The sequence below is a fragment of the Gilvimarinus sp. 2_MG-2023 genome (genome assembly GCF_030547685.1).
GTDB lineage: Bacteria > Pseudomonadota > Gammaproteobacteria > Pseudomonadales > Cellvibrionaceae > Gilvimarinus.
Map to the genome: position 1 here is coordinate 348,998 of NZ_JAUOQM010000048.1, position 57,671 is coordinate 406,668.

A 57,671-nucleotide genomic window follows, 5' to 3' on the forward strand; every position below is an offset into this window, starting at 1 on the left:
TTATTTGCCGCTTGTTTGGCTTTGTTAGCGCAGATTGATAATAGTTTGTGTAGTTTGGTTGGCCGTTTCGATGGTTTTGGCACTGGCCTGGAAGTTACGCTGGGCAATAATCAAATTTACCAGCTGCTCTGATAAGTCCACATTCGACTCCTCCAGAGCCCCCGAGTTGATGGTCCCCAGAGAGGCCGTACCAGGAGCACCAATAACAGCCTCACCAGTATCGGAGGTTTGCGCCCACATGGTATTGCCTGCAGGCTTGAGTGCCTCGACGTTATTGAAGTTTGCCAGTGCAACCTGACCCAGCACCTGGGCTTCACCATTAGTGAAACGGGCGAAGATAATGCCACTATCACTAACGTCCAAACCTGCCAGCCGACCAGTGGTATAGCCATTTTGATCCAGTTGCTCCACCCCAAACTCAGCACCAAACTGGGTAGAGCCCGCCAAATCAATCAAAAAGTTAGAACTTGAAGGCGGCTCAACCACAGGCACCACCCCACCTTGCAACACATTTAACGGCCCCAGTGATCCGGTTTCATTACCTTCATCATCAACCGGCGTCCAGTTAGAAACCAGCATTGTATCCGTTAACGACTCATTTAAGCTGCCGTCTTCGTTAAAATGCACATTGTAAGAGGCTCGAGTTGGCAAAGTGTTCTCTGGAGACGGCAAAGTTGGATCTGGGTCACCGACTTCTTGACCATCAACCTGTACATACATTACCCAGTGGTTGGGCGAGGTAGAGGCGTCAGCAGGATCGTATGGCTGTTTAACAAAGTACTGCGTCATTGTATGAGGGTTGCCCAGGCTGTCGTGGACCGTGGCAGAGGTGGCGTGGTTATAGGTGGCCTGATCATTAGGGTCAAAAGAGTTAATGGGCACCTCAGTAAAGCTTGCCGCCGTCAACGGAGCAAATAAATTACCTACCGCCGGCACGCTATCTGCAATGACATAACCTTCTTCCATCACAATCGACACTTCACCACCGATCACTAGGCCGTCATTGATACCGGTCAAGCTTTGCACCCCGGTACCTGAGCGGCCGATCACATCAAGCACACCAGGCGTGGCGTTCACGTCGGAGTCAAAGGCAAAACTTAAATCCGTTCCAACACTCGAGGTTATCACCAAATCACCGGCTGTATTAACCTCAGCGGTGACACCAGGCAAAGTCGAGGTAGATAAGGCGTTTATTTCTGCCGCAATATTCGCTGGAGTATTGGAGGTAAGCAACACACCGTTTAACGTCAGATTACTATTGGTGTTATCCAAAGTGCCCGATTGTACTGTCGCTTCGGTCGTTGCGGAGGCGGTGACACCAGCCAATGAATTAAGCTCCGATGCGGTCTGTGCTGCAGAGGCTCCATCCTCCGAATTGAAAGTCACTGAGCCGCCGCTTGGACCTTCAATTTCTAACGTCTGCGATTGATAACCGTTGTCGACGTTGGCGATCCCTGCTACCGACGCCGGCGCACCGGTCATCGCGGTAGACAACGCGTTTGCCCCAGTCACCGCGCCTAGCGTAACAGTACTAGAAACACCTTCATTGATATCACGCAGCTCAAGGTTGCCGCCGTTGGCAAACGCCTGAACGTTAATCGGGGTCGGGCTACTGAAAATAGCACTATTGATTAGGTTGGCAACATCTTGCACTGAGTTTGCGGTAGAAGAGTCAATAACTAAACTCAACGTTCCATTGCCCGAGGCTGGTGTGGAGCCGGCCAAAGTGACATCAAAAGTCGTTGGGTTAGCGGCAAAGTCAATCGGTACAGCCACAGCCCCTAGGTTCATCGTAGTGGTCGTGGCATCACTAATGCCAACCTGGGCAACTCCGATTGCTGAACCGTCTGTCGTGAAGCTTGAGCCGACGGACTCCAATACACTTTGATTAGCATTCAAGTTTAAAGTGGCCTCGACACCTGTGGTTTGGCGCGGCGCCTGTGTGCTTACATCCACCTGTAAATCGCTCAGCGTACCACTTACATTGCCATTATCATCGGCACTGTAACCTTGTAAATTCATTCCCGTATTGGTGACGATAAAGCCTTCGCTGTCGAGGCCAAAAGCACCCGAACGCGTGTAGAGCTGCTCCCCCTGATCGCTAACCACGAAAAAGCCTGCATCACTTACGGCTAAGTCCAACTGGTTTTCAGTGAAGTTCAGGTTGCCCTGACCAAATTGCTGGCGAATTTTTAGTAAATTAACGCCACTACCTGGGGCGTTTGAACTACTACCGAGTAAGGAGCCTGCGTAAACATCGCCAAATTCCACACGTGAAGTCTTAAAGCCGGTAGTACTGGCATTGGCGATGTTATTACCGGTGACTTCAAGATCAGTATTGGCGGCCCGGATACCGCTAAGCGCAACGTTAAATGGCATGGTCCGTTTCTCCTTTAGAAACTAGCCGCTTGGCATTAATTAAATTGAGTTACTTGGCTAATGTCGACAGGGCCAACCCCTGCCAAATTAAGCGTGATCGAACCATCATTACCTAGGGTAACGCTATTAACATTGGCACCCAGTGAGGTTTCCAGCTGTTCAGCTTCGCCATCGATCATGGCATTGACTTCAATTCGGTATTCCCCCGGCGGTAGAGGCTCTTCACCGGCACTCCAGTCGACAAGCTCACCGTCCACCTCCATATACTGACCGTCCCAGCGGAAAACCATATCACCCGCTTCACGCCCATCGACGGGTACTTTACCCACCAGTGAGCCGCCCTCGCTGTAGATATTAATTTCCATAGCACTGGTCGACTGCTCCAGATTCAAAGAGCCGGCAACAATGCCGCCATTGGTCAGCAGCGCCGTATCCGTTGGTACGGAAACTGACCGCCCAACCAGCGATGAGGCTTGCAGTGCTTGATTCGACATAAAGTTGCCGTTGAAACTCTCAAACTGGCCATTGAGTCGCTCCAACCCCTCAACCGAACTAAACTGAGCCAATTGGGCAATAAATTCAGTATTTTCCTGAGGGCTCAAAGGGTCCTGATTATTCATTTGAGTAATCATGAGCTCTAAAAAAGCCGACTGCCCTAATTCATTGCTTGCCTCTTCCGGCTCTTTGTTCGCAATACTCAGGTTACTGAGAATATTGGCCGCTGAGGTTCCGTCGTTACTTACTTGTGTCACGGCAGACTCCTTACTGTCCTAATGTGAGTACGCGCTGGGCCATCTGCTTGGCAGCGTTCATCACTTCAACATTGACCTGAAACGAACGAGATGCCGAAATCATATTAGTCATCTCCTCCACCACATTGACGTTGGGGTAATACACATAGCCCTCTTCGTCCGCCAAAGGGTGGTTTGGTTCGTAGCGCTGCTCATAGGGAGCATCGCTTTCAACCACACCCAAGACGGTTACCCCAGCACTGGCATCGCGATCCGCGCCACCAATAGCTTCAAGACGGTTAGTGCCTAAGGTGTCTTTAGCGACAGCGGCAAACACGGGTTGACGTGAGCGATAAACATCTCCGGCACTGGAGCTGGCCGACTGTGCATTAGCAAGATTGCTAGCGGTGGTGTTCAGGCGCAGGCTTTGAGCATTCATGCCAGAACCGGCAACATCAAAAATAGTATTGAGCCCCATGGTATTACTCCTACTGTCCGGTCAAAGCCTTGCTCAGGCCTTTAAATTTTTTGTTTAGCAACATAAAGCTGGTTTGGAATTCCAACGCATTTTTCATAAATTCAGCGTGTTCAACCTGATCTTCGACGGTATTACCATCAACCGATGGTTGATGTGGCGTGCGGTAGTCCAAACCAGGACTACCGCTGGAACTGCCATGAATATTCAGGTGGCCTTCGTCCGTTTTTGCTAAGGCTCCGGGCATGTTTCCGGCAGCCTTAGCCAAGGCACTATGAAAATCAAAATCTCGAGATTTAAAGCCTGGGGTATCAGCATTCGCTAAGTTGTTGGCCAGAACTTCTGCCCGCTGTGAGCGAAGTTTAAGAGCCGGTTCAAATGCACCCAGTGCCTGATCGAAAGAAATTGCCATGATTGCCTCGTTGCGTTAGCGTCACAAGCAATAAAGCACAGGCCATGCCAAACCTAGAAATATCTAATATCTCATTGATTTTATTGAGTTTTATTTTTGATTGAAATATAAACGGGTACTGCAGAGGTAAGAATGTAAGGACAAGAGCGGCAAAGGCTTACCGCCTTTGCCGCTTAATCGAAAGCTATAAATTGTTAAATAGCCCGGTAGAGGATACCTGGCTCACAGCGAACCATTTCAAACAAATTCGAGGCTGCGCCTACGCCTTCGGATGAACCGAGAAACAAAACGCCTCCGGGTTTTAAGCTGGCGTGTATTTTTTGCAGGATTTTAAGCTTTAGCTCGGCATTAAAGTAAATCAAGACATTGCGGCAAAAAACAATATCAAAACGCCCCAGCGCCGCGTAGGAATCCATCAAGTTGAGTGGGCGGAATTCGACCCGCTCCCGTACGGTTTGGTTTATTTGCCAATTATTGGCATCAATTGTGGTAAAAAATTGATTACGACGTTCTACCGACAGACCCCGCATAACTGATAATCGGTCATACATTCCCTGCCTTGCCTGCTCAAGCACAATCGACGAAAGATCGGTTGCCACGACCTGCACAGGCCGAGCCAAGGCACCCATGGATTTCCGCTTATACTCTTCGGCAATCATACTCAGCGAGTAAGGTTCCTGGCCCGAAGAGCAAGCCGCCGACCAAATCCGGAGCGGACCATACATCTTATTAGCTGGGGCCATAAGATCGGGCAGGAGAACATTCTTTAAGTATTCATACGGGTAACCATCGCGAAACCAAAAAGTTTCATTGGTGGTCATAACGTCAATAACCTGATCGCGTAAGCGCCGGTTACTATTCATTTTGAGTGCCTTCACCAACTCGGCAAAGTTTGGCAGGTTATACTCTTCTAGCAGCCGCCGAACCCTGTTGGCCACTAGGTACTGCTTATTTTCGCCCAAGGCTATACCACAAGCGTCTTTTAGAAACACCCTAAACTGATCAAACTCTACCTGCTCCAGAGTATGTGAAGATTTAATCGGGCTACTCATATCAGTCCTTAACAACCACTAAACAACAAACCACTTTAAATAAGCAACCTATCTAATTGAATATAAAGGCCTTACTACTCATTACCACTTTCTTGTAGCAGGTCTTCCCCTGTGATCGCCAAAACCCTGTCATTCACCCGCTTAGCTAATTCATCGGGATGGAATTTAGCCAAGAAGTCATTGGCGCCAACCTTTTCCACCATGGCCGCGTTAAAAACACCGCTAAGCGATGTATGCAGCACCACATACATATCTTTTAGTTTAGGGTTACCACGTATCTCAGCGGTAAAGGTATAGCCATCCATTTCCGGCATTTCAATATCAGAGATGATCATTATCAGCTCTTGATACGGGTCTTTACCCTCTTCGATCATGCCATTGATGTATTCGAGAGCCTCCCGACCATCTTTTTTCAAGGTGGTGGCAATGCCCATAGACTCCACAACCCTTTGGATTTGTTTCCTGGCAATGGTGGAATCATCCACGATAAGAATATGTCGCTTCACCACCCTTTCACTTAACCCGTCTTCAAAAATACCTTCACTCACTGTTTCATCGACAGGCGTAACTTCGGCAAGAATTTTCTCAACATCGACAATTTCAACCAGGCGTTCCTCAACCTCGGTGACAGCGGTTAAATAGTGCTCTTTGCCGGCCCCCATGGGCGGTGGATGAATATCACCCCAATTCATGTTAACAATACGCTCCACCGCACGAACCAGAAAGCCTTGTAAGGTTCGATTGTACTCCGTGATAATGACAAAACATTCTTCGATGTTCTCCAGCGGTTTGCGGCCAATAGCCAGATTCATATCCATTATTGGCATCGTGCCGCCGCGAATATGAGCCACGCCCCGCACTACTCCACTGCGCCCGGGTATCTCATTCAGCTTGGGGCACTGCAAAACCTCTTTTACCTTAAAAACATTGATGCCATAGGTTTGCCTTCCAGCCAGACGAAACAGCAATAACTCCAATCTGTTTTGACCCACCAGCTGTGTTCGTTGGTTAACACTATCGAGTACACCTGCCATATTCTCGCCTCAGTTTTACATCGCCATCAATTTAAAGCGGTTCCCTTCCTATGCGCTAGACGCGAAGGCACATTCCTTGCAGTATCCCCACTTATATGTATTTAACTCTTATTAACGGCTATTTTTTGACACTCTTTAATAAAACCCGTTAATTATGTGTCATCTGGCGCCTACTGCATTGAGTATAGGCTCAATCTCAGCCCAGATTATCGTTTATTGCCACTGTGTTTATAGAATAGGACAACTATGGGCCGCCTACGTACTTTTTGCGTCAATTTAGGCTATACAGTCGCACTGGGGTTTGTCTCCTTAGTGTCTGCTGCCAATGAAGCCGGCCACAACCCACCGCACGATCTGCAGCAATTGCGGTTGGCCACCAAAGAATACCTTCAAGATTACTATCAAAATCGATTTGATGCCGTAGAAATTACCGTTAATAGGCTCGACCCTCGATTGCGACTCGCCCACTGCCCCTCCCAACTAGACTTCGAGGTCAGAGATTTAACCCACAATGGCGGTGCTATTACGGTGAAAACTCAATGTTTAAGCGCTGCGCCGTGGAGCATTTACATTGGAGCTCAGGTGAATGTTTTCCAGAATATCGTTGTCGCCAGTAAAGCCTTGAGTCGCGGAGACATTTTAGTAGAATCGGATCTTACTGAGAGTCGAATGAATAGCTCTAACTTACGAAGTGGTTACTTTACCGACAATTCGGATGCAATAGGAAAGGAGGTTCGACGCAATATAGAAGCCGGAGAACCCTTGCGCGACGGAATATTGACAATACCACTGGCGATTAACCGGGGGGATATCATCACCCTCGCGGCCTCCAATGGCGTTATCGGAGTTAACACGCGGGCGGAAGCACTGGGTAGCGGTCGGGTAGGCGAACAAATACGGGTACGTAATTTATCATCGCAGCGTATCGTGACTGCCAATATCGTGGCAACTGGCCGGGTCGAGGTTAATCCTTAAGCCACAGGCAGAAATTTATTGTAAATAATCGCTAAAGTTATAATACAGACGGCCGATAGCAGCTATGCGAGAGGTATATCCTTTGGCAATCTGGTATGGGCACCAGGTTATAACTGACCTTTTAAAGTTGGATTAAGCATATGGCTATTGACACAAGCAATACCTACAAACCGGGTACAGCGACAACCGGACGCTCCAGTGGCAGCGCCCCCCTCTCAACGAAATCCGAGGGAAAAAGCGGCGCGCCATCAAGTCCACAACCGGCCACTGATCAAGTGGTACTGAGCGCCGAGGCGCAATCGCTAAGCCGCCTGCAAGAAGCCGTTGATACGGCTCCCGATGTGGACAGCGACAAAGTCGCCGAAATAAAGCAAGCGATTGCCGAAGGGCGCTTTGAAATAAACGCCGAACGGCTGGCCGAAGCTATTCTGTCTCAGGACGACCTTATCGGTTAAACCCTAGGGCTGAGCCAACTGCAGCCTTAGGGTTTCGTACAGTTTCGACTTACCCATTTTTTTCGACTTACCATAGGTGCCCACTATGTCAGTTAACCCCTCACTTGTCTCGCAAATGCTAGACAATGACCTTGCCGCCGCCAAGGCCCTACTGGAGCTTTTGCAGCGCGAAACCGAGCTGCTGAAAAACCGACAACATACCGAGCTGGAATCCACCCTTAGCGTTAAAGCCGAACACCTCAATGTTCTGGATGCTCACGCCAGAGAACGAACCTCTTTATTGCTGAGTTTGGGGCTGGCTAACGACAGCGATGGTTGGTTGGAATATATGCAATCTACCCCATCGCTGACACCCTTGATTACCAAATGGCAGGAGATACAATCCGTCATTACCCAATGCAACCAACAAAACACCAAAAACGGCAAATTAATCAACCGCTCACAACAAACGCTAAGTCGAATATTAGACTTGGTAAAAGGTAAGTCTGCCGGTGATAATTTGTACAACGCCAAAGGCGTCACCACAAGATCAGTCAACAGTGGTAATGCGGTAAAAGCCTAAGACAACTTGGCTTTAGCCGCTAAAGTTTCTACAATGGGCGCCTCGCTCCACAGGAGCGACAGGCCCCGGTAGCTCAGCTGGATAGAGCAGCCGCCTCCTAAGCGGCAGGTCGGACGTTCGAATCGTCTCCGGGGCGCCAACTTACCCACCCTGCCCTCTGTCCTTAAACTATGAATTTAATCTTGTTATTCCCCAGTGATTTCAGCCGCGACAATACCGTCACACTGCGCGATGAACGCCGGGTTCGGCATATTACTCAGGTTCAGCGCATCAGCGCCGGGGACACTTTAAAAGTTGGCTTAATCAATGGTCAAACGGGTGTTGGGCAGGTCATTGAGCTGGGTTCCGACTCGGTGACCATGTCGGTGTCGCTCACCCAAGAGCCGCCAGCGGCGTCGAACATCAGTATTATTTTAGCGTTGCCCCGCCCTCCTATGCTGAAACGTATCTTGCAAACCATCAGTACGCTTGGGGTAAAAGAGCTGATATTGCTGCAAAGTGCCCGTGTGGATAAAAGTTATTGGCAGACACCTCAATTGCGCGAAAACAAAGTAAGGGAAGAGTTGATATTGGGGTTAGAGCAGGCCCGGGATACCCGGATGCCGGCTATCCATCAAGCGAAGCGCTTTCGCCCTTTTATTGAAGACGAACTGCAAGACTTTCTCGGTGAGCGCCAAGGTTTTATTGCCCACCCCTATGCCCGGCAGCACAGCCCCCATAATGTCAGCGACTCCAGTGTGATTGCAATTGGCCCCGAGGGCGGTTTTTTGGATAAAGAAATTGATGCCTTTGAGCAGCGCGGCTTTACCGGAATCTCACTAGGCCCGCGTATTTTACGGGTCGAGACGGCGGTCACCTATTTGCTCGGGCGCTTTTCGAGCAATGCAATAAACTGATCCGCCGGCACCGGTGGGCTAAAGTAAAAGCCTTGGTAATAATGGCAACCATAGGACTTTATGATATCCAGCTGGGCACTGTTTTCCACCCCTTCAGCCACAAGGCCTAAGCCCAACAATCGCCCCATGGTCACAATAGTTTCCACCAAAACCCGATCATTGCGATCATCAATAATGTCGCGAATAAAGCTTTTATCAATTTTAAGAGTGGTAACTGGCAGCCGTTTTAAATAACTGATGGATGAGTACCCGGTGCCAAAATCATCCAGTGAAAAGCTGATACCATTTTGCGTTAGCAGGGTAATGGTTTCAATCGCTTCTTCTATTTGCTGAATGACTATCCCTTCGGTAATTTCCATATCGAGGGTTTGATCAGGCAAATTGTATTGCTCTATTGTTTTGATAACATCGGAGGCAAAACTGTCGCGACGAAACTGCCGCGGACTGATATTTAAACTCAGCTGCATTCCTTTGTGCCACAAGCCCGCCTTACTCCATTTTTGCACAACGTCGCAGGCTTGCTCTAACACCCATTGGCCGACCTCAATAATCAACCCAGATGTCTCTAACACCGGAATAAATTCAAACGGTGAAATTATGCCTTGCTCGGGGTGAAACCAACGCAACAGAGCTTCGGCACCGACAATTGCACCGCTTTGCACATCTACCTTGGGCTGAAAATATAATACAAACTGCTCTTCCTCAAGCGCCCGGTGCAGCTCACCCTCCATCACTAACTGCCGACTGACTTTATCGGCCATATCTTCGTTAAAAAATTCAATCGCGTCGCGCCCTTTTTCTTTCACCTGATACATAGCGGTATCGGCGTAGCGCAGGAGCTCATGCACAACATTATTTTTCTCGGGATAAACGACAACCCCAACACTGCAAGTGATACGCAGCTCCATATCCTCATGAATAAACGCTTGCGAGATTAATGCCCGAATTTTCTCGCCCACCTCACCCGCTTTTAAGGCTGCCACTTCCTGGTTATGGTCGAGCACCGTCAACACCACCACAAATTCATCGCCACTAAGGCGCGCAACCAAGTCCTCTTCTCGCACAGCACTTTGCAAACGCGACGACACCTCTTGCAACACTGAATCGCCCACCGGGTGCCCCAGAGAGTCGTTAATATTTTTAAACTTATCCAAATCGATAAACAGCACAGCGCCAAAATAGCCATGCCTTACGGCTCGTCTCGCTTCGTGCTCTAAACGCTCAACCAACTGCAGCCTATTGGGCAAACCGGTCAGCGCATCGTGATGCGCCATATGCTCCATTTTAGCCTGAGCCAGTTTTCTTTCCGTGACATCCATAGACACCACAAGACAAACCACTTCCTCATAATACTGCAGTGGCATCATATGAGTTTGCAGATATAACTGCTCACCGCTGGCGCTGACAAAGCTTTCTTCCGCGACGTCGATTTCTTCGCCGTTATTAATAACCCGGGCATCGCCTCTGATAACAGTGTCGACATCGAGCACAGAGGATTTTAATAGATCGCTGATATGCACATTGCGCATATCCTCGGGGGTGTGACCCAACATTTCAGCTAGGGCTTTATTGGCGAACAGATAGTAGCCATCGGCATTTCGCGCGCCGATGAAGACAGGCAAGCTATCGACAATCTGACGTAAATGTTCTTCACTGGTTCTAAGTGCCTGTTCAATTACACGACGTTTGGCAAGTGACAGCTCAATCACATCGAGAATTTGATTACTGCTGTTTATCACTGTGCCAAGCTCATCGGCTTTATGCGACTTTAAGGTCGTCAACCGCTTAGCTCCAGGCCGATCAGGATCAATTTCGTTAATTTCATGAGAAAGCTGCACCAATGGCTTGGTTAGCTTAAAATAGAAAGCGACAAACAACAGCACAACGAGAATAAGGCTACGAAAGCTACTGACAAAAAAGTTTATTTCCGAGCGGCGATAAAAATTTTCCAATGCCCGGTCTCTGTCGACCGTAAAACTGATTTTTCCGGCCACCATTTGCTCGTAGCCGGCCACGATTAAATCAGAGGAATAAGAGGCATCATCATGGGTGAAGAGCCCTCCCATCCAAGTAACATCCGACTCTGTTAGAGCCTTGTCAGCTTGGGCTAAAACGTTGCCGCGCTCATCCCAAATAGCTACCTGATAGATAAAGTCATAGGTTAACAGGCCATTTACAACCTCATTGGCCAAATCAGCGTCTAGTGTATGTACGGCTCTAGCGGCGGGAGGTGTGGCTACTTCTGCCACCCGGTATATTAATTGATCTAATTCTTTGGATTGAGCAAGATAATCAATGTACACCTGTATCGCACTGATAAAAAAGCTGAGCAATATCGCTAAAATAATGCCGATTTTAGCTAATTGAAAAGAGATGCCCTGAAAAAAAGACGGCTTTTTTTGTCTCATTATTGCGTGTAATCCAGTGCCGGTGGCTGAATAAATGGGGTTAGTGATTCATGTGGTGATGCAATTCAACGGGGCACTCCGACAGCCCAAACTCTCCACCTCGCGCTGACATGTACGGCTGGGGCAATCCATTGCGCGATCATTAACTCACCGATGCCATACCGTGGTGAGTTAGCGACTGCCTAGAGAAGGCGAACTTAATCCAAGTTTCAACCTAAACCCCAGCAAACGCAGACATTAAAGACAGTATAGTGCAAGTTCGCCAACCTAGCAGCGACAAGATATTACTGAACTTGAACGGCGTTGATAAATTGATTCTCACCCGGCTCAAGCTCACTGCCGGACACTGGGGTTAAGCCGGCAAAATCAAATAGCTGACGGTCCGCCAGTTGCGACGGGGCAACGCTGCCAATAGCCGAAAATATGGTTTCCAGACGACCGGGGTGCGATTTTTCCCAGCCCTGCAGCATATCCTTAATTACCTGACGCTGTAGATTTTCCTGTGAGCCACATAAATTACAAGGAATAATGGGGAACTGTTTAATCTCAGCATATTGCTCCAAATCCCGCTCTTTACAGTAAGCTAGCGGACGAATCAAAATATTTTGACCGTTGTCAGCTAATAATTTGGGCGGCATGGCTTTCAGCTTGCCACCGTAGAACATATTGAGAAATAATGTCTCAATTATGTCATCGCGATGATGCCCCATAGCAATTTTGGTCGCCCCAATTTCATCAGCAAAACCGTATAGAGTCCCCCGGCGCAGTCTCGAACAAAGCCCACAGGTGGTTTTACCTTCAGGAACAATCTCTTTCACGATGCTGTAAGTGTCTTTTTCCACAATATGGTAAGGAACACCCAGTGACTCTAAATATTGCGGCAGTACATGCTCGGGGAATCCGGGTTGTTTTTGATCCATATTGACAGCAACAAGCTCGAAATTGATTGGGGCCGTTTTTTGTAGCCCTAATAGAATATCGAGCATGGCATATGAATCTTTACCACCCGACAAACACACCATGACACGATCGCCTTCGCTGATCATTTCAAAATCAGCAATAGCACTACCCACCTGACGACGCAGTCGCTTTTGCAATTTATTAAACTCTAAACGCTCTTTGCGATCCAGTTCCGCCACTGAAGTCTCAGATACAGCCTTACTCATACCCTATATTTACCCATTGATTCATATATTCCGCCATTGTACGGTTTTTGCCCAAGCGATGGAATCCAATTTGCCGCTTGGCGGCAATGCCGTGCCGCTTAGTAACGTAATCACACTCCGCGCTTGAGCCCCAACAGCAGCAATCCCGTATCGCGCCTACTTTGGACATTAATGGCATGGCGCTTGCTCTAGCACTGGTGTGGACTCAATGAGTCACAGTATTGCACGGTAATGTTTGAGGAAAGCGGTATGTCTCTGTTGGAACGAATTCTGGGTAAACTGTCTGATCGAGGAACCTCGCACGAGGCCGAGATTACTGCATCACAAAACAAGTCAGCCTCTTTCAAAACTGAAAGCTCATCCCATGAACTGCTATTAAGTCTCTGCCGCTCCCGCCAGCTGCTTGAGGTTCTAATAGACAATCGCGGCACCAGTTTTCAAAGTATGATATTGGCCGTGGACACCGAGCGGGGCATGCTTTGGCTCGATCAGTTAACCCCGTCAACTCTGGCATTAATGGAGGGGCAGAGCCTAACCCTGCGACATCAGAGGCACAGCGAGGTACTCACACTGAGACTTCCGGTCATTAGCGACCAAAGTCAAAGCCGCAACGCTATTGCAGTTCTACTGCCCTCCAAGGTCGAATACCGACCACGGCGCAGCTGGCTTCGATATGAGCCCGGTTACGACTCACTGAAAGCCACCATCAGAACAATAGGCAACGCCCCCACCGAAGCTAATATCGTGAATATATCGGGGGGCGGAATGAGATTACGCCTAAAAGGTAATCAATTGCATTCTTATCGGCGCGACGCACACCTGCCCTTGTGCCAGGTACGCCTGAGCCACCAGATACAGGTTAACTGTCAGGCCAAGGTAAAATCTGTACGCTTAGTTAGGGAACCCTTCAGGCACACACAAGTGAGTCTTGAGTTTACCGACATGACCCCGAGCGCTCGAATTCAACTGAATAACCAACTGTCTAATTTACTTAACATTACTGACGCGAATCAAACTTTAGACGCCAAAAACGAACTACAATTAGTGGGTTAACCCCACAAGAGACAGACAAGGATTTTTCATGCGAAATAATGGCTCGGTCACCAACAAAGAGGTACCTGTCAAAGCGGGCGATGAAATCGTATCCTCTACTGACTTGGCAGGCACTATCCGCTTTTGCAATGATACTTTCTGTGAAATAGCAGGCTATGAGCGCGACGAACTGATCAATCAGCCCCACAATATTCTGCGCCACCCAGACATGCCTAAAGATGCATTTGCCATGCTATGGGGGGCACTCAAGAAAGGTAATGCCTGGATGGGTATTATCAAAAATCGCTGTAAAAATGGCGATCATTACTGGGTAGATGCCTATGTAACTCCGGTCGCCGAGCACGGTAAAATAGTGGGTTATGAGTCGGTTCGGGTGAAATCTGACCCAATATGGATACAGCGAGCTGAAATGGTCTATGCTCGATTACAAGCGGGCAAAGGTCTATGCTCCCCCCTGTTAAAGCTTTGGCAGAAATTTGGCCTATCTTTATTATCAGGCGTTTTTAGTTTTATATTAATATCTGTATTTTTAGCGATCAATGAAAGCACAGGTCCAGGGCAATACTTAGGGGCGGCTTTGATTGGTATTGTTTTAGCTTTTCTCGCACAAACCACCCGCAAGTTGCTAATTTCAGACGCTCTCATCGAAGCGAGAAAAATTCATCACGACCCTATTGCAGCCTTTATATATACTGGCCGTAGCGACGAAATAGGTGAAATACGCCTAGCACAACTCGCGCAGAAATCTCGTATCCGCACAGCCTTGGGCCGGTTTCAAGAGTCAGCCGACGAACTGAGACAGCACGCCGAGCTATCACAGCAGCAAGCTCAACGAACTTTCACCCATATTACCGAACAGCAGCAACAAACCTCTGGTGTGGCACACGCCATGGGGCAAATGAGCATCGCCGTACAGGAGGTCGCCTCGGGCGCCACACAAACCTCGGGCGCCACTGGCGAGGCCTTAAGTGAGGTGGAAAAAGGCAATCAAGTAATCCGCTCAGCCGGGGTCGCCATTGACGACCTATCGCAAACGGTGGGCGACTTAGGGGCCGTCCTCAACCGGTTAACCGAAGGCAGTGTGAAAATTGCATCGGTCGTAGACGTTATTAAAGGTGTCGCCGAGCAAACCAACTTACTGGCCCTCAATGCCGCTATTGAAGCGGCTCGCGCCGGTGAGCAGGGGCGCGGTTTTGCGGTGGTGGCCGATGAAGTTCGCACTCTGGCCCAGCGCACCCAGGAGTCCACCGAAGATATTCAAAGTATTATCAGCGAATTGACCGATGCAACTGGGCTGGCGGGAAAGAACATGACCGACTGCCAAAACTTAGTGGAACGCAGTGTTAACGAAATGGGCAATGTCAGTCAGGCCCTGTCCGCCATATCCTCTGCGGTGACCACTATTGACCAGATGTCTCATCAAATAGCCGCAGCGGCCGAAGAGCAGTCGGCCACGGCGGTGGATATCGAGCAAAACACACAGTCGATCACCTCTCTGGCCGAGCAAGTCCAGGGACAGGTGGATGAAACTAACCGTTTGAACTCTGAAATGGCATTGCTATCACAAGGGCAAAGCGAACTGGTTCGGCGCTTTAGCTAACAGAACTCAGCCCTTACGGACTGGACAAGCGCCGCTAAAAGCCTTAGCTTGGCGCTTTTTCCAGTTATGAGGCCGTATGAGTACCAACAGTGACAACCTAGTAAAGCGGGACCGGGCGCACGTCTGGCATCCATACTCTTCATTTACCGCCACCTCTCCTACCTACCCCGTAGCCAGTGCTAAGGGCGCTACCCTTACCCTGACCGATGGGCGCCAACTAATCGATGGCATGTCATCCTGGTGGAGTGTCTTACACGGGTACAACCACCCCGAACTTAACCAAGCACTGCTAACGCAAAGCCAAGCCATGAGCCATGTCATGTTCGGCGGGCTGACCCATGAGCCCGCGGTTAGCCTTTGCGAAAAGCTGGTTAGCTTAAGTCCGAATGGGTTAAACAAAGTATTTTTATCCGACTCGGGCTCAGTCAGTGTGGAAGTGGCCATGAAAATGGCCCTGCAGTATTGGCACTCGCAAAATTTGCCCGAAAAACATCGCTTTATTGCATTAAAAAACGGTTACCACGGCGACACCTTTGGCGCTATGAGCGTATGCGACCCAGTGACAGGTATGCATCATCTATTCAGCCAGAACCTTACCCCACAACTATTCGCTGCCCGGCCCCAAAGCCGCTTTAACGATACCTTCAACCCGCACGATCTCGACAGTATTCGCCAGTTATTAACGAAGCATAATAACGAAGTGGCGGCCGTCATCTTAGAGCCCATTGTTCAGGGCGCGGGCGGCATGTGGATGTATTCGCCCCAATACTTGCGCGAAGTGCGCGCCCTGTGCGACCAATACAATGTCTTGCTGATTGCCGACGAAATAGCCACAGGGTTTGGCCGGACGGGAAAGCTTTTTGCCTGTGAGCACGCCAACATTAGCCCCGATATCATGTGCCTGGGAAAAACACTCACCGGCGGCTATATGACCCTCGCCGCCACCCTGTGTAACGACAAGGTAAGCGATGGCATTTGCCACGGTGAGGCCGGCGTCTTTATGCACGGCCCGACTTTTATGGGCAACCCCCTCGCCTGTGCCGTGGCCAGTGCCAGTATTGATTTGTTGTTAACCTCCGATTGGCAATCCAATATCCAACGCATCGAGACCCAACTCAACCGCGAGCTGGCCGACTGCCGTACACTGAACTATGTGAAAGATGTGAGGGTGTTAGGGGGAATCGGTGTGGTTGAGCTGAGCTACGCTCCGCCCATGAACGAAATACAACCGGCTCTGGTGGAGCAAGGTATCTGGGTCCGGCCATTTGGCAAGCTGGTTTACATCATGCCACCTTACATTACCTCAGAGTCTGAGCTAACAGCACTTACAGGTGGCATCTATCGGGTTATCAGTGCCCTAACCGGCCCAGCATAAGTCTTTTAAGAAAACTTTCGCAAGCCCACAGCCTGACGCAGCTTTTCAATAAAAGGCGCACTTTCGGCCCGCGCCTTAACAGCGCCTTGCTGCAGGATGTCTTCTATGTCGGCGGGGCGTTCCATCAAATCGAAGTATTTTTCACGCGCCTCGCCGAGCTGACCATTGACCAACTCGAACAATTCGCGTTTTGCTTCACCCCAGGCAATACCGGCTTCGAATTTGGCCCGCATTTCAGCGGTTTGCTCAGCGCTGGCGAACGCCTCCCAAATCTGAAACACAGTGGAAGTATCCGGGTCTTTCGCCTCTCCGGGCTCAAGCAGGTTTGTTTTAATTTTGTTAATGTGTTTTTTGAGCTGTTTTTCCGTTAAAAATAATGGAATGGTGTTGTTGTAACTCTTACTCATTTTACGACCGTCCAGCCCCTGTAAAATAGAGCCTTTATCGTCTATCACCGCCTCTGGCATTTGAAAGTGATCGCCATAATGGTGGTTAAAACGCGCCGCAATATCGCGCGCCATTTCGATGTGTTGTATTTGATCTTTCCCCACGGGGACTTTGTTCGCGTTGAACATCAGAATATCCGCCGCCATTAACACCGGATAGTTGTACAACCCCATAGTGACGCCGTAATCCGGATCTTCACCGGACTCTTCGTTCGCGGCAACCGCTGCTTTATAGGCGTGCGCTCGGTTCATCAGCCCTTTTGCCGCCATGCAGGTCAGCAACCAGTTCAACTCGGGGATTTCAGGGATATCGGATTGACGATAAAACACCGCGTTGTCAGTATTCAGCCCCAGTGCGAGCCAGGTGGCCGCAATCTCTTTGCGCGACTGCTCGACACGCTCGGCATCCTGACACTTAATCAGAGCGTGATAGTCAGCCATAAAGTAGAAGGACTCTAACTCTGGCGATTTACTGACCTCAATGGCCGGACGGATCGCCCCGACATAGTTGCCTAAATGGGGTGTGCCAGAGGTGGTAATACCAGTTAAAACGCGTTGTTTGCTCATTGTCTATCCAAAAAAACAGGTGGTTTTAGTCGGTGGATATCATACAGGGTCAGCCCTCGGCTGTGTAGCGGTGAGACGAGCTTATATCAGGTGTAAAACTGCTCTATTGTTCCAGTGAGTAACTGGCGATACCCCTGCGCTAGATATCCCCAGCTTAGATGAGAAAGGTCGGGGGCATCTGCCAGCCTACCGCTGACATACTCATTAAGCCTGGCCCTTAGTTGGTCCGCCAAGGTTTGACTATCGCGCTCTAAATTACCCGTTACCGGATAACAAAAGTCTTCCCCTAGTATTTCTGGATACACTTGATGCCTCGGCAATAACGGACTACACCCTAAAGCTACAGCCTCTAATACCGATAGGCCCTGAAAATCGTGATCGGCTGTCGAAAGGACAATGTCGGATTGTTGCAAAATATTCATGTATTGTTTATGACTTTCTATATACCCTAACTCTCCCAAGCAATGATAAGACTCTAACAGCGATTTTATCTTGTCGAAAACCGCAGGTTTTTGGCGAAACTGCTGGCCGATTAAATGCAATTGGAACGCTGGATGGGGATTATCATCACTCAATAAATGTTGCAGAGCCCGATACAAAAGTTCAGGGTTTTTGTCGTATTCCCACCGATGATTCCAAACGATTTTTGCAGGCATCGAAAGTGCCGTTTTTTTTGACTTAACACACTGGTTAAACAAATTATTTTCCAAGGGCACAGGCAATACCTGACTTTTTGCTCGGACGGATTCCACTAACGTAAGGTCAACTCCGTCGGGTAGCTTTTTTAACAACTTGTGAGCACCGGCCAAAAACCCTTGGCGATTGAATTCAGAATTAAACACGACGCGATCAGCACAAATGCTGCTATAGAGAGTGACTATCTGCGGTTCAATGGAGGAGTGCTGCTGGTGATTGGTAGGATAATCAAACTGATTTTCATGACAGTATAAAATGGTGGGTAATTTTGCCAACTTCGGCACCATGCCGCGCAGGCTCGATAAATCCACCATCGAGGTACAAATCAACAAATCATATTCAGCCTCTAGGGCAGCCGTTTTCAAGCTAGCAAAAGTCAGACTACTGCCGCGTATACGCCAACTAAAAAAGCGCGGGGCCAAGGCTAACTGGGTAAACTCACACTCGGGCAGATACTCCGCCAGTGCCTGCCGCCAACGTTTATGACTGGCGGCATCGTAACCGGAGAGCAATAAAACCCGCATTGTTAATCCAGTTTACCCGGGGCTGCCACTTGCTTAAAATATAACGTCGCCACTTGCGATAAAGCGTAAGCATCCTCCGCCCCGGCCAACTCCCGAATAGAATGCATGGCAAAGGTTGGCACGCCGATATCCAGTGTTTTCACACCCACCTCAGCTGAGGTGATGGGGCCAATAGTACTGCCGCATTCCATATCGGAGCGCGACACAAAACTCTGCACGGGTACATCAACCTGCTTACAGAGCAACTTGAATAGCGCCGCGGTTTCACTGGTCGTGGCGTAGCGCTGATTAGCATTTACTTTGATAACCGGCCCAGCGTTTAACAGCGGACCGTGACCTGAATCGTGCTTGTCTTGATAGTTGGGGTGCAAGCCGTGTGCGTTATCCGCCGACAGCATCAGAGAGATATCCAAGGTGCGCAGCCTTAACTCCGTATCGGGAATAACTCGCTGTAAAAAGTGCTCCAACATCGGGCCTTTGGCGCCACAGGCAGAGGCGCTGCCCACTTCCTCGTGATCGGTACACACCAGCAGGCACGACTCCGATGAATCCGACTGCAACAGTGCTTCAAGCCCAACATAACAGCTGAGCAAATTATCCAGGCGGGCGCTGGCAATAAATTCTTCTTTAAAACCAACAACCGCTGGCGCCTGTGTGTCGTAGAGCGACAACTCAAAATCGAGAATGCTTTCTACTTTGAGAGCGGGGTACTGCTGATTTATTTGACTAGTCAACAGCTCGTGCCACGACTTAGGCTTTTTTTCGGCCAACATCAATATGGGCAGCATTTCTTTTTGTGGATTGACGGTTTTATTACGATTGGCCTCTCGATCCAGATGTATGGCAATACTGGGTAAACAGGCGATGGGCCGGTCAAAATTAACCAAACAGCTGGCCGGCAGAGCCGAATCGCCTTTATAAGTTACCCGGCCCGCAATCGACAGGTCGCGATCAAACCAAGTGTTAAGTAACACTCCGCCATAGGTTTCAACCGCCAACTGCGAATAGCCGGCATTGACGCTATAAGCATTAGGTTTGAGCTTTAAACACGGGCTGTCGGTATGTGCCCCAAACATACGAATACCACTTTGCTCCAGTGGCGATTCTCCGTACTTAAAAGCAATAATCGACGAGTCGTTGCGGGTAACAAAGTATCCCTGCCCCTTTTGCAACGACCAAGAGTCATTTTCTTTTAAGGCGATAAAACCCGCCTCGCTTAAGCGCCTGGCAATGTTCTGCGTTGCGTGGAACGCCGTGGGCGATGCCGCCAAAAAATCGATCAGTCGTTGATTAAAGTGCTGCACTTCGGTTTTTTGCATGGCAGATATCTCTATATTGAATTAGGTGCGGATTCTTTCGCGCTTTTTCCAGGTTACAGTATCGCGAATATAATTGGGCTCCACGGCCATTACATCCTGAGTTTGACCACGGCCCCAGGCACTAACGGCCAGTTTCGCAACAGCGGATGCTCGCGGCCCAATTGTGGCATTAAAGTCGCTTACATACGCCGCCATGGTATCCACTGTAAAGCCCTGCCCTACCCCTATGGATTGATCCCGGTTAAACCCGGCTGGCAGTGACACGCTTGCCGGGGCAGACACTGCCGGAGGCGATTGGATAGCCAGAGCTGACTGCGAAGGATCAAACTGAAACACCGCGTAATACACCTCCCCCATTCGCGCATCCAGAGCACTTAAAACGCTCTGCTCTGGGGCAGCTTCACAGGTGGTCAGTGCTTGGGCCTGCAGAGTACAAACGGGAATAACCGGAATATTACTCGCAAAGGCCAGCCCCTGCACAATCCCCATGCCGATACGGATACCGGTAAAGGAACCCGGGCCTGCGGAAAAGGCAATGGCGTCAAGATCAGACAAGGCCACACCGTGTTCGGTCAGCATCGCATGAACCATCGGCAGAACACGCTTGGTATGGCTTTTAGCGGCCATTTCAAATGTTTCTACACACTCGCCAGTAGGGAGCATTAAGGCAACGGAGCAGGCTTCGGATGAGGTATCGAGGGCAAGAATTGTAGGCATAGGATAACTACTGGCTGGACAAAACAACATTTTGCCAGATACAGCGGTTCCGACCAAGAGCCATGATGAATATATTAGACCAGTGTCGAGAGCGACTCAGCCGGTACAAAATACAACAACCCCGGCTTAGACCGGGGTTGCGAGTGACATAATGGCAATTATGATTTTGAGGCTGAACGTGTCGAGCGCGCTTTGGCTTTGCGCTTTGTGCCAGATTTACGACTGGCCGCTTTAGCCTTGGCCGCTTCTTTTTTCTCAATAGCGCGAACCTTGGCCCTAGCTTTCTTTTCCGCCGCTTTTGCTTTGGCATCCAGCTTTTTAGCCGCTGCAGTCACTTTTTTAGCATCGGCACTGGCTCGCACTCGCTTCCATTTGGCCTCAAAGGCCGCCTTAGCTTTGTCTAAATCAGATGCCGCTGCATGAGTAAGCTTTTCTTGTAGCGCACTGATTTTCTCTTTGCTGGCGTCTTCCACAGCTTTAACTGCCGCGTAAGCCTTGGCTTTAGCCAAAGCTGATTTTTGTTCAGCCAATTTAGCACGAAGATTTTTAGCTTTATCCGAGGCTTTACTGGCAGCATTCGCTGCTGACTTAGCCGCGCGTGCATCAACCGCTTTTTTGCTTTTAGCCGCTTTGGCTTTTGCCGCTCGAGCTTTTTTACGAGCAGCCGCTAATGTTTTGACCTGCTCATTAACCAGGGACTGTGTTTTATCAACAGCGATTTGTGCCTTGGCAACACGCGGATCAACTGGCGTACTCGCAGTGCGTTTTGAAGCCTTATGTTTAGTGGATGGTCGTGCAACGGATTTTCGTTTGGCAACCGCCTTTCGCGGTGTTTTTTTTGCAACTTTAGCCATAACTTCTCTCCTTAACTCTTTTTAATTCATGCGCCTTAATTGTTTACATGCACTAGGTAAGTAGCACAGTGTCAATATATTTAATAAATACTCAACTTGCACGTTTTTAAGACAAATTAAACATTAATTCTACAATTTTTTTAAAAAATGATAAAAAAAACATAAAAAAAAGGCCCCGTAGGGCCTTTTAACGAAATCTGTTGTCGATTATTTATGTAGAACGGCAAAAAGCTGTTCACGAATTTTATCAACACTGCCAACACCCGCAACTTTGGTAAACTTCGCAGCGTTTGCACCACCTTGCTCCTCCAAAGCTTGATAAAACTCAACCAACGGTTTGGTTTGCTCGTGATAAACTGCCAGGCGTTTGCGCACGGTTTCTTCCTGATCGTCTTCACGTTGAACTAGCTTATCACCGGTTTCGTCGTCAAGCCCGGCAGTTTGTGGCGGATTGTGCTCGACATGATAAACACGCCCAGAGGCTTCATGTACACGGCGACCACTCAAACGACTGACAATTTCTTCATCGGCCACATCAATTTCAATAACATGGTCAATATCAACACCAGCTTCCTGCATTGCTTGCGCTTGCGGGATAGTGCGCGGGAATCCATCAAATAAGAAGCCCTTGGCGCAATCGTCCGCGGTGATACGCTCTTTCACTAATGCGATAATTAAATCATCGGGCACTAAGCCGCCCGCGGCCATAATGTCTTTAGCCTTCAGTCCGAGAGGCGTACCGGCTTTAACTGCGGCACGTAACATGTCTCCAGTGGAAATTTGGGGAATACCAAACTCATCCATAATCATTTTTGCCTGAGTGCCTTTACCCGCACCCGGCGCCCCCAATAAGATAACCTTCATCGCCACTCTCTCCTCACGTATTAACCCCGGTGGTTCCGGTTGGCGCTAAAAAGCGCTGCTTGCAAAAAGCGGTTACAATACACGCGTACCTCCACAATCACAAGGTACCCGCTCATTTTGACGGTATCCTTTTGATTTTAAAATACTTTTTGCTATGGTTAGAGATAAACAAGCTTACATTTACGCACCAAAGAGGCTATCTAAATGGACAAGAAACCTTGTGAACTGCTAGCACACTGGGAAAAAAGCGCAAAAGGACAGCTGACTCAGAATCAATATGCCGTTCGATTACCCATCATCGAAGCGGCCAAGTTAGAGGCTCTGGCACAGATGTACCCTAGATTGACTGTGGAGCAGTTAATCAGTGACTTACTGTCGGCGGCGCTGCACGAGGTGGAGGAATCAATGCCTTATGTGAAAGGCTCTGAGGTGGTTGCTAAGGACGAGTTTGGCGATGAAGTCTACGCCGATGAAGGCCTGACCCCAAAGTTCCAGCAACTCAGTCAGAATAAGTTGCAAGAGCTTAAAGAGCCCCAATCCGACTAGGCGTCAACCTCGGCGTATTGTTCGGCCTCGTGAAAAATAATTTCGCGCACGATCTCTATCGGGGTTTTATCTAAGCACTGAATCGTGATATCGGCTGCGGCTTGATACAGTGGCACACGCTCTTGATAAACCTCGGCAAATGTCTGCCCATTGGGACGGGCAATGCCTCGGGTATTCATGTTGTGGATGCGCGGTTCAAGTGACGCCAAGGGCAGATCCAGAAAAATAATCTGCCCGGACTTTGCCAAATGCTCCATAGCCTCAGCACCATATATTGCACTGCCGCCAGTTGAGACAACATGCCCATCAACCTCCAACGTGAGAATGGTGGCCTCTTCCAACTCTCTCAGGTGTTGATAGCCATTCTCTAGCACGATGTCATGCAAGGTTTTCTGTGTATGAGTTTGTATCAATAAATCAGTATCGATAAATTCCTTGGCCAACTCTTTGGCTAAGAGCACACCCACTGTACTTTTCCCTACACCGGGCATGCCGATCAAAACAATGCTCTTATCTCGTGTACCGCTCACGATATCTCCTAGCCTTTGTGGAAGTTAATATTGCTTATACCTTAAAACTTCCTACCAGTTCACGCAAATCATCAGATAACTGATTGAGATTACGGCTGGCCTCGGCCGTTTTGCCAGAACCTTCGGAGGTATCCAGGGCTAGCTGGTTAATCTCCACTAAATTTTTATCAATTTCCGCTGTAACAGAACTTTGCTCTTCTGCCGCGGTAGCAATCTGAATGGCCATATTGGTGATAGAGCCCACTGCGTCATTAATATTAGCCAGTGACTCTCCCCCTTCATTGGCGGCCTGTACTGCCTCACCGGTCATATCATTGGACAAATTCATTGCCTCCACAGCACTTTGCACCCCGTTTTGCAGTTGCACCAGCATTTGTTGAATATCTTCCGTGGACTGTTGAGTTCTACTGGCGAGTGTCCGCACCTCATCGGCTACTACCGCGAAGCCACGACCTTGTTCACCCGCCCGTGCAGCTTCAATGGCGGCATTGAGAGCCAATAGGTTGGTTTGCTCGGCCACACCTTTGATCACGTCAATCACAGAGTTAACGTTTTTAGCCTCTTCATCAAGGCGCGTCATTACCTGAGCGGTGTCATTAATGCGATTAGAAAGCTCTTGTACGCGGTCCACTGCAACTCGTATACGCTCTTGGCCATTGCTGGTGACTTCGGCGGCATTTTTAGAACTGTCAGCAGTATCATTGGTATTTTGAGCCACTTCTTGAATCGCCACGGTCAATTCATTCACTGCCGCAACCACCATAGTAATAGCCTGAACTTGTTCATCGGCTGCTTGTTGACTTTGCGCGGATACGGCCTGCATGTCGTTGGCAGACAACGCGACGTCTTCTGTGGTGGAGCGTATTCGGCCGATTAAGTTTTGCAGCTTTTCCATAAAGCGATTGACGTGCCCCGAAAGCTCACCCAGCTCATCGCGGCTATCCACATCGATACGAATAGTCAGGTCGCCATCGCCCTCGGCAATATTTTGAATACGATCCCCGATGGCCTTAATGGGCCGAATGACCATAATAGGTAACAAAATAGCAGCCAAAATAGCGACCAAGGTGCACACAATAGCAATGGTCATCAATTGACCTGTTATCGAATTGGCCTCATTGTTAATTCGCTCTTGAAACTCACTTACGTGTTGCAGGCGTCGCTCCCCCACCACATCCATAAAAGTGCGCACAGCATCAAATAACTCATAACTTCTTTCGAAGCCCTCAAGCTCAATACCGTCTACCGCATTAGGGTCACCATAGGCAGCTTGATCGACTAGGTTCGAACTATATTGATACCAAGCATCATATAAACCTAAAAACTGTCGTTTCTCGTCATCGGTCGCGCTATTGGAAATGGACAGCGATTGCAAAAATCGCTGCTTTGCCTGCTCGGCATTATCTTTGTGTTCTGCCTTTAAGGCGCTCACCCCGACATCGACCACACCGCTGACAAAGATAGTGCGCTCGGCTGTTAATGCCTGATACAAATCCCGGTCGGCCTGCAAAATCAGTTGGATTTCCTGTAAGTTGATGTCGGCTATGGTATCGGCGTTATCGGCCAGAGTGCGGGAGGAGAAAATCGAGTAGATACTGGAGTATAAAAACAACAAAACCAATATCATAAGGGGGAGAGAGAGCTTCCAGCGAAAGCTCATATTGTTATACCAACTCATTGCGGCCAAGCCTCACTAAAGTCATTATGTTTTTAAATCAGTGTAGTACACCAATCAGCGGTTATCCTTACTACCGCCGTTCTTATACTATCGGCCCAGCTGATTAAATCTTGAGTGTTGGTTCGTCCCTGTTCTTAATGATGCAGCTTTAAACTCACTTTGGTGACTTTCGCATCTTGCATATTGAGCACAATAAATTCCACATGGCCTAAATCCACCCGGTCCCCTACCACGGGCTTCTTATAACGGCTGTAAATATAGCGACCGATGCTCCAATTGGCCATATGCTCAGGCACCTCAAACCCATAAACCTCGCTTAAATCCCGTAACTTGGCCCGTGGAGACACCACAAACTCACCAAAGAAGGCTTGTGCCGTTAAGCGATCTGGCTCTGGCTCACCGACTAACCATTTATCCAACCCTGGTAGGGCCACCACTGCTGCCAGAAGATACACATGATCACCCACGGCTAGCTGACAGCCTTCTAGCTCTCTAACCGGCTCGCTGTCGCGTAATACGCAAATGACCTGAGCATCAAGATTAGTGGGTAATCGGTCCAAGCCGGAACGAATGGCAGGTGAATCTTCCAAAAGCTTGTAACCGACAAACTCATAATCAGCTTGACCAGGCACACCAAGCTCAACCCTTTGCACTCGTGAGCTACTGGTGGGCACCTCGACTTTTAACCAACGGGCCAGCGGCGCTACCGTCCAGCCCTGTAAGACCAGCGAGACAATCACGATAAAAAAAGCGATATTGAAAAAGAATGGCCAGTGTTCCAGCCCCGCCACCCAGGGAAACATTGCCAGCACGATAGGAACTGCTCCGCGCAGCCCCACCCAGGAGATAAATAAGCTTTCACGCCAGGAAAACTGGAAGGGAATAAGCGAAACGGTCACTGCAATAGGACGCGCTACTAGAATCAGTAACAACCCGATAAGAAACCCGCTGGGGGCATAACTGATCAGCTCGGATGGCGTCACTAACAAACCGAGCATTAAAAACAGACTGATTTGAGCCAGCCAGGCGATACCATCGTGAAAGCGCTGAATATTGTAAAGCCCACGGGACACACGATTACCCACCATAAGGCCGGCCATGTAGACGGCCAAAAAGCCACTGGACTGAACAACCGCAGCTAAGCCGAAGATCGACAGCCCGCCAAATAGAGCCAATAGAGGATACAAACCGGGGCTTAATTCAAGCTTTGTAACGCCCCAGGCCAGTACGCGCCCACCAACAATACCTACTAAAGCACCAACCCCCATCTGCCAAAAGAAGGTTAGCCCCATAGCCCAATCCAGCCCTGTGCCCCCCATGCGAATGAATTCGACCATGGTAATGGTCAAAAAAATCGCCATAGGGTCATTTAAACCCGATTCTATCTCTAGTGTGGCTCCAACACGGGCCTTCAAGGCCAATCCCTGCATATTGAGCACGGAAAATACCGCCGCCGCATCGGTTGAGCCGACAATCGCACCGACCAGCATACCCTCGGCCCACGACAAATCCAAAAGCCAAGCAACCAGAGCACCACAAATACCGGCGGTTATCACAACCCCCACAGAGGCCAAGACCAGCGCCGGGCGTAGACCCACACGAAAATTGTGGATATCCGTCCTCAAGCCACCATCGAACAGAATCACCGCCAGCGCCAAAGTACCCAGAAACAGCGCTGACTGGACATCATCGTAAGCTATACCGCCTAGGCCCTCTTCACCGCCCAGCATGCCGACCAGTAAAAACACCAACAACAGAGGCATCCCCACTCGGGGCGATAGCGCGCTGGCCAAAATGCTGATCAGAAAAAGAACAGCGCCTAGTAATATCAATTGATTTAGTAAATCCATGGCGCAATGATACTATAGCCAACACGAAAAGCGGCAATTCCTGTTATCATGTCTCTTTATTGAACCCGCCCAATCAACAAGTAGTGATTCATGCTCAGCAAAGATGCCCTCTCGCAACTGACCCAATTAAAAACCTCTATCGTCTCGGAAAAAGAATTTGCAGAAGGGGTGATAAGAGCCACCTCCAAGCGCTTTGGCTTTGTACGCCTTGACGACGGCCGGGATGCCTTTGTCGATCCCGAGCAGATGCTGCGAGTACTGCCGGGCGACCGGGTCAAGGTCAGCCTAACCGAAAACAATAAAAAACAACTAGAAGCTACGCTGGAAACTTTGCTCAGCACCTCACTTAAACAATTTGTGGGTCGCTATGTGCGCAAAGGCGCCGCTCACTTTGTCGAGCCCGACCTCCCCCCCTTTACTCGCTGGCTTTTTATTCCACCTCAAAATAGAACCAATTGCGCTGAAGGGGACTTGGTGCAGTGCGAAGTCATACGCCACCCATTTAAATACGATGGCAAAGGCCAAATTAAAGTTACCGAACGTATCGGCAGACCCGAAGAAGCGGGTATTGAAGGCCGCTATGTTGCCGCTAAATATCAATTGACCAGCGAATGGGACGACACGGCAGGAGAGCAGGCGCAGCGCATTTCTCACTCAATTGATGATCAAGCATTAGCCACCTTAGCGCGCGAGGATCTCACCGAAATACCTTTCGTGACAATAGACTCGGAATTTACGCGCGATATGGACGACGCCCTGCACTGCGTGGCAAACGATACCGGCTGGGTGCTAACCACTGCCATCGCCGACCCCGGCAGCGTAATTGACTACGGCAGCGAGCTGGAACTGAGCGCTCGCCAGCGGGCCTCGACTCTGTACCTATTGGGTCACCCGATCACCATGCTGCCTTCGGAATTATCCCACGAGACTTTTTCTCTTGTTCCCGAGGCTGTTCGGCCCGTATTAGTGTGCACACAGCACATCGACCAAGACGGAAAAATAACCGACTTCGAATTTAAATTTGCCAAAATCAAATCTCACCACAAATTAAATTATCAGGGTGTTACCGATCTACTAGAAGGGCAAGACAGTGAAGACCTTCAGCAGGCACTGCCGGACCCTGTAATCGCTAGTTTACAAGCACTAAACCAAGTGGCCGCTGCCCGCTTCAATTATCGCCAACAACACGGATTGGTGATGGAGGATCGGGCCGACTTTCAATACTATTTAAATGATCGTAAAAAAATAGAACGCATTGAAAAACGTCAGCGCAATATGGCGCAAAAACTCGTTGAAGAAGCCATGCTTGCCACCAATATCTGTGCCGGCAAGTTGTTTAGTGAAACGCCCAATACAGGCCTATTTTCCACCCACATCGGCTTTCGTCCCGAACGAGTCGCCGAGGTTAATCAGCTGATAGCCAATGAATTGCCCGAACTAGCGGACAAAGACTTTAGCGAACTTGAACACTTTCGCACACTGTTTCGAGCTCTGCGCCAGCCGGATACCAGCGATCAAACTAAAGCACGCCTAAACTCTCTTTTGCAGCGTATGCAGCAAGCTGGAAGTTTAAGTCTTGAAAATAAAGGCCACTTTGGATTGGGCTTTGAGCACTACGCCACCGTCACATCGCCCATTCGACGCTACCAAGACCTATACAACCATTACGCACTCAAAGCATTACTCAACAAAACGCCCGCCCCAAGTGCCACCAGCGATAGCGTAGAAAGCATACAAGATACTCTCACTCGCGGCCGCCAAGCCACGCGCATGCTGGAGTCTTGGCTGCTCTGTCAGTACATGTCCGACAAAGTAGGCACTGTGCACTTTGGTACTATTGTTGGGGTAAGCGGCCGCGGCATTAATGTAAAACTCGATGATATTGGGCTCGATGGCTTTGTTTCTTTATCGGAAAAAGGCAAGCCTAAACCCAAGTTTGACAGTGGCAGACTGACGCTTACCACCCCGACGGCTGAATTCTTCCTCGATGACAGCGTCTGTGTAAAAGTTAAAAGCGTTGATACCGGTGCGCGCCGAATGGAGCTTGAGCTGGTAGACAAAGAAACGGCCGAAAGACTGAAAGCTTTTGATACCACAGACGATAAGCGTTAAATTGACTGTACAGACCACCCGATAAAGTTTATGCCCTACTGGCTATTTAAATCAGAACCCGATTGTTACGGCATACAACACTTAGCCGCTGAGCCCCGGCAAACCACGCGCTGGGATGGCATTCGCAATTATCAGGCGCGCAATCTATTGCGCGACCAAATTGCCGAGGACGACACCGTACTGTTTTATCACAGCCGCTGCAAAGCAATGGGTATTGTGGGCACCGCCAAGGTTGTCTCGGGGGCTTACCCAGACCCATTACAATTTGACTCCAGCAGTTTGTACTTTGACGGAAAATCTTGTCTTGAAACACCGCGCTGGTTTAGCGTTGATATTCAACTGCAAGAAGTGTTTGCACAAGTCATCAGCATGCAAACCATCAAACACATCCAAGCACTGGATAACATGGTACTGCGCAAACAGAGCCGCCTGTCCGTACAACCGGTGACAGAGCAAGAGTTCAAAATCCTAATACAACTAAAAAACTCGATGCATTAATGTATCGGACTAACAGCTGCTAACAACGGTATACCCCATGGCACAAATCGGACAATACAATCAGCTACCCATCGTAAAATTCGTTGATTTCGGAGCTTATCTGGATGCCGGCGAACTGGGACAAATTTTATTGCCTAAACGCTACGTCACCGAAGCCATGGCGCTGGGCCAGAGTGTCGATGTATTTATCCACCTAGACAGCCAAGATATTTTAGTGGCGACCACGTTAAAACCCGTGGTCACCGTCGGCCAAACAGCTCTATTGCGAGTGGTTGATATAAACGATGCAGGGGCCTTTTTGGACTGGGGTCTGCCCAAACACTTACTAGTGCCCTACAACGAACAGCACAAACGTTTTGAAGTGGATCGTTCCTACGTAGTCACACTCTACCTCGACCCCTACTCAGATCGAATTGTGGGCTCCTCGAAACTGAATCGCCACTTAATAGAAAGCACGCAAGACTTAGACGTCGGCCAACCGGTAGAGCTGCTGATTTGTGGCCGGAGTGATATGGGTTTTAAAGCGGTGATTAATGATCGCTATCTCGGACTTGTATTTCGTGACGACGCTTTTAAACCGTTACACTATGGCGAGAAAACTAAAGGCTATATTAAAGCTATTCGCCAAGACGGAAAAATCGACCTTAGCCTGCAACCACCGGGGGATAAAGGTCGCGACCGATTGCAGCAAAAAATTCTCGACCACTTAAACAGTCACGACGGCCAATCACCGCTAGGAGATCGCGCCAACCCCGACGAAATCTATAAAACTTTTAACGTCAGTAAAGGCGCTTACAAAAAAGCACTGGGGGCATTGTATAAGCAGCGATTAATTACTATTGGCCCGGAAGGCATCAAACTTACTGGCGAATAAATTCGGCGTAAACCTCGATGCTGACCTCATCCCCCACCGCGGGAATAAACCGATTCATACCAAAGTCTGAGCGCAGGAACACTAACTGCGCCTCAAAGCCGAGGGTGTAATCACCCGTTAACCGATTCGTAGTGGCGCCATTGATATTAACGATTAAGACACACGGCTGAGTCACCCCGCGAAAGGCCAGATCACCATTAAACTTCAGTTGCCGACCGTCCACCTCGGCGCGACCGCGAGACTCAAACCGCGCGCTTGGATAATCTTCCACGCACAACCAATCGCACCCCATTAAGGTATCGGCGAAGTCGGGGCGATTAATGTCCAGTGACCCCATCTCGACATCAGCCACAATGGTACTGGCAGCGGGGTCAGACTCATTAAAATCTAACGCCGCCCGGCTTTGGTTAAAGCGCCCAACAAAAGACGAAACACCTAAGTGATTCACTTTAAACAATACCCGGGTATGGTTTGGGTCAAGCTGGTATTCACCCGCCTTTAAAGTATCGAGTTCTGTGTAGACCTTACCCGACAACAACTGACCGCAAGCGGCCAAAAGCGCGCTTGCGAGCAGCAAAACCAAGCCCCCTATTAGTCGCCGCGCTGAAGTAGGCCCACAACAGCAATCGACAATTTTTTTATTCAGTATCCTCACTTGGTCACTCCTTTTATGCTGATCAATGTGCAAAGAACATCAATACAAGAAAAATCTGCGCTACTGTTCATCAAAGCTTGAATAACGATCTGCCAAAAAATCTATCAAGGTCCGTACCGATGGCAGCAAGCCGCGGCGAGAAGGAAACACCACATGAATAACTTCCCGTGGAGCACGCCAGCCGTCGAGCAGTTTAATCAAGCTACCCTCATTAATTTGCTGCGTGACCATCAAGGTCGGCAGTTGCACCACGCCGACACCGGCTAAAGCAGCATTGCGAAGCGCGAGCATATCGGTCGTGACAAATCTCGGCTTAAACGGCACCTCAATCATCTGACTGTTCGGCGAGTGCCAGCGCCAGACAAACGAGTATTGAGGCTGGCCCAGCCCCAAACTTGGCCACGCAGACAGGTCCGTTAAGTGGCTCGGTTGGCCGTGGCTTGCGACCAACCCCGGACTCGCCACCAAGCTCAAACTGCGCTCAGACAGCACCCGCATCACAAGGTCACTGTCTTCAATCGGCGGCGGTCGCACGCGTATTGCGACATCGACTCCCTCGGCGATCAAGTCCACCCGCCGGTTAGAAGCCTCAAGTTGAATATTTACCTGCGGATACTGGCGCATAAAATCGGCCAACATACAGCCAACATGGGCGTGCAATAGCGCGATCGGGCACGTCAGGCGAATAGTCCCTCTGGGTTCGGATTTTAACGAGTCAATCACCTCCTGCGCCGATTCCGCCTCCACCAACATCGCCTTGCAGTGCTGGATGTAGGTCTGCCCTACCTCGGTTAATTGAAAGCTGCGAGTGGAGCGGTAGATCAATTTGGTGTCTAACCGCTCCTCCAGCGCTGCTATACGGCGGCTCAGCTTAGATTTAGGAATGCACAACGCCCGGCTCGCCGGTGCAAAACCACCATATTCCACCGCTTTAACAAAATAATAGAGGTCATTCAGGTCTTGCATACCTATCGTTCCATTTATGCAACAGTGAGACTCATTTTAGCAGTCTAGCGCATTACTGCTCTCTCTATATCATTAATACCCATAAACGACGACAGGAGAATCCTATGAAATCAATCGCCAGTATTATTAAAGCCCCTAGCAGCCACTGGGTAGGTAATGGTTTTCCGGTGCGCTCGCTGTTTTCTTATCACAATCAAGGCAGCCAGATGAGCCCGTTTCTACTGCTGGATTACGCCGGTCCGATGCTGTTTCCGGCCGACGGTCAAAAGCGTGGCGTGGGCGAGCACCCACACCGAGGTTTTGAAACGGTGACCATCGTTTATCAAGGTGAAGTGGAGCATCGCGACTCCACTGGACAAGGCGGTATTATTGGCCCCGGTGACGTACAGTGGATGACCGCCGGTGCTGGCATCCTGCATGAAGAATTCCACTCCAATGCCTTTAGCCAGAAGGGCGGTAACCTGCAAATGGTGCAACTTTGGGTCAATTTGCCTCAAAAACACAAAATGACCCAACCGGGCTATCAGAGCATTACCAAGGCGGATATCCCAACCGTCGAGCTGGCGAACAATGCGGGCCAACTTCGCCCCATCGCCGGTCAGTTTGAAGGGCATCAAGGCCCTGCCGATACCTTCAGCCAGATGCAGGTGTGGGACTTACAACTGAATGCGGGAGGGAAAGCGCTGCTCGACTTACCCGATGGCTGGACCACGGCTGTGGTGATTCTGCAGGGCGAAGTGAGCGTCAATGGCTCCGAACCACTCAGCGAGGGAAGCCTGGTGTCACTCGAGCGCAAAGAGACCGAGGTCACTCTACATGCCTCGCAAAACAGCTTGGTACTGCTGCTGAGCGGCGAGCCCATTAATGAGCCTATCGTGGGGCACGGCCCTTTTGTGATGAATACCAAGCAAGAAATCTTGCAGGCGTTTGACGACTTACAGCGCGGTCAATTTGGGAGCCTTTAGTGTAGGTTGACGACATCAACCTCGGCGGCTTTGCAGTAACTTTCTTTGCCTGTGAAGCAGCCTAAATAGAGCATACTTAACCGGATCAATAAAGGCTAAGGCAGAACCTAACGGGCATCTAACACTAAAGGGGTGCCCTTTTTTAACAGGAGTTAATTATGAGTAACCTCGCATCCGAACTGGTTCAAGATTGCAGCGTTATCAGCGGCTGCAGCGCGTTAAAACTGGTGCTTAAACCCAAAGACAAAGATCTGGGTGGGTTTTGCGTGCGCCGCACCCTACCTACCACGGAGTGCCGCAGTGTTGGCCCGTGGGTATTTTTCGATCATATGGGGCCCGCTCATTTTAAAAAAGACCAGGGAATCGATGTTCGGCCGCACCCTCATATCGGTTTGGCTACGGTCACCTATCTCTTTACCGGTGAAATGCTACATCGTGATTCGCTGGGTACCGAGGCGCGGGTATTACCCGGTGACATTAACTTGATGGTGGCAGGTCGCGGCATTGTGCACTCAGAGCGCCAGCGAGCAGAAATTAAAGCCGGACCTCATGATATCCACGGCCTGCAGCTTTGGCTCGCCCTGCCCACGGAGCTAGAGCAGAGCGAACCGGGGTTCTTCCACTACGACCAAATAGACATTCCCACCGTACAACAGAACGGCGTACCGGTGCGGGTTATGATGGGCAGCGCCTACGGCGTCACCTCGCCGGTAAAAACCCTCTCGGAAACCTTGTACATTGAGGCGCGTCTAAAAACCGGCCAAAGCCTTGAACTGCCCGCCGCAGATGAGAAAGCCTTGTATGTGGTCGAAGGCGAGCTGACTCTTAAAGACACTACTTTAGAAGAGCATAGCATGGCGATATTCGACGCTGAGGCGGGCATCACCGTGACGGCTAATCGCGATACCACCCTCGTGGTCGTGGGCGGCGCGTCGGTTGGCAAACGCTACATGGAGTGGAACTTTGTTGCCAGTAACAAAGCACTAATAGAACAAGCAAAATTAGACTGGCAGGCTGGAAGCTTCCCCAAAGTGCCAGGCGACGAAGAGCAGTTTATTCCACTGCCGGAATAACTAAAAACAACTAAACCGGGCTTTGGCAAATTTCAAAGCCCGGCTGTTTATCAGCGACAACCGTATAGTCCGCATTTTCCCTACCAGCGCTCCACCACTTCCGTGCGATGGCAATAGTAAGCCAAACGCTAAAATGGCAAACATACTCAGTGGCAAGCATTATTACGCGAATTAGCGTAATAATGTTTCAATGCCAAGGCTGGTAAGATATTCCTGAGGAAGTGTTAAAGCTGATCAGGACCAACACGCACAACTAACTTGCCGAAATTTTTGCCTTCCAGCAGACCGATAAACGACTCAACAGCACTGGCCAAACCATCGACTACATGCTCACGGTAGCTTATTTTTCCTTCCTGTAGCCATTGCGTCATTGCTTGACTAAACTCGTCGTAACGATGGCCGTAATCGTCAAACACAATAAACCCTTGCATCTTGATACGCTTAATCAGCAAGGACCCCATTAGCATTGATAGGCGGTCTGGCCCTTCAGGCAAACTGGTCGCGTTGTATTGCGAAATAAGACCGCACAAAGGTACGCGAGCGCTTGTGTTCAGCAATGGCAATACAGCGTCAAACACCTTGCCACCAACATTTTCAAAGTAGACATCGATACCCGCGTCACAGGCTTTCGCTAATTGCTCGGCAAAATCCGGGGATTTATGGTCGACACAGGTATCAAACCCTAACTCTTCTACAGCAGACCGACACTTGTTGGCGCCACCGGCAATACCAACGACCTTACAACCATAGATTTTTGCAATTTGCCCCACCAGGCTGCCAACGGCTCCGGTCGCTGCCGCCACCACAATGGTTTCACCGGCCTTAGGTTGGCCAATGTCCAGTAGGCCCATATACGCGGTTAAACCTGGCATTCCCATAACACCTAAAGCGTAAGAAGGCTGACTGGGTTCAGCCCCCAACTTTAGCAGCCCAGTGCCATCGGAAATGGCATAATCCTGCCACCCCGAGTAGGAAAGCACCCACTCTCCCACTGCAAAATCCGGGTGGTTGGAGGCCTCAACACGACATACCGTCCCCCCCACCATAACATCACCAATGGCTACAGGCGCAGCGTATGATTTAGCATCATTCATGCGACCCCGCATATAAGGATCTAAAGAAAGGTAGACTACACGCAATAAAAGCTCACCGTCTTTTGGCGTAGGCTTATCGATCGTTACCAAATTAAAATCACTTAACGTTGGCGCGCCTTGCGGGCGACCGGCTAGCTGCCACTGGCGATTAGCTTCGATGTTTTGTTCACTGGAAACGTTCATATCTTTACTCCTACTTTCAGCGGGTCAAACTAAACCGCAGTCTGTAAAATTTTGCGACTAACCTCGGGGGTAATGTCGCCGTGCTCACCCAGCTTAAGCATGCCATGCTGGATTAACTTCTCAATTAAGCCGTCGATATCGGCCTCACCTAAATCAACATCAAACAGACGAGTTGGCATTTTCATCGACTTAAAAAACTCCTCAGTCAATTCAATCGCCCGTTGTATACGCACATCGTCGTTTCCGTCTGTTAGATTCCAAACACGCTCGGCGTACTGCAATAGTTTCTCGCGCTTAGCTTTACTGCACACCTTCATGACCGCTGGCAACACTATCGACAATGTGCGGGCGTGATCAATGCCATACGAGCCCGTCAACTCATGACCAATCATATGAGTCGACCAATCTTGTGGCACACCAGCGCCAATTAGGCCATTCAACGCCATGGTTGCCGCCCACATAATATTACTGCGAACATTCAAATCCGCTTTTGTGTCTGCGGCCAATGCTTTGGGTCCCTCTTCGATCAGGGTAAGCAATAATCCTTCAGCAAAACGATCTTGCACTTTGCCATCGACGCTATACGTTAAGTATTGCTCCATCGTATGAACAAAAGCATCGACGACACCATTGCTGATTTGACGATCAGACAGCGACAAAGTAACCGAAGGGTCAAGCACGGCAAACACCGGTTGAACGTAAGGGCTCATAAACGGCAGTTTATTGCCATCACGAGTCACGACAGCGCCAGAATTTGACTCCGAACCCGTAGCCGGTAATGTTAATACACACGCCAGTGGCAAGGCCTGCTTAATAGGCTCTCCTTTAGCGATAAAATCCCAAGGGTCGTCTCCTTCGAACAGTGCCGCCGCCGCAATAAACTTAGTACCATCGACAACAGATCCCCCGCCAACGGCCAAGAGAAAATCAATATCATGCTCTTGAATTAAGTCCTTGGCTTTAATCAGTGTTTCATATTGTGGATTGGGCTCGATGCCGGAAAACTCAAACCAAACATGCTCATTCAACGCTTCAACCACTTGGTCATAAACGCCATTCGTCTTGATCGAGCCACCACCATAGGTGACCAACACCTTGGCGGTTTTTGGTATTGCCTGGCGCAGAGCTTGTATTTGCCCCTCACCAAAATGAATTTGGGTGGTATTGTGAAAACTAAAATTTAACATTGCGAGTCTCTCCAATCTAAGACGTCAGTGCAGCCAATAACTTTTCTGCAGCGAGTTCTGAACTTTGTGGGTTTTGACCACTGATTAGCAAACCATCTTTAACGGCAAAGGCATGCCAATCGGCCACTTTTTGAAACTCAGCCCCGCGCTTCTTCAGCTCATCCTCTAATAAGAAAGGCACAACGTCCGTAAGTTGCACCGCTGCTTCTTCAGCGTTGGTAAATCCCGTCACCGCTTTGCCTTTAACCGCATACTCGCCGTTAGCATCTTTCACATTCAAAAACACAGCAGGTGCGTGACAGACAGCGGCAACCGGCTTATTCGTCGCCAGAAAATTTTCGATCAAGGCGATGGAGTCACCATTATCAGTTAAATCCCACAAAGGGCCGTGGCCTCCTGGGTAAAACACACCGTCATAATTCTCAGCGTTAACGTCTGCCAGCTTGGTGGTATTTGCCACTAAAGCCTGTGCGTGTTTATCGGCATCGAAGCGACGAGTGGACGTCGTTTGGAAATCTTCCAGCTCACTTTTAGGGTCTACAGGGGGCTGACCACCAGCGGGTGAGGCCAGCGTTACCTGAACACCCGCATCAGCCAGAGCGTAATAAGGTGCCGCAAACTCTTCGATCCAAAAACCTGTCTTTTCACCGCTGTTGCCTAGCTTGTCATGGGAGGTGAGAACCATTAATACTCTTTTAGCGCTTACTTCAGTCATGTTATTGCCCTCTAACCATTGGTTGCTTAAGTCTTGCCTACAGTGTATTCCCTTAAATTAAATTGAAGAATACAAACAAAATTGACAACATTGTTAAATATATTGATACAATTGGTTATGAATGTATCATTCGAGCAACTTAAAAGCATGGTGGTTTTTGCTCAGGTCGTCGAGCAAGGCAACCTCACCGCAGCCGCCAAGCACATTGGCTTATCACGTGCGGTGGTCAGTTATCATATAAAGAAACTGGAATCGCAGATTGGCGTAAAACTACTCAACCGCACGACTCGGGCCATCACATTAACCGAGGCCGGTGGCGAGTATTACAAGTCCTGCCGCATCATTGCAGAACAGGCCGAACGTGCCAATCAACAAATGGAGAACCTCAAAAATGAGCCTGAGGGTTTATTAAAGATCACCTGCCCGGTTAACGCCGGGCTGCAGATGTTCGTGCCAGCGCTCAATGAGTTTCATCGCCTGTACCCTAAAATTGAGCTGGATGTCATGCTAACGGATGAGGTGGTGAACATCGTCAAAGAAGGGATCGACTTAGCGATACGTGGCGCGCCATTAGTCGATTCAGGACTGCAAGCGAGCAAGTTGTCGACGCTGCCTACCTGCCTGTGTGGCGCGCCCTCCTATTTTAAAAAACACGGCCGGCCGACCACCCCAACGGAATTAGAGCAGCACACCTGGGTTATTTACAAGCTGACGTCTGGCGCTACTGAGCTTAGCAAGGGGAGTCGCTCATACAGTGTTGCCGTAAAAGGCGAGATTAGCACAAACAATGCTGCGGCCCGCACCGCCTTTGTCGAAGGTGGCCATGGCTTAGGGCGAATTCCACTTTACGATGCCCGACCTAAAATTCAAGCGGGGCTCTTAGAGTCTGTGCTGGATGATTATCAGCTCGATAATATTGATATCTATGGGGTTTTTCCGCCAGGAAGTGCCGATTCAAAAAAGCTCAGACTCTTAATTGATTTCCTTAAAGATTACTTTGTTAAGATCGACCGGCAAGCCATGCACAATAAGCCTTTAATCCAATAAGCTGCAGGCGGCAACTTAACCGGAACCGTTCGTAGCGTGTGGCACAAGGTTATTTTTTGACGGGCATCGAGCTTAAGAGGGCTCAGTGCCCTCTCAAGCTCGGTAGTAATGCGGGGTAAGCGATTATATCGCTCAGTGTGGATTTATTCCCACTCAATGGTCGCAGGCGGCTTACTCGATACATCGTAAGTCACCCGTGAAACGCCAGAGATTTCGTTAATAATACGGTTAGAGGTTTTCTCCAACAACTCGTAAGGCAAGTGTGCCCAGCGAGCGGTCATAAAGTCGACGGTTTCGACGGCACGCAACGCAATCACCCACTCATAACGACGACCATCGCCCACCACCCCTACCGACTTAACCGGCAAGAACACCGCAAACGCCTGACTGGTTTTGTGGTACCAATCGGCCGCGTGCAGCTCTTCTAAAAAGATAGCATCGGCCTCGCGTAAAATATCGGCGTACTCTTTTTTCACTTCACCTAAAATTCGCACGCCTAGGCCTGGGCCTGGGAATGGGTGGCGATACACCATGTCATACGGCAGGCCTAACTCTAAGCCAATCGCACGCACTTCATCTTTAAACAGTTCGCGCAAAGGCTCAACTAACTCAAGCGCCATATCGTCGGGCAAACCGCCCACATTGTGGTGCGACTTAATAACATGCGCCTTACCGGTTTTAGCCGCGGCCGACTCAATCACATCGGGATAAATAGTGCCCTGCGCCAACCACTTTACATCTTTAATTTTGGCGGCTTCTTCATCGAAGACTTCGATAAAGCTGTTACCAATAATTTTACGTTTGCGCTCTGGGTCGACCTCCCCCTCCAAGCGCCCTAAAAACAGCGCCTCTTTATCGGCGCGAATAACCTTAACACCCATATTTTTGGCGAACATGTCCATCACTTGGTCGCCTTCGGCTTTGCGCAACAACCCGTTGTCGACAAACACACAGGTGAGCTGATCACCGATAGCTTTGTGCAGCAAAGCCGCCACAACAGAGGAATCAACACCACCCGATAAACCCAGCAACACTTTATCTGTGCCGACTTGCTCGCGAATTTTCACTAAGGCATCTTCGACAATGTTAGCGGGTGTCCAAAGTGCATCGCAACCACAAAGCTTTAAAACAAAATGCTCAAAAATACGCTTGCCTTGCAAGGTATGAGTCACCTCAGGGTGGAACTGCAAACCGTAAAATTCTTTTTCTTCACAGTACATGGCCGCAATTGGGCACGAAGGTGTAGAGGCCATCACCTCAAAACCCTCTGGTACACGAATCACTTTGTCACCATGGCTCATCCACACATCGAGCAGTGCGCTGCCGTCGGCTTCAATATGGTCTTTAATATCGTCCAGCAAGGGACCGGCACTTTCGACCTTGATTTGTGCATAGCCAAACTCTTGGACGTTTGAGCCTTGCACTTGTCCGCCAAGCTGCTCGGCCATGGTCTGCATGCCATAACAAATACCCAACACCGGCACGCCCAGTTCAAACACAACCTTAGGCGCGCGAGGCGAATTGGCAACGGTTACCGATTCTGGGCCGCCAGCAAGGATAATACCGCTAGGGTCAAACTCGCGAATTTCGTCTTCGCTCATATCAAAAGCACGAATGATTGAATAGACCCCTACTTCGCGCACACGTCGCGCAATCAGCTGGGTGTACTGCGAGCCAAAATCGAGAATCAATATACGCTGAGCGTGAATATCCTGAGTCATTAATATTCCGTTGTACCAAGTGATAAAAGAAAAACCCCTGTGCTAGCAGGGGTTGATTTTACGGGTTTAATAAGCGCGACACTAGCGTCCGCTAACCGGGTAGTTAGGGGCTTCTTTCGTAATTTGCACATCGTGTACATGACTTTCCCCCATACCAGCTGAGGTTACGCGCACAAATTCAGGCTTAGTGCGCATCTCGTCGATATGCTGGCTACCAGTGTAGCCCATCGCTGAACGCAAGCCGCCCATCATTTGATGCACGATAGCGCTCAGTGGGCCTTTGTAGGGTACACGCCCTTCAATACCCTCGGGGACTAATTTTTCCGCCCCTTCGCTGGCGTCTTGAAAATAACGATCGGACGAGCCCTGTGTTTGCGCCATGGCGCCTAAGGAACCCATACCACGATAGGCTTTATAAGTACGGCCCTGATAAAGCTCAACTTCACCGGGGGCCTCTTCGGTACCAGCGAACATTGAGCCCATCATCACAGCATTGGCACCGGCGACAATGGCTTTTGCCAAATCACCACTAAAGCGCACTCCACCATCGGCAATAACGGGCACACCTGTGCCCTCCAAAGCCGCAACGACATTTGCAATAGCGGTTACCTGGGGTACGCCCACACCGCTAACAATACGGGTAGTACAAATGGAACCTGGGCCAATACCGACTTTTACCGCATCGGCACCGGCTTCAGCCAGTGCTTTAGCAGCGGCGGCGGTCGCAATATTGCCGCCAATCACCTGCACACCGGGAAATTTAGTCTTAATATCGCGCACCCGATCAATGACATTTTTCGAGTGACCGTGGGCGGTATCAACCACTAATACATCGACACCGGCATCCATCAATGCTTTAACACGCTCATCGGTGTCAGCGCTGGTGCCAACACTGGCGCCTACCAATAAACGACCCTCAGGGTCTTTACTGGCATTGGGGTATTGTTCGGCCTTGTTGATGTCCTTAACGGTAATCATGCCGCACAACTCAAACTTGTCGTTTACCACCAGTACTTTCTCGATACGGTGCTTATGCAACAGGGCGCGAATTTCATCTGGGCTGGCGCCTTCGCGGGTCGTTACAAGTTTGTCTTTCGGGGTCATAATAGACGCGACAGAAGCGTCGAGATTGGACTCAAAACGCACATCACGACCGGTCACTATGCCAACCAAATCGCCGTTTTCCAGCACTGGCACACCGGAAATATTATTGGATTTGGTGAGCGCCAACAATTCACTAATCGAAGCGCTGGCCTCAATGGTGATCGGATCTTTCACCATACCGGCTTCGTATTTTTTTACCGCGCGGACTTGTTGGGCTTGAGCGTCAATAGGCATACTTTTATGGATAATGCCTATCCCGCCTTCCTGTGCAATCGCAATCGCCAGTCGTGCCTCGGTTACGGTATCCATGGCTGCAGAAATCAGAGGGATATTGAGTGCGATATCACGCGTCAATTGTGTCTTTAATGACACATCTTTTGGGGTCACCTCGGAAAATCCGGGAACCAGTAACACATCGTCGAATGTGAGAGCTTCTTCAGCGATTCGCAACATAGCACTCCAACCTTTTTCGCTTGGGAAAAATAAGCGCCGAATTATAGCGCATTGTAGCGGCTAAGGTAAACCCAAAATTACCTCAAAGCAGCTCGCTAACCCCCTGAAATTATTTTACTTTTATGACATTGACGGGCAATTGCCCCGCCCCGCTCTGATACAATGACAAAATGAACAACAGTACTGAATTTAGCGCCAATCAAAGCGGCCAAAACAGACCAGAGATCGTCAGCGTTAGCCAGCTCAATCGGATCAGCCGGCAATTGCTGGAAACTCACCTCCCCTTAGTCTGGGTGGAGGCTGAAATTTCCAATCTGGCGCGACCCAGTTCCGGCCACTGGTATTTCACGCTTAAAGACGAACAGGCACAAGTACGCTGCGCCATGTTCCGCAACCGCAACCAGTCGGTTCGGTTTGCCCCCGAGAACGGCAATCAAGTACTAATTCGCGCCCGCGTTAGCATCTACGAGGGTCGCGGCGATTACCAGCTTATTGCCGAACACATGGAGGAAGCTGGGCTCGGTGCCTTGCAGCGCGCATACGAGGCTCTTAAGGGGCGTCTCGAGCGCGAGGGGTTATTTGCCCCAGAGCACAAACTGCCTCTGCCCGACCAGCCGCAGCATATTGCCGTGATTACCTCACCCACCGGGGCGGCTATTCGCGATATTTTATCCATAGCTAAACGGCGCTACCCAAGCCTACCCATTACGGTTATACCCGTGCCAGTGCAAGGTGAACAAGCGGCGCCGGCAATTATCCAAGCACTACAACTCGCCGAGCGCTGCGGTTGGTTCGACACCATCATTCTCGCCCGCGGCGGTGGTTCCATTGAAGATTTGTGGGCTTTTAATGATGAACGCTTAGCGCGCGCCATTTTCCAGTCGACCACTCCAGTGATAAGCGCCGTTGGCCATGAAATTGATTTTACCATTGCCGACTTTGTGGCCGATCTGCGCGCGCCCACCCCCTCTGCGGCCGCCGAACTCTCTGTACCTAATACACGAGAAATATTACAGCAACTGCGCAGTCGCGAAACTGTACTGGCACAACAGATACTCAACAAGCTAAAGCATGCGCACCAACGACTGGAGGGGCTGAATCAGCGTTTGCGTCATCCCGGCGAAAAACTTCGCCACCAAGCTCAGCAGCTTGACCAGCTCGAAGCCCGCCTCCTGCAAGGCATATCTATTCCATTAAAACAACAACAAACGCGCCAGCTACAAATTCAGCAGCGCTTAACCCGGGCCACCCCACAACACACTTTGCGGCAGCTGCAACGCGAGCAGACTCAATTAACCGACAGGCTCAAACAAGCGATGTCGGTAAAACTTAACACCAGTCGCCAAACGCTGCACGAACACGCTCATGTTCTTAATAGCGTCAGCCCACTGGCCACACTGGAGCGCGGCTTCTCAGCTCTCACCAACGACTCGGGTCAACTGATCAAGCATCATCAACAGGTGTCGACGGGCGAAACCCTTAACGCTAGATTGGGCAATGGCCGCCTGCGGTGCGAGGTCATTGCAAGCGAGGAGTAATCCCTTTATATTGAGCACACTTGTCGGGGTGCCTCGGTCGCAAATAAGCGGTACGGAGGCTGAGATCGGTACGTCCGAACCCGTTGAACCTGAACAGGCTGGAACCTGCGGAGGAAACAAGTGATGCCAGAGCCGAGCTCGGGCATCCCCTCGTCCAGCCTCGCGTTTTTGAGGCACTATGCATCAATATCCCACGGCCAAACACCCACTCAATATCGCCATAGCCGGTTACGGCTTGCTCGGGCGTTTACTGGCATGGCGGCTGCTTTTATTGGGCCACTCAGTCACGGTCTACGACAAAGGCCGCTCCGGTTCAAACACCAGTGCCGCCTATTCAGCAGCGGGCATGCTGGCCCCTATCAGCGAGGCGGCCGCTTCGCATCCAAGTATTTATCGGGCGGGCACCGAGGCAATCAACACCTGGGCTAACTGGTGCAGCGAGCTGGGGCTGAGCCATGCCATACAACAACAAGGCAGTTTGATCGTCGCCCACCCGCAAGACCGAGCCGAGTTGACCCAATTTTATCGAGACAGTCAACGAATTGCCGCTGAGAACACCAGCATGACATTAACCATGCTCAATCGTCAGCAAGTCAGTGAACTCGAACCCGACCTAAGCAATCAATTAGATCAAGGATTGTGGATCAACCCCGAGGCACATTTAGACAACCGCGCACTTCTGGCCGGTCTCGATCAATGGCTGCAGCGAACCGATGTCACCATCTGGTATGACAGCGAGGTGAGTGTTAGCCCCAAGCAGATAACCGATCTCAATTCAGGACGACACTTTCAACACGACTGGGTCATTGATTGTCGCGGCGCCGGGGCCAGGTTTGATCAGCCAACCCTTCGAGGGGTAAGAGGTGAGACGCTGCACCTTGAAACCCGAGAGGTCACTCTACAGCGGCCGGTGCGTTTGATGCACCCGCGCTACCAGCTGTATATCGTTCCCAAACCCAACCACCGTTTTGTTATAGGGGCAACGCAGTTAGAAAGCGAAGATCTCTCCCCTATTTCACTGCAATCCAATCTGGAACTCTCCAGCGCGGTGTATACACTGGCCCCGGCATTTGCCGAGGCGCGAATTCTTGAGGCCGGTGTTAACTTGCGCCCAGCATACGCCAATAATTTGCCCCACGTGAGCGCAAACGAAGGCCTAATCAGTGCCAACGGTTTATTTCGCCACGGTTATTTATTAGCCCCATTAGTCGTTGCCCAAACCTTATCCATACTGCATGGCCAAAACAACTTGGCGTGCGAACAACTTATTTCACAGCCTCATTCGGAACAAGCAACCCATGAAGTCTAACGACATTAGTATTGCCATCAACGCCTCGCCTGTCACATTAAAGGCACCCGCGAGTCTGAGCGATGCCTTACAGCAATGGCAAAGTGAGCCAAGCCGGGTGGCTTGCGCGCTCAACGGTGAATTCGTGCCTCGCTCGGCTTACCCCAGCACCCGCTTAAGCGAGGGTGATCAAGTTGAAATTGTGCAACCGGTAGGAGGTGGCTGATGAGCAACCAGACACTGACAGACCCGTTAACACTCTACGGTAAAACTTTTAACAGTCGCTTTTTACTCGGCACCGCACTCTACGAATCGCCAGAAATAATGCTTGATTCGGTTGCAACATCGCAAACTGAAATTTTGACACTGGGCCTGCGTCGTCAAAACCCAGCACAAGGCGATGGCGAACGTTTTTGGCAGATGATTCAATCGACTGGCTGTACTTTATTGCCCAACACCGCAGGCTGTAAATCCGCCAAAGAGGCCATCAATCTAGCCCTTATGTCACGGGAGTTATTTGCCACCAACTGGGTCAAACTCGAAGTAATCGGTGACGATTACAATTTACAACCCGACCCCTTTCAATTGTTAGAAGCGGCACAGGAATTAATCGCACAAGATTTTTGTGTCCTGCCCTATTGCACGGATGATTTAATTTTATGTCAGCGCTTGCGCGAAGCAGGCTGCCAAGTATTGATGCCCTGGGGAGCACCGATTGGCACTGGCCGCGGCCTGCTTAATCGCTATGCATTAAAAGCTTTGCGCCAGCGATTTGACTGCCCACTGATTATTGATGCCGGGTTAGGTGCGCCCTCACAAGCCTGTGATGCCATGGAGCTGGGCTTTGATGGAGTGCTGCTCAATACCGCCGTGGCCAAAGCGCAAGACCCAGCATTAATGGCGGCCAGTTTTCGCAGTGCCATTAGCGCTGGGCGCGATGCCTATCGAGCGGGATTGATGCAAAAACGCCAGACGGCCCATCCCAGCACACCCACCATTGGCCAACCCTTTTGGCATCAAAACAGCTAAGGGGCTTTTCATCAGGTTTCTGTGCGTTCAGGGGTACCCGCTAAACGGCAGGCTCTGGTTTTAGTCTTTCGCAACTCGGCAGAATTCTCTACCGGTGAAATTTCTTACAGCCAAAGCCGCAAAGACAACACTAGAGGTTTTTTACACCAAGAGCCAGCGCCAAAACAATAAACTGGGTATAGCAAACAATAAGCTATACCCCATTAGGGAGGCTGCAAGTTTTGGGGCTAATTGGTAGCGCATAGCCAACACGCCGGCAGAGATCATCGCCGGCATCCCCGCCTCCAACACCACCACTAGCTGAACGAGTCCATCCTCCCCCAACACCCAGGTGGCTCCGAGTGCCAGTAACGGCTTGAAGATTAACAGTGCTATTAAGGCGCCGATAAATACTTTTAGGTCGCTCGCGGCTAACTTCAAATGCCAAGAAATACCCACTGCCACCATAACTACGGGCACTAAGCTCCAAGCCAAATACGCGAGAGACGTCTGCAGCCATGGTGGATAAGACCAACCGCTCAAGGCGATTGCCAAGGCCACCCATAAACAAATAAAAGGAGGAAACCGAACAATGCGACCGAGAATCAAGGAAAGCGAACTATGGCCACCACTAAACCCCACAGCAATCGCAATACCATAGGTGTTAAGCGCTAAGAAAGTGCCAAATTGATCGTACAATATGGCGTAGCCTATACCCTCTTTACCCACCAATGCATCAATAAGGGGAATCCCAACAAAACCCGTATTCCCCAGTGGCAGTATTAATAGCAAGCAACCTAAAATTGGTTTTGGCCAACGCAAAGCAACGCCCAGTATTAATACCGCCAGCGAAGTCACCAACATCACTAACCAAGCCACAAGCACCGGCAAGATAAGCGTACTATCGAAGGTTAAGCGTGGCGTTTCCAACAAGATTAATGCCGGCAATGCAATATAAATTACAAAAGCATTGAGACGGGACGCCGTAAGCTCCCCCGCACAACGGGTAAATTGCAGCGCTAGGCCCACCCCTAAGGTAAGGCCAATTAAGAGAAAAGGATTCACTCTTTTTTACGGTTAACCGCCCTTGCGAGGGGCTCGGCGGGCACTGCGTTTGGGCACAGGTTTTTTACGACCCGAGAAGGGATTGTCTGACGATTTAAATTCAACACGTACCGGGGTGCCACGCAGATTAAGCGCTTTGCGGTAGGTTTTTTCTAAATACCGCACATAGTGAGCCGGTATTTTTGCAGTTTGGTTGCCGTGCACCACGATGATGGGCGGATTACTGCCGCCGGCATGGGCATAGCGCAGTTTAATTCGGCGCCCGTTAATCATCGGCGGCTGGTGTTCAACGACCGCGTCTTGTAACACTTGAGTCAAAAAGCTGGTGGAGAGCTTGTCCGTGGCACTTTGATACGCTTGCTCGATCGACTTATAAAGATTGCCGACACCGGTACCGTGCAGCGCTGAAATAAAATGAATATTAGCAAAGTCGACAAAACGAAGGCGCCGATCCAGTTCATTTTTAACGTATTGCTTATGGCCCTCTTCCAGGCCATCCCATTTATTAAGGGCAATCACCAGAGCGCGGCCAGCATCAATGACCGTTCCCATCAGGTGCAAGTCTTGCTCCACAATACCTTCTTGAGCATCGATAACCAGTATGACGACATTGGCGTCATCAATGGCCTGCAGTGTTTTAACGATAGAGAATTTCTCAACCGTCAGCGCGACATTTTTGCGCCGTCTAACACCGGCAGTATCAATAATGGTATAGGGCTTATCGAAGCGCTCATACTGAATATAAACGCTATCTCGCGTGGTGCCTGGGTGATCATACACAATCACGCGATCCTCACCGAGCATACGATTTACTAAGGTTGACTTGCCCACGTTCGGCCGGCCCACAATGGCCATTTTAATGCCCTTGGGTGCCTGTGCCTCGGGGTCAAGTTCAGGCTCGGGTAGCTCCGCCAACACATCTTCCATCATGCTGGTCACACCACGGCCGTGGGTAGCGGTAGTGGCAAACACTTCGCCCAAACCAAGCTCATAGAACGGAGCCAGTGCCATATCGGGATCATGACCATCAATTTTATTGACAACCAAATAAACACGTTTGCCGCGCTGGCGCAGTTGCTTAGCAATTAAATGGTCCGCTGCTAATAAGCCATCGCGCGCCGACACCATAAACAATACGATGTCAGCCTCATCCATCGCCAACAAAGATTGATTGGCCATTGCGGTGTCGATGCCCTCTTCCTCGCCACTGATACCACCGGTATCGACCAGCATGAATCGGTGATCACCGATTTTTCCCTCGCCGTATTTACGATCGCGGGTCAGCCCCGCATAGTTGGCGACAATGGCATCGCGGCTGCGGGTTAAGCGGTTAAACATGGTGGACTTTCCGACATTCGGCCGGCCAACCAAGGCAATTACTGGGATCATAGTGTTGAAAATCTATAAGAAGCCGCCCATGGGCGGCAAATAAGAGTTAGTCGCCAATCGTAAAGGCGGCAAAAGTACCATCATTGGCAAGCACATAAAGCCTGTCGCCATCGCTCCACATGGGGGCGCGAGTGCCAGAACGATCCAGCCTTAAACGGTATGCAAAGTGGCCATCATCGCGTGACATAAAATGAATATACCCGTCTTCATCGGCGACGGCCACATAATCATTGAGTACAACTGGGCCAATTAAATGGCGTCGCAGCATTTGCTCATTTTTCCAAAGTAGCTCACCGGTGCCGGCATTATAAGCCTTCAGTGCGCTGTCTTCAGTGGTAACAAATAGCTCACCATCGTCAACCCACACCGGTTGATGGGTCGACAGGTCCACCGACCATAAGGGTCGGCCCGCTGCCCGGGTAATGGCCATGGCTCGACTTTGAAAACCGGCGGTGTACAAAATGCCATCTTGCAGTACAGGGGTCGCGTGGATATCGACCATTTTTTCCAGATCGGACCGGCCTTTGGGTAGGCCCACACGCTGCTCCCACAAAATCAGTCCATTTTCTGGGTTAAACGCCATTAAGCGGCCATTGGCAAAACCGGCATAGAGCGCTGAATCGGTTAAGATCGGCGTTGGTCTGCCACGCAAGGTCAGCTTGGGCGGTGGGTTGTCGTAAAACCACATTATCTCACCGGTATCGGCACTGAGCACGTTCAGACGACCATCGAGTGTTTGTACCGCTACAACATCGCCATTACCGGCAGGCACTGAGGTGACCTCACCAGTTAACTGAGTGCGCCATAAAGTTTCACCGGTCTCGCGCGATAGTGCCAGTAGTTGGCCTGCGTCGGACCCCAAAAGCAGTTGATTCTCCCCGAGACCAACACCACCGGCAATGGGCTCATCGAGGTCACGCTGCCAAATGACTTTGCCCGTTAACCGATTAAGAGCCGTTAATTGACCCTTGTGGTCGACGGTATATACCAATTGTTCAAAAAAAGCGGGCGTTAGGGCGGTAAACCCTTTGCCTTGTCCAGCACCTACATCTGTTCGCCACAACTGCTCGACAGTTATCGATGGATCAAACTCAACCAATTCCATTGGCTCAGTTCCGTCTTTATCACTAAAAACGGAACACCCCGTCAGCACAAAGGCTAGAATGGCGATTGGGTATAATCTCATGCAGAGGGCTCCTCAAGGGCCGACAATGGTTTTACATTATCCACTTTCATTTCTAAAACAACACGACGCTGCTGATTGTCACCGGCATAGCTAGTCAGTGCCTTTTCATAAGCGGTCAAAGCCGCGGCTTGGTCACCACTTAAACGCAGCACATCGCCCCGCACTTCGGCTTGTTCAGACTCAAAACCCACCACAGCTTGCTGACTAACTTGAGCCAGCGCCGCGTCATACTGTTCTTGCTCGGCCAGAACCCGGGCCAAACGTAAACGAGCAATCTGTTGTAAAGGCGCACTGTCTGAATTGGCCACTACACGCTCCAACTCGACCGCCGCCTGATCTAAGTCACCGGCGTCTACGGCTTTTTTAGCACTGTACAAAGCGCCTTGGGCCGCGTACATACTGTCCGGGTCTATTTGACGAATTTGTTCGGCCAAATGATCAACGGTAGACCTAACCGCATCGGCTTCACCATCTTCGACTTGCGTCGGCGCAGCTCTGGCAGCATCAACCATTTGCTGAAAATATTGTGAGGCGACTTCAGCTTTGCGCTGCTCGCTATCCTGCCAGTAGTTCCAGCCAAAATAACCAGCTGTGGCGACCACAATGCTGGCGATAATGCTGGTGCCATACTCTTTCCACAACCTTTTCAGATTCTCAATTTGTTCTTCTTCTGTTAAATGATCGCTCACTCTACTCTCCTACCTGAATCAGTTCTTAATTGTTAATTTCAGCTAAAACTTCAACCAACTCACCTTGTGGCAAGGTCAATTGAGGCTTCTCTTCTCGCAAATACTTCACTGTTACCGTGCCGGCCACTGCTTCGTTTTCACCGAGAATAAGAGCGATTGATGCCCCACTCTTATCCGCTTTTTTGAGCTGGTTTTTAAAACTGCCGCCACCACAGTGCATAAACACTTTTAAATTGGGTAAAGCCCGGCGAACCTCGGATGACAACGATAATGCTTGAGCCTGAACATTGCCCACAGCCGCCAGATAAACATCAACCGTCCCTAAGCTTGGCACACTGCCTTCGCCTTGTAATAACAACAGCAAGCGCTCTAGACCGATAGCGAAGCCCACCGCTGGGGTGGCTTTTCCACCCAACTGAGCCACGAGATTATCATACCTGCCACCGGCGCAAACTGCACTCTGGGCGCCGAGTTTGTCGGTAACCCACTCGAAAGCAGTACGATTGTAGTAATCAAGACCGCGCACCAGGCGATTATTGATGGTGTATGGGACACCGCAAGCATCCAACAGTTGCGTAAATTCGGCAAAATGTTGACGCGACTCTTCATCCAAGTAATCACTCAAACTTGGGCCAGCATCCAGCAAGCGCTGGGTTGCCTCACTTTTACTGTCAAGAATCCGTAGCGGATTAGTATCTAAACGGCGCCTGCTGTCCTCATCGAGCGCATCTTTGTGCGATTGAAGATAAGTCACTAGTGCTTGGCGAAATTCTGACCTAGCCACATCGCTGCCGAGTGAGTTTATTTGCAATTCAACGCAATGGGTTAAACCTAGCTTTTTAAACAACTCATAAGACAGCAAAAGCAGCTCGGCATCAATATCAGGGCCAGCCACACCATAGGTTTCAATACCCACTTGATGAAACTGCCGATACCGACCTTTTTGCGGCTTTTCATAGCGAAACATGGGACCCATATACCACAAACGTTGGGTTTGATTGTAGAGCAGGCCATTTTCTTCACAGGCGCGCACACAGCTGGCGGTACCTTCCGGGCGCAGTGTTAAACTTTCCTCATTGCGATCGAGAAAGGTGTACATCTCTTTTTCAACAATATCAGTGACTTCGCCAATAGAGCGCTTAAAGAGCTCAGTTTTTTCCATAATGGGAAAGCGTATTTCACGGTAACTAAAGCCTGCCAAGGTTTGTTGAATGACGCCTTCCAAGTATTGCCACAAGGCGGAATCCTCGGGCAAAATATCGTTCATTCCGCGAATAGCCTGAATCTTTTTCAATCGAACACCTACGTCTAGATACTGTTATTAATTAACATATGCGCACAGCATATAGAATCCACGCACAATGAATTAAACACGCACAATAATGGACTCTTCGCTCTGCTCTTTCTCTTTGGCTTTGTTTCGAATCAGCCTCTCCAGCTCATCCACTAGACCTTCATTACCCAACTTACTGTTAGGCTGGCCGTCAACATAGACAAGATTACTGGGCGCACCACCGGCCAGCCCCAGGTCAGCCTCTTTAGCCTCACCCGGCCCATTGACGACACAACCAATAACGGCGACATCCAACGGGATGGTGATATCCTCAACCCGCTGTTCTAGCTCATTCATGGTTTTAATAACATCGAAATTCTGACGAGAACAACTCGGGCAGGCGATAAAATTAACACCTTTGTTACGCAGCTTGAGACTTTTCAATAAATCCCAACCGACCTTCACCTCTTCAACGGGGTCTGCCGCCAGGGATATACGAATGGTGTCACCAATACCGTCAAGCAGTAACGCTCCCAACCCAACAGCTGACTTTACTGTGCCGGAGCGCAATCCGCCGGCCTCAGTAATGCCCAAATGTAGCGGCTGATCAATTTCTTTAGCCAGCAACCGGTAAGCATCTACAGCCATAAAGACATCGGAAGCTTTTACACTGACTTTAAAATTATCAAAGCCTAACGTATCGAGAATATTAACATGGCGCATGGCGGACTCTACTAACGCCGCTGGTGTTGGCTCGCCGTATTTTTTCTGAATGTCTTTTTCTAAAGAACCGGCATTCACACCAATACGAATAGGAATATTAAGATCGCGAGCCTTGTCTACAACGGCGCGAATGCGTTTTTCCCGACCAATATTACCGGGATTAATACGCAGGCAATCAACCCCTAAATCGGCTACTCGCAATGCGATTCGATAATCAAAATGAATATCGGCCACCAGCGGTGTTGTTACTTGTTTGCGTATCTCGCCAAAAGCCTCAGCGGCTTCCATACTGGGAACTGACACCCGAACAATGTCTGCCCCCGCCGTCGCTATGCGATTAATTTGCTCCACGGTGGCGGCCACATCGCAGGTTTCCGTGTTGGTCATGCTCTGTACGGCAATAGGCGCATCGCCCCCGACAGGTACATCGCCGACCATAATCTGTTTAGATTGACGTCGTTTAATGGGTGATGGTTGATGCATAACTAATCCACTATTGGGTTGCAGCAGCGGTAAAGTGAATAACTTTACCCGCTTCGGCATCAGGCACGGTTACCGGAAGACTATTCATCACAACACTGACACCACTGGCATTACCTAGGGTAATATCAAACGGTCCTACCCCATCGACAACCAATTGTGTTTTTGCCTCTTGCAATGCGGCGACTAAGACATCGCCGGTCGCATCGGTGACATTGACCCAACAATCATGCTCAAACGCCAACTGTAAGGTATCGGGTTGCGTATTTTCAGTAACAGTTGCAAGTGCCGGCTCAGTGGCCAGACTTGCCATTGCTTGACTATCGGTTGAATCGTTTTCGATAGCCTGATTAACTGCAGTTTCAGAGACGTCAACCTGATCCGCTGTGGGTTGGCCCATGCGCTCACTGTCTAGTGCCGATTCTGCTTCTGCCTGAGCCGGTTCCGACGTAGGGCTTTGCACGCTTGTCTCGGGCGTATTGGTATGAGCCATGTTGTTCTGCTGGGGCTGAATTGAGCTGTCCGATGCATCGGCAAAATACCAATACGCGAATACCCACAGAGCAATAATCACTACAATAACCAAAAGCCGCAGCGGCCATTTGGGCGTGTTCGTTTTTATTTTGACATTTAATGACTCACTCTGAGGCAGAGGCTGATCTTCAACTTTATGTGCCGCATCGTACTGCGCCACCAGTGGCTCACCATCGATTTTCATTAAATTGGCGTAGCTGCGGATATAACCCCTGACGAACACAGGGGAAAAGAGCTGATCAAAGTTATCTTCTTCAAGTGCACGCAATTTATCGAGTTGAACGTTCAGTTCTTGGGCGACCTGCTCACAGGTTAAGCCTTTGCGCGTTCTGGCCTCAACCAGTGTCTGGCCCACACTTTTGTCACTGGTCTGCAACGAATCCATCATTACTGCTCTGACTGCTCCAAAATACTTTTGTACTCAAGGTATTCCTTTGAGTAAGGAAATTTATTTTTTAATAACAAAGCATAACTGGCTTCTTTATTAACATTGTCAAACATTCGTTCAATCTTGATGCCTAGCAATAAAGATTGCGGCATTGGCCGCGCAATTTGCTCGTAGGCTGCCAAGTATTGCTTAGCGCTTTTGTATTCGCCCTGAGAAAAATACAACGAGGCGATCTCGTACTTCACCACTGCCATTGCCGGACTCAGTCGAGCGGCATTTTCAAATGCAGCTTGAGCTTTTTCAACCTTATCGAGTTTTAAAGCTGTACGCCCTAAATTCACTAAAGCCTGTGGGCGCCCCTTGTAATCTAAGTCTTCTGATGCGTACTCAAATTGTTTATACGCCTCTTCAAAACGACCTTGGTTAAACAACAAAGCGCCAAAATTATTGTGTGTACGCGAGTCGGCACGGTCTAGGCGCAAGGTTTTCTTAAACTGTTTTTCTGCCAGCTCCATCTCTCCTTCTAATTGGTAGAGCATCGCCAGCGCAAAGTTTGCATCGATGGAGCGACTATCAAGATCTAATGCCCGGCGCAGATGATGACGGGCCGACTCACGATTTTTGCTGTCAATATACTTAAGCGCCAAAGTGACATGGCTTTCCAGGGCTTTATCTTCGTTTATCTGGTATTTAGAAGACTCTTGCGTACTGACACAAGCAACCAAAAAAGCGGCCATCAAAACAAGTGCCACTCGTTTTAAACTGAGAAATATACAATCTTGCATCGTGCCCGCCATTGCTGTCACTCCACCCGAAACATTATTATTGATTGACGATAGTAACTGGCTCCGCCTGTGAAAACTGTGCTTTGTATCTCTGCGAGCGCTTTGTAATATCATTCACCTCTCCGGCCAGCTGGCCACAGGCCGCGTCGATATCATCACCACGAGTAGTACGAACCGTGGTGATGTACCCCTCTTGCATTAAAATATCCTGAAAGCGGCGCATGGCATTGTTGCTTACACGCTTATAGTTGGACAAATTAAACGGGTTAAAAGGGATTAAGTTGATTTTAACCGGTACATCACGCAACAGTTCGGCCAACTCCCGAGCATGCTCAGGACGGTCGTTCACATGATCGATTAAGGTATATTCAATAGTAATTTTACGATGAGTGTCAGGCAATCCTTCAATATAACGCTGAGCAGATTCTAGCAGCATTGCAATCGGGTACTTCTTATTGATGGGCACTAACTCATTACGCAACTCGTCGTTTGGCGCATGCAGAGAAATAGCCAGGCAAGCATCGGTATACTCGCCTAATCGATCAAGCTGAGGCACTACGCCCGAAGTGCTCAAAGTGACACGTCGTTTAGAAATACCGTAGGCGTTATCGTGCATCATCAAATTCATCGAATCGACAACATTGTCGAAGTTCATCAGAGGCTCACCCATGCCCATCATCACCACATTGGTGACTTTGCGCGGTCCTCCGGCGGTTAACTGACCGAAAGATTTTGCTGCTATCCACACCTGGCCAATAATTTCGGCTGCGGTTAAGTCGCGGTTAAAGCCCTGCTTACCGGTCATACAAAAACTGCAATCGAGCGAGCAACCCACCTGAGAGGAAACGCATAGGGTGCCGCGCTCGCCATCGGGAATATACACCGTTTCAACCACACTACCACCGGTCACTTCGATCAAAAACTTGCGAGTGCCGTCGGTCGAATCAAGCTGACGCAATACCTGTGGCGGACGTATTTCACAGCGCACCTTAAGCTTTTCTCGCAAAGCTTTGCTGATATTGCTCATCTCATCGAAGTTATCAGCACCTAACTGATGTATCCACTTCAACACCTGAGCCGCGCGAAAGCGCTTTTCACCCATTTGCTCGAAAAAGTCCACCAGCTTGGATTCAGACAAACCCAATAGGTTGACCTTAGCGGTATCAGTGGCCAGTGTTTGTGGCGCTACATCAGTCATCGTTTTTACCTTCGCGCTCAGCGCGTGTGTATATCATCAGCCGTGAAAAAATAGGCCACTTCGCGTTTGGCCGACTCGGGCGAGTCAGAGCCATGAACGGCATTGGCGCTAACAGCGGTAGCGAAATCGCGACGAATCGTGCCCTCGGCCGCCTCTTCAGGGTTGGTAGCCCCCATAAGTTCACGATTGCGAACAATGGCGTTTTCGCCTTCTAGCACTTGTACACAGACCGGGCCCGAGGTCATAAAATCAACCAGAGAGGGGAAAAAGGGACGTTCCTTATGTTCGGCGTAAAAGCCCTCTGCCTGCGCTTTGCTCAATTGAATCATTTTCAAGGCAGCAATACGCAGCCCCGCCTGCTCAAAACGCGCAATAATCGCTCCGATATGGTTGTCACCTACCGCGTCGGGCTTGATGATCGATAAAGTCTTTTCTACGGCCATCTGGCACTCCAATTGTTCTTACTCGGACCAAGTGGCCCACTCTATATACCCAAAACCCGCGAATTATACGCGGGTTTTGGGTATTTTTATATAAATTCCATACACTTAGTGCGGTTTTACAGGGCTGCGCGACCCTCATTTTGAATTCTCTGCACCATGGCCTTTAAACCATTGCCGCGGGTAGAACTCAAATGACTGAGCAGGTTCAACTCATCAAAGTAAGCATCGATGTCATAGTCGGCAACCTGGGCGGCTGATTTACCATTATAAGCCGCCAGCACAATCGCGAGCAGCCCTTTAACGATAAAGGCGTCGCTATCGGCAACAAAATATAACTTGCCCTCCCGAAGCTGGCTATCGAGCCAAACCTGACTTTGACAACCACGCACTAAGTTTTGTTCGGTTTTAGCCGATTCAGCCAGTGGTGGCAACTCTTTCCCTAAATCGATTATGTATTTGTAGCGCTCTTCCCAATCGTCAAAAAAGCTCAGAGTATCGACGATATCCTCTGCGCTCACATCCACACCAAACTCTGTCATTGCCTCTCCCAAGGTTAAATAAGCCGGCTAAAAGAACATACCGGTTTCAAGCTGGGCCTCTTCACTCATCATATCGCGGCTCCAGGGTGGGTCAAATACCAGCTCCACCTCTACCTGGCGAACATTAGGTACACGCCCCACACGATACTCAACATCGCCCACCAGTACCGGCCCCATACCACAAGCAGGAGCTGTTAAGGTCATAGTAATGCCCACATGGCCTGCAGCCTGATCAATATCCAGGGTGTAGATTAGCCCCAAGTTAACCAGGTCGACTGGTATCTCTGGATCGTACACGGATTTTAACGCCGACCAGACTTGTTGTTCGTGGATGACGCCATCGCCCAAGTCAGCAAAGTTGAGCAGCTCAGGTTCTTTACCAATTGCGGCCGCATCCAGCCCGTCAACTCGCACCATCTGACCTTGGTAGCTCAAAGTGTAGTTGCCGCCGAGCGCCTGCGTGATAGTGACGAAGGTATCCTTGGCAATGGTCAGTGGCGTACCGTCCGGCACACGCCGTGCTGGACACTCGGCCAGAGTAACCACCATTTCTCTTTCTAGCGCCATGTATGATTCCTAGCCGATATTAAAGCTTTCCCCACAACCGCAGTAATCCTGCGCATTGGGATTGCGAAACTCCAACTGTCGATTCAACCCCTCGGTAACATAATCAATGCAAGTACCTCGCACGACCGGAACGCTAGCCGGATCAACATAGAGTTTAATACTGTTGTCGAGCGTCAAAACGATATCATCGGTTGAAGGGGCTGCAACCAAGTCCAGAACATACATATACCCAGTACAACCGCTTTCTTTGACTGATAAACGAACCGCCTGAGCGTCATTGGCGTCTTGCGCCAATTGCTGCTTCAGGTGTTCAGCGGCAGTGGGAGTAACATCCAGCAAAGAGGTGTCTGCTGGGTTAAAACTTTCTACACTCATACCCAAACCTCGTGATATTTACGCGAGAAACATTTTGGCCTTCTTAAGGCCGGCGATCAGTCGATCGACATCATCGTGCGTATTGTAAAGACTAAAACTGGCCCTGACGGTTCCGGGAATACCGAATTGATCCATGATGGGTTGTGCACAATGATTGCCTGTACGCACGGCAATCCCCTGCTGATCGAGAATCATGCCAATATCTTGTGGGTGGGCAAAATCGCTGACAAAGCTCAAGACTGCCACGGCACTCTCAGCTTTACCTACCAGCGGATACCCTCCTATGGCCGCTAATTCTGCGCGCGCGCGATGAAGCAACTCTGCTTCATGACGATCGGCCGCACTGCGGTCTAGGCCTTGTACAAAATCCACCGCCGCAGCCAAACCCACGG

General features: G+C 49.8%; 56 protein-coding genes, 1 tRNA gene and 1 riboswitch (1 of these 58 cut by a window edge). Of the genes, 19 read left to right on the forward strand and 38 right to left on the reverse strand.

Translation table 11 applies throughout. The features are described from left to right. Window positions 1-24: 24 nt before the first annotated feature. The 6 genes from Q4526_RS13325 to Q4526_RS13350 form a co-directional block, all read right to left on the reverse strand. Entirely contained in the window at window positions 25-2,379 is a 2,355-nt protein-coding gene (locus tag Q4526_RS13325; protein ID WP_215977573.1) for a flagellar hook-basal body complex protein, read from the reverse strand. A 35-nt stretch (window positions 2,380-2,414) separates the two neighbouring features. Next, window positions 2,415-3,131: a flagellar hook assembly protein FlgD gene (locus tag Q4526_RS13330; RefSeq protein WP_215977574.1), complete on the reverse strand. Its 717-nt coding sequence runs from the start codon at window positions 3,129-3,131 to the stop codon at window positions 2,415-2,417. Between the two features lie 10 nt (window positions 3,132-3,141). Continuing rightward, window positions 3,142-3,588: a flagellar basal body rod protein FlgC gene (gene flgC / locus Q4526_RS13335; protein WP_215977575.1), complete on the reverse strand. Its 447-nt coding sequence runs from the start codon at window positions 3,586-3,588 to the stop codon at window positions 3,142-3,144. Between the two features lie 10 nt (window positions 3,589-3,598). Beyond that, complete coding sequence (gene flgB, locus Q4526_RS13340) at window positions 3,599-3,997, reverse strand: flagellar basal body rod protein FlgB (protein WP_215977576.1); 399 nt, start codon at window positions 3,995-3,997, stop codon at window positions 3,599-3,601. A 194-nt stretch (window positions 3,998-4,191) separates the two neighbouring features. Further along, window positions 4,192-5,049, reverse strand: coding sequence for a protein-glutamate O-methyltransferase CheR (locus Q4526_RS13345; RefSeq protein ID WP_215977577.1), 858 nt, complete (start codon window positions 5,047-5,049; stop codon window positions 4,192-4,194). A 74-nt stretch (window positions 5,050-5,123) separates the two neighbouring features. Continuing rightward, window positions 5,124-6,083 (reverse strand): chemotaxis protein CheV, encoded by a 960-nt coding sequence (locus Q4526_RS13350; protein WP_215977578.1) that lies wholly within the window; start codon window positions 6,081-6,083, stop codon window positions 5,124-5,126. Between the two features lie 246 nt (window positions 6,084-6,329). On the opposite strand from Q4526_RS13350, the gene flgA reads away from it, so the two are divergent. The 5 genes from flgA (at window position 6,330) to Q4526_RS13375 (ending at window position 8,971) form a co-directional block, all read left to right on the forward strand. After that, entirely contained in the window at window positions 6,330-7,058 is a 729-nt protein-coding gene (gene flgA / locus Q4526_RS13355) for a flagellar basal body P-ring formation chaperone FlgA (RefSeq protein WP_215977579.1), read from the forward strand. 140 nt (window positions 7,059-7,198) lie between these two features. Next, window positions 7,199-7,513 carry a flagellar biosynthesis anti-sigma factor FlgM gene (gene flgM, locus Q4526_RS13360; protein WP_215977580.1) on the forward strand — a complete coding sequence of 105 codons (315 nt, stop codon included), beginning with the start codon at window positions 7,199-7,201 and terminating at the stop codon, window positions 7,511-7,513. An 85-nt stretch (window positions 7,514-7,598) separates the two neighbouring features. Further along, window positions 7,599-8,075, forward strand: coding sequence for a flagella synthesis protein FlgN (locus Q4526_RS13365; RefSeq protein ID WP_215977581.1), 477 nt, complete (start codon window positions 7,599-7,601; stop codon window positions 8,073-8,075). Between the two features lie 62 nt (window positions 8,076-8,137). Continuing rightward, window positions 8,138-8,214: transfer RNA gene (locus tag Q4526_RS13370), tRNA-Arg, on the forward strand. A gap of 31 nt (window positions 8,215-8,245) precedes the next feature. Further along, complete coding sequence (locus tag Q4526_RS13375; protein ID WP_215977582.1) at window positions 8,246-8,971, forward strand: 16S rRNA (uracil(1498)-N(3))-methyltransferase; 726 nt, start codon at window positions 8,246-8,248, stop codon at window positions 8,969-8,971. On the opposite strand, the gene Q4526_RS13380 is transcribed toward Q4526_RS13375, so the two are convergent. Together Q4526_RS13380 and ttcA are read right to left on the reverse strand one after the other, a co-directional pair. Further along, the gene (locus Q4526_RS13380; protein WP_215977583.1) at window positions 8,932-11,379 is read right to left on the reverse strand and encodes a bifunctional diguanylate cyclase/phosphodiesterase; all 2,448 of its coding nucleotides are present in this window, start codon (window positions 11,377-11,379) and stop codon (window positions 8,932-8,934) included. The two genes, Q4526_RS13375 and Q4526_RS13380, sit on opposite strands and share 40 nt — an antisense overlap. A gap of 284 nt (window positions 11,380-11,663) precedes the next feature. After that, window positions 11,664-12,518, reverse strand: coding sequence for a tRNA 2-thiocytidine(32) synthetase TtcA (gene ttcA / locus Q4526_RS13385; protein WP_215977779.1), 855 nt, complete (start codon window positions 12,516-12,518; stop codon window positions 11,664-11,666). A 276-nt stretch (window positions 12,519-12,794) separates the two neighbouring features. Here ttcA and Q4526_RS13390 point away from each other — a divergent pair, with 276 nt between their 5' ends. The 3 genes from Q4526_RS13390 (at window position 12,795) to bioA (ending at window position 16,573) form a co-directional block, all read left to right on the forward strand. After that, window positions 12,795-13,598: a flagellar brake protein gene (locus Q4526_RS13390; RefSeq protein WP_215977584.1), complete on the forward strand. Its 804-nt coding sequence runs from the start codon at window positions 12,795-12,797 to the stop codon at window positions 13,596-13,598. A 28-nt stretch (window positions 13,599-13,626) separates the two neighbouring features. After that, on the forward strand, window positions 13,627-15,198 hold the full coding sequence (locus Q4526_RS13395) for a PAS domain-containing methyl-accepting chemotaxis protein (protein WP_215977585.1): 1,572 nt from the start codon (window positions 13,627-13,629) through the stop codon (window positions 15,196-15,198). Between the two features lie 76 nt (window positions 15,199-15,274). Further along, the gene (gene bioA / locus Q4526_RS13400; RefSeq protein ID WP_215977586.1) at window positions 15,275-16,573 is read left to right on the forward strand and encodes an adenosylmethionine--8-amino-7-oxononanoate transaminase; all 1,299 of its coding nucleotides are present in this window, start codon (window positions 15,275-15,277) and stop codon (window positions 16,571-16,573) included. A gap of 5 nt (window positions 16,574-16,578) precedes the next feature. Here the strand turns inward: bioA and Q4526_RS13405 are convergent, their stop codons facing one another. From Q4526_RS13405 to adk, 6 genes are all read right to left on the reverse strand, one after another. Continuing rightward, window positions 16,579-17,586 (reverse strand): tryptophan--tRNA ligase, encoded by a 1,008-nt coding sequence (locus Q4526_RS13405; RefSeq protein ID WP_215977587.1) that lies wholly within the window; start codon window positions 17,584-17,586, stop codon window positions 16,579-16,581. Between the two features lie 86 nt (window positions 17,587-17,672). Next, window positions 17,673-18,806, reverse strand: coding sequence for a DUF3524 domain-containing protein (locus Q4526_RS13410; protein ID WP_215977588.1), 1,134 nt, complete (start codon window positions 18,804-18,806; stop codon window positions 17,673-17,675). A gap of 2 nt (window positions 18,807-18,808) precedes the next feature. After that, window positions 18,809-20,125: a M18 family aminopeptidase gene (locus Q4526_RS13415; RefSeq protein WP_215977589.1), complete on the reverse strand. Its 1,317-nt coding sequence runs from the start codon at window positions 20,123-20,125 to the stop codon at window positions 18,809-18,811. A gap of 21 nt (window positions 20,126-20,146) precedes the next feature. Continuing rightward, a complete protein-coding gene (tsaB, locus tag Q4526_RS13420; RefSeq protein WP_303609659.1) occupies window positions 20,147-20,842 on the reverse strand; it encodes a tRNA (adenosine(37)-N6)-threonylcarbamoyltransferase complex dimerization subunit type 1 TsaB in 696 nt (231 codons plus the stop codon). Between the two features lie 158 nt (window positions 20,843-21,000). Beyond that, window positions 21,001-21,696 (reverse strand): hypothetical protein, encoded by a 696-nt coding sequence (locus tag Q4526_RS13425; RefSeq protein WP_215977591.1) that lies wholly within the window; start codon window positions 21,694-21,696, stop codon window positions 21,001-21,003. A 207-nt stretch (window positions 21,697-21,903) separates the two neighbouring features. Further along, window positions 21,904-22,560 (reverse strand): adenylate kinase, encoded by a 657-nt coding sequence (adk, locus tag Q4526_RS13430; RefSeq protein WP_215977592.1) that lies wholly within the window; start codon window positions 22,558-22,560, stop codon window positions 21,904-21,906. Window positions 22,561-22,764: 204 nt separating this feature from the next. Between adk and Q4526_RS13435 the strand changes: the two genes are divergently transcribed. Further along, a complete protein-coding gene (locus Q4526_RS13435) occupies window positions 22,765-23,106 on the forward strand; it encodes a type 1 pili tip component (RefSeq protein WP_215977593.1) in 342 nt (113 codons plus the stop codon). Here Q4526_RS13435 and Q4526_RS13440 read toward each other — a convergent pair. The 3 genes from Q4526_RS13440 to Q4526_RS13450 all read right to left on the reverse strand — a co-directional run bounded on the left by Q4526_RS13440 (window position 23,103) and on the right by Q4526_RS13450 (window position 27,164). Continuing rightward, window positions 23,103-23,636 (reverse strand): shikimate kinase, encoded by a 534-nt coding sequence (locus Q4526_RS13440; RefSeq protein ID WP_303609660.1) that lies wholly within the window; start codon window positions 23,634-23,636, stop codon window positions 23,103-23,105. The two genes, Q4526_RS13435 and Q4526_RS13440, sit on opposite strands and share 4 nt — an antisense overlap. A gap of 34 nt (window positions 23,637-23,670) precedes the next feature. Beyond that, window positions 23,671-25,314, reverse strand: a complete 1,644-nt coding sequence (locus Q4526_RS13445; RefSeq protein WP_215977594.1) for a methyl-accepting chemotaxis protein — start codon at window positions 25,312-25,314, stop codon at window positions 23,671-23,673. Window positions 25,315-25,448: 134 nt separating this feature from the next. Continuing rightward, window positions 25,449-27,164, reverse strand: coding sequence for a potassium/proton antiporter (locus tag Q4526_RS13450; protein WP_215977595.1), 1,716 nt, complete (start codon window positions 27,162-27,164; stop codon window positions 25,449-25,451). 90 nt (window positions 27,165-27,254) lie between these two features. Here Q4526_RS13450 and Q4526_RS13455 point away from each other — a divergent pair, with 90 nt between their 5' ends. The 3 genes from Q4526_RS13455 to Q4526_RS13465 are packed head-to-tail and all read left to right on the forward strand — an operon-like array spanning window position 27,255 to window position 30,648. Further along, complete coding sequence (locus tag Q4526_RS13455; protein WP_215977596.1) at window positions 27,255-29,276, forward strand: VacB/RNase II family 3'-5' exoribonuclease; 2,022 nt, start codon at window positions 27,255-27,257, stop codon at window positions 29,274-29,276. A gap of 30 nt (window positions 29,277-29,306) precedes the next feature. Beyond that, window positions 29,307-29,774 (forward strand): EVE domain-containing protein, encoded by a 468-nt coding sequence (locus Q4526_RS13460; protein WP_215977597.1) that lies wholly within the window; start codon window positions 29,307-29,309, stop codon window positions 29,772-29,774. Window positions 29,775-29,811: 37 nt separating this feature from the next. Continuing rightward, window positions 29,812-30,648, forward strand: coding sequence for a S1 RNA-binding domain-containing protein (locus tag Q4526_RS13465; RefSeq protein WP_215977598.1), 837 nt, complete (start codon window positions 29,812-29,814; stop codon window positions 30,646-30,648). On the opposite strand, the gene Q4526_RS13470 is transcribed toward Q4526_RS13465, so the two are convergent. Both Q4526_RS13470 and Q4526_RS13475 read right to left on the reverse strand, forming a co-directional pair. Further along, complete coding sequence (locus tag Q4526_RS13470; RefSeq protein WP_303609661.1) at window positions 30,635-31,225, reverse strand: YceI family protein; 591 nt, start codon at window positions 31,223-31,225, stop codon at window positions 30,635-30,637. The two genes, Q4526_RS13465 and Q4526_RS13470, sit on opposite strands and share 14 nt — an antisense overlap. Window positions 31,226-31,363: 138 nt before the next feature. Further along, complete coding sequence (locus tag Q4526_RS13475) at window positions 31,364-32,269, reverse strand: LysR family transcriptional regulator (RefSeq protein ID WP_215977599.1); 906 nt, start codon at window positions 32,267-32,269, stop codon at window positions 31,364-31,366. Window positions 32,270-32,373: 104 nt separating this feature from the next. Here Q4526_RS13475 and Q4526_RS13480 point away from each other — a divergent pair, with 104 nt between their 5' ends. Then, the gene (locus Q4526_RS13480; protein WP_215977600.1) at window positions 32,374-33,234 is read left to right on the forward strand and encodes a pirin family protein; all 861 of its coding nucleotides are present in this window, start codon (window positions 32,374-32,376) and stop codon (window positions 33,232-33,234) included. A 158-nt stretch (window positions 33,235-33,392) separates the two neighbouring features. Then, complete coding sequence (locus Q4526_RS13485) at window positions 33,393-34,307, forward strand: pirin family protein (protein ID WP_215977601.1); 915 nt, start codon at window positions 33,393-33,395, stop codon at window positions 34,305-34,307. A gap of 224 nt (window positions 34,308-34,531) precedes the next feature. On the opposite strand, the gene Q4526_RS13490 is transcribed toward Q4526_RS13485, so the two are convergent. From Q4526_RS13490 to Q4526_RS13500, 3 genes are read right to left on the reverse strand one after another with little or no spacing between them, the layout of a single operon-like run. Next, window positions 34,532-35,584, reverse strand: coding sequence for an NADP-dependent oxidoreductase (locus Q4526_RS13490; protein ID WP_215977602.1), 1,053 nt, complete (start codon window positions 35,582-35,584; stop codon window positions 34,532-34,534). A 29-nt stretch (window positions 35,585-35,613) separates the two neighbouring features. After that, window positions 35,614-36,771 (reverse strand): iron-containing alcohol dehydrogenase, encoded by a 1,158-nt coding sequence (locus tag Q4526_RS13495; RefSeq protein ID WP_215977603.1) that lies wholly within the window; start codon window positions 36,769-36,771, stop codon window positions 35,614-35,616. Window positions 36,772-36,787: 16 nt separating this feature from the next. Next, window positions 36,788-37,486, reverse strand: a complete 699-nt coding sequence (locus Q4526_RS13500) for a type 1 glutamine amidotransferase domain-containing protein (protein ID WP_215977604.1) — start codon at window positions 37,484-37,486, stop codon at window positions 36,788-36,790. A 117-nt stretch (window positions 37,487-37,603) separates the two neighbouring features. Here Q4526_RS13500 and Q4526_RS13505 point away from each other — a divergent pair, with 117 nt between their 5' ends. Further along, window positions 37,604-38,533, forward strand: a complete 930-nt coding sequence (locus Q4526_RS13505) for a LysR family transcriptional regulator (RefSeq protein ID WP_215977605.1) — start codon at window positions 37,604-37,606, stop codon at window positions 38,531-38,533. Window positions 38,534-38,676: 143 nt separating this feature from the next. Here Q4526_RS13505 and guaA read toward each other — a convergent pair whose 3' ends face one another. Together guaA and guaB are read right to left on the reverse strand one after the other, a co-directional pair. Beyond that, window positions 38,677-40,254 carry a glutamine-hydrolyzing GMP synthase gene (guaA, locus tag Q4526_RS13510; protein WP_215977606.1) on the reverse strand — a complete coding sequence of 526 codons (1,578 nt, stop codon included), beginning with the start codon at window positions 40,252-40,254 and terminating at the stop codon, window positions 38,677-38,679. Window positions 40,255-40,335: 81 nt separating this feature from the next. Continuing rightward, window positions 40,336-41,811 (reverse strand): IMP dehydrogenase, encoded by a 1,476-nt coding sequence (gene guaB / locus Q4526_RS13515; RefSeq protein ID WP_215977607.1) that lies wholly within the window; start codon window positions 41,809-41,811, stop codon window positions 40,336-40,338. 170 nt (window positions 41,812-41,981) lie between these two features. Between guaB and xseA the strand changes: the two genes are divergently transcribed. The 4 genes from xseA (at window position 41,982) to Q4526_RS13535 (ending at window position 45,666) form a co-directional block, all read left to right on the forward strand. Continuing rightward, window positions 41,982-43,349, forward strand: a complete 1,368-nt coding sequence (xseA, locus tag Q4526_RS13520) for an exodeoxyribonuclease VII large subunit (RefSeq protein WP_215977608.1) — start codon at window positions 41,982-41,984, stop codon at window positions 43,347-43,349. Window positions 43,350-43,363: 14 nt separating this feature from the next. After that, a riboswitch (TPP riboswitch) is annotated at window positions 43,364-43,482 on the forward strand. A gap of 45 nt (window positions 43,483-43,527) precedes the next feature. Further along, a complete protein-coding gene (gene thiO, locus Q4526_RS13525) occupies window positions 43,528-44,658 on the forward strand; it encodes a glycine oxidase ThiO (RefSeq protein WP_215977609.1) in 1,131 nt (376 codons plus the stop codon). Beyond that, on the forward strand, window positions 44,648-44,863 hold the full coding sequence (thiS, locus tag Q4526_RS13530) for a sulfur carrier protein ThiS (protein ID WP_215977610.1): 216 nt from the start codon (window positions 44,648-44,650) through the stop codon (window positions 44,861-44,863). The genes thiO and thiS overlap by 11 nt, the downstream gene beginning before the upstream one ends. Next, complete coding sequence (locus tag Q4526_RS13535) at window positions 44,863-45,666, forward strand: thiazole synthase (protein ID WP_215977611.1); 804 nt, start codon at window positions 44,863-44,865, stop codon at window positions 45,664-45,666. Before thiS ends, Q4526_RS13535 begins: the two co-directional genes overlap by 1 nt. Before the next feature lie 141 nt (window positions 45,667-45,807). Here Q4526_RS13535 and Q4526_RS13540 read toward each other — a convergent pair whose 3' ends face one another. The 14 genes from Q4526_RS13540 to Q4526_RS13605 form a co-directional block, all read right to left on the reverse strand. After that, window positions 45,808-46,710, reverse strand: coding sequence for an AEC family transporter (locus Q4526_RS13540; RefSeq protein WP_215977612.1), 903 nt, complete (start codon window positions 46,708-46,710; stop codon window positions 45,808-45,810). 12 nt (window positions 46,711-46,722) lie between these two features. Then, window positions 46,723-48,099, reverse strand: coding sequence for a ribosome biogenesis GTPase Der (gene der, locus Q4526_RS13545; RefSeq protein ID WP_215977613.1), 1,377 nt, complete (start codon window positions 48,097-48,099; stop codon window positions 46,723-46,725). A 46-nt stretch (window positions 48,100-48,145) separates the two neighbouring features. After that, the gene (bamB, locus tag Q4526_RS13550; RefSeq protein ID WP_215977614.1) at window positions 48,146-49,285 is read right to left on the reverse strand and encodes an outer membrane protein assembly factor BamB; all 1,140 of its coding nucleotides are present in this window, start codon (window positions 49,283-49,285) and stop codon (window positions 48,146-48,148) included. Next, window positions 49,282-49,974: a tetratricopeptide repeat protein gene (locus tag Q4526_RS13555; protein WP_215977615.1), complete on the reverse strand. Its 693-nt coding sequence runs from the start codon at window positions 49,972-49,974 to the stop codon at window positions 49,282-49,284. Before Q4526_RS13555 ends, bamB begins: the two co-directional genes overlap by 4 nt. Before the next feature lie 25 nt (window positions 49,975-49,999). Next, complete coding sequence (hisS, locus tag Q4526_RS13560; protein WP_215977616.1) at window positions 50,000-51,268, reverse strand: histidine--tRNA ligase; 1,269 nt, start codon at window positions 51,266-51,268, stop codon at window positions 50,000-50,002. A 72-nt stretch (window positions 51,269-51,340) separates the two neighbouring features. Further along, window positions 51,341-52,453, reverse strand: a complete 1,113-nt coding sequence (gene ispG, locus Q4526_RS13565) for a flavodoxin-dependent (E)-4-hydroxy-3-methylbut-2-enyl-diphosphate synthase (RefSeq protein ID WP_215977617.1) — start codon at window positions 52,451-52,453, stop codon at window positions 51,341-51,343. A gap of 10 nt (window positions 52,454-52,463) precedes the next feature. Further along, window positions 52,464-53,372: a RodZ family helix-turn-helix domain-containing protein gene (locus tag Q4526_RS13570; protein ID WP_215977618.1), complete on the reverse strand. Its 909-nt coding sequence runs from the start codon at window positions 53,370-53,372 to the stop codon at window positions 52,464-52,466. Next, on the reverse strand, window positions 53,372-54,157 hold the full coding sequence (gene pilW / locus Q4526_RS13575) for a type IV pilus biogenesis/stability protein PilW (RefSeq protein WP_215977619.1): 786 nt from the start codon (window positions 54,155-54,157) through the stop codon (window positions 53,372-53,374). Before pilW ends, Q4526_RS13570 begins: the two co-directional genes overlap by 1 nt. A 37-nt stretch (window positions 54,158-54,194) precedes the next feature. Continuing rightward, on the reverse strand, window positions 54,195-55,355 hold the full coding sequence (gene rlmN / locus Q4526_RS13580) for a 23S rRNA (adenine(2503)-C(2))-methyltransferase RlmN (protein WP_215977620.1): 1,161 nt from the start codon (window positions 55,353-55,355) through the stop codon (window positions 54,195-54,197). A 17-nt stretch (window positions 55,356-55,372) separates the two neighbouring features. Next, entirely contained in the window at window positions 55,373-55,798 is a 426-nt protein-coding gene (gene ndk / locus Q4526_RS13585; protein ID WP_215977621.1) for a nucleoside-diphosphate kinase, read from the reverse strand. A 116-nt stretch (window positions 55,799-55,914) separates the two neighbouring features. Further along, window positions 55,915-56,337 (reverse strand): SufE family protein, encoded by a 423-nt coding sequence (locus tag Q4526_RS13590; RefSeq protein ID WP_215977622.1) that lies wholly within the window; start codon window positions 56,335-56,337, stop codon window positions 55,915-55,917. A 27-nt stretch (window positions 56,338-56,364) separates the two neighbouring features. Next, window positions 56,365-56,904 (reverse strand): putative Fe-S cluster assembly protein SufT, encoded by a 540-nt coding sequence (sufT, locus tag Q4526_RS13595; protein ID WP_303603452.1) that lies wholly within the window; start codon window positions 56,902-56,904, stop codon window positions 56,365-56,367. Window positions 56,905-56,913: 9 nt separating this feature from the next. Continuing rightward, window positions 56,914-57,279: an iron-sulfur cluster assembly accessory protein gene (locus Q4526_RS13600; protein WP_215977623.1), complete on the reverse strand. Its 366-nt coding sequence runs from the start codon at window positions 57,277-57,279 to the stop codon at window positions 56,914-56,916. 18 nt (window positions 57,280-57,297) lie between these two features. Then, window positions 57,298-57,671, reverse strand: the final stretch of a protein-coding gene (locus tag Q4526_RS13605) for an aminotransferase class V-fold PLP-dependent enzyme (RefSeq protein WP_215977624.1). The gene runs 850 nt beyond the window's last position; the window shows 374 of its 1,224 coding nt (coding positions 851-1,224); the start codon falls outside the window, past its right edge; it ends in the stop codon at window positions 57,298-57,300.

Coding starts and splice junctions, on each gene's coding strand:
- Q4526_RS13325 (WP_215977573.1), bottom strand. CDS start 2,379: ATGCCATTTAACGTTGCGCTTAGCGGTATCCGGGCCGCCAATACTGAT.
- flgC (WP_215977575.1), bottom strand. CDS start 3,588: ATGGGGCTCAATACTATTTTTGATGTTGCCGGTTCTGGCATGAATGCT.
- flgB (WP_215977576.1), bottom strand. CDS start 3,997: ATGGCAATTTCTTTCGATCAGGCACTGGGTGCATTTGAACCGGCTCTT.
- Q4526_RS13345 (WP_215977577.1), bottom strand. CDS start 5,049: ATGAGTAGCCCGATTAAATCTTCACATACTCTGGAGCAGGTAGAGTTT.
- Q4526_RS13350 (WP_215977578.1), bottom strand. CDS start 6,083: ATGGCAGGTGTACTCGATAGTGTTAACCAACGAACACAGCTGGTGGGT.
- flgA (WP_215977579.1), top strand. CDS start 6,330: ATGGGCCGCCTACGTACTTTTTGCGTCAATTTAGGCTATACAGTCGCA.
- flgM (WP_215977580.1), top strand. CDS start 7,199: ATGGCTATTGACACAAGCAATACCTACAAACCGGGTACAGCGACAACC.
- Q4526_RS13365 (WP_215977581.1), top strand. CDS start 7,599: ATGTCAGTTAACCCCTCACTTGTCTCGCAAATGCTAGACAATGACCTT.
- Q4526_RS13375 (WP_215977582.1), top strand. CDS start 8,246: ATGAATTTAATCTTGTTATTCCCCAGTGATTTCAGCCGCGACAATACC.
- Q4526_RS13380 (WP_215977583.1), bottom strand. CDS start 11,379: ATGAGACAAAAAAAGCCGTCTTTTTTTCAGGGCATCTCTTTTCAATTA.
- Q4526_RS13390 (WP_215977584.1), top strand. CDS start 12,795: ATGTCTCTGTTGGAACGAATTCTGGGTAAACTGTCTGATCGAGGAACC.
- Q4526_RS13395 (WP_215977585.1), top strand. CDS start 13,627: ATGCGAAATAATGGCTCGGTCACCAACAAAGAGGTACCTGTCAAAGCG.
- bioA (WP_215977586.1), top strand. CDS start 15,275: ATGAGTACCAACAGTGACAACCTAGTAAAGCGGGACCGGGCGCACGTC.
- Q4526_RS13405 (WP_215977587.1), bottom strand. CDS start 17,586: ATGAGCAAACAACGCGTTTTAACTGGTATTACCACCTCTGGCACACCC.
- Q4526_RS13410 (WP_215977588.1), bottom strand. CDS start 18,806: ATGCGGGTTTTATTGCTCTCCGGTTACGATGCCGCCAGTCATAAACGT.
- Q4526_RS13415 (WP_215977589.1), bottom strand. CDS start 20,125: ATGCAAAAAACCGAAGTGCAGCACTTTAATCAACGACTGATCGATTTT.
- tsaB (WP_303609659.1), bottom strand. CDS start 20,842: ATGCCTACAATTCTTGCCCTCGATACCTCATCCGAAGCCTGCTCCGTT.
- Q4526_RS13425 (WP_215977591.1), bottom strand. CDS start 21,696: ATGGCTAAAGTTGCAAAAAAAACACCGCGAAAGGCGGTTGCCAAACGA.
- adk (WP_215977592.1), bottom strand. CDS start 22,560: ATGAAGGTTATCTTATTGGGGGCGCCGGGTGCGGGTAAAGGCACTCAG.
- Q4526_RS13435 (WP_215977593.1), top strand. CDS start 22,765: ATGGACAAGAAACCTTGTGAACTGCTAGCACACTGGGAAAAAAGCGCA.
- Q4526_RS13445 (WP_215977594.1), bottom strand. CDS start 25,314: ATGAGTTGGTATAACAATATGAGCTTTCGCTGGAAGCTCTCTCTCCCC.
- Q4526_RS13450 (WP_215977595.1), bottom strand. CDS start 27,164: ATGGATTTACTAAATCAATTGATATTACTAGGCGCTGTTCTTTTTCTG.
- Q4526_RS13455 (WP_215977596.1), top strand. CDS start 27,255: ATGCTCAGCAAAGATGCCCTCTCGCAACTGACCCAATTAAAAACCTCT.
- Q4526_RS13460 (WP_215977597.1), top strand. CDS start 29,307: ATGCCCTACTGGCTATTTAAATCAGAACCCGATTGTTACGGCATACAA.
- Q4526_RS13465 (WP_215977598.1), top strand. CDS start 29,812: ATGGCACAAATCGGACAATACAATCAGCTACCCATCGTAAAATTCGTT.
- Q4526_RS13475 (WP_215977599.1), bottom strand. CDS start 32,269: ATGCAAGACCTGAATGACCTCTATTATTTTGTTAAAGCGGTGGAATAT.
- Q4526_RS13480 (WP_215977600.1), top strand. CDS start 32,374: ATGAAATCAATCGCCAGTATTATTAAAGCCCCTAGCAGCCACTGGGTA.
- Q4526_RS13485 (WP_215977601.1), top strand. CDS start 33,393: ATGAGTAACCTCGCATCCGAACTGGTTCAAGATTGCAGCGTTATCAGC.
- Q4526_RS13490 (WP_215977602.1), bottom strand. CDS start 35,584: ATGAACGTTTCCAGTGAACAAAACATCGAAGCTAATCGCCAGTGGCAG.
- Q4526_RS13495 (WP_215977603.1), bottom strand. CDS start 36,771: ATGTTAAATTTTAGTTTTCACAATACCACCCAAATTCATTTTGGTGAG.
- Q4526_RS13500 (WP_215977604.1), bottom strand. CDS start 37,486: ATGACTGAAGTAAGCGCTAAAAGAGTATTAATGGTTCTCACCTCCCAT.
- Q4526_RS13505 (WP_215977605.1), top strand. CDS start 37,604: ATGAATGTATCATTCGAGCAACTTAAAAGCATGGTGGTTTTTGCTCAG.
- guaA (WP_215977606.1), bottom strand. CDS start 40,254: ATGACTCAGGATATTCACGCTCAGCGTATATTGATTCTCGATTTTGGC.
- guaB (WP_215977607.1), bottom strand. CDS start 41,811: ATGTTGCGAATCGCTGAAGAAGCTCTCACATTCGACGATGTGTTACTG.
- xseA (WP_215977608.1), top strand. CDS start 41,982: ATGAACAACAGTACTGAATTTAGCGCCAATCAAAGCGGCCAAAACAGA.
- thiO (WP_215977609.1), top strand. CDS start 43,528: ATGCATCAATATCCCACGGCCAAACACCCACTCAATATCGCCATAGCC.
- thiS (WP_215977610.1), top strand. CDS start 44,648: ATGAAGTCTAACGACATTAGTATTGCCATCAACGCCTCGCCTGTCACA.
- Q4526_RS13535 (WP_215977611.1), top strand. CDS start 44,863: ATGAGCAACCAGACACTGACAGACCCGTTAACACTCTACGGTAAAACT.
- der (WP_215977613.1), bottom strand. CDS start 48,099: ATGATCCCAGTAATTGCCTTGGTTGGCCGGCCGAATGTCGGAAAGTCC.
- bamB (WP_215977614.1), bottom strand. CDS start 49,285: ATGAGATTATACCCAATCGCCATTCTAGCCTTTGTGCTGACGGGGTGT.
- ispG (WP_215977617.1), bottom strand. CDS start 52,453: ATGCATCAACCATCACCCATTAAACGACGTCAATCTAAACAGATTATG.
- Q4526_RS13570 (WP_215977618.1), bottom strand. CDS start 53,372: ATGATGGATTCGTTGCAGACCAGTGACAAAAGTGTGGGCCAGACACTG.
- pilW (WP_215977619.1), bottom strand. CDS start 54,157: ATGCAAGATTGTATATTTCTCAGTTTAAAACGAGTGGCACTTGTTTTG.
- rlmN (WP_215977620.1), bottom strand. CDS start 55,355: ATGACTGATGTAGCGCCACAAACACTGGCCACTGATACCGCTAAGGTC.
- ndk (WP_215977621.1), bottom strand. CDS start 55,798: ATGGCCGTAGAAAAGACTTTATCGATCATCAAGCCCGACGCGGTAGGT.
- Q4526_RS13590 (WP_215977622.1), bottom strand. CDS start 56,337: ATGACAGAGTTTGGTGTGGATGTGAGCGCAGAGGATATCGTCGATACT.
- sufT (WP_303603452.1), bottom strand. CDS start 56,904: ATGGCGCTAGAAAGAGAAATGGTGGTTACTCTGGCCGAGTGTCCAGCA.
- Q4526_RS13600 (WP_215977623.1), bottom strand. CDS start 57,279: ATGAGTGTAGAAAGTTTTAACCCAGCAGACACCTCTTTGCTGGATGTT.